This is a genomic window from Candidatus Polarisedimenticolaceae bacterium (genome assembly GCA_036376135.1).
GTDB lineage: Bacteria > Acidobacteriota > Polarisedimenticolia > Polarisedimenticolales > DASRJG01 > DASVAW01.
Genome location: DASVAW010000164.1, coordinates 1 through 57,671, shown reverse-complemented (window position 1 = coordinate 57,671; position 57,671 = coordinate 1). Strand labels below are relative to the sequence as shown.

Genomic DNA, 57,671 nt, shown 5'->3' with positions numbered 1-57,671 from the left:
GCGATCTGCTCCTCCCGCACGGCGAGCTGCCAGCTGCGCGCGAAGATCCGTTCCCGCTCCCGGGCGAGGTGCTCCTCCCCTGCGTACCACGCCGACGGGAGCGTCCACGCCCTCTCGACCGGAGCGCCGGGGCGGGTTCCCTTCACGCCCGGGCCCTCACGACGGCGTGGACCGCCGCCGCCAGAAAGACCATGAACGCCGTCGCGAGCAGGACCCTCCAACCCGAGCCGGCGACCAGCAGGACGGAGACGGCGACCCCGGCGACGGCGAGCGCGCCGGCGCGGGCTCGGGCCGCGGGGGTGAAGCGGTCCCCCTCGCGCCGCACGAGGGTCGGAAGCGCGGCGCAGGCCAGGGCGATCGACACCAGCCCGGTTGCGTTCGACAGCAGCGCCACGAGGTTGTAGACGCCGAGGAACGTCTCGACGAAATAGAAGACGAGCAGCGACGACGGGATCAGCGTCGAGATCACGAGCGCCCGCGCCGGGGTCCCGAACCTGGGGTGGATCGCGGCGAACGCGTGCGGCGCGACGCCGTCCCGCGCCGCGGCGTACGGAAGGCGGCCGACGACGAGCAGCCAGCCGTTGAGCGCCCCGAAGGTCGAGACCATCGCGCCGAGGGCGACGAAGCCGCCTCCCCAGGGACCCAGCGCCCGCTCCGCCGCCATCGCCAACGGCGAGGTGTGGCCCGCGAGCGAGGACGCCGGGAATGCGAGCGCCATCGTGACCGCGACCGCGAGGTACACGACGATGGTCAGCGCGTAACCGGCGTAGGCGGCGAGGCGGATCGTCCTCGCGGCGTCCTTCGTTTCCTCCGCCGGGACCCCGACCGACTCCGCGCCCAGGAACGCCCACGCGACGAGACTGATCGCGGGGAACAGGCCGCCGAACCCGTGCGGCGCGAAGGGCGCGAGGTTCCCGGGGTTCGCCATCGGGACGAGCGCGATCGCGAGGACGAACAGCGGCACCACCTTGAGGGTGGTCGCGACGAGGCCGAGCCGCCCGCTCGCCTTCACCCCGAGCACGTTGACGAAGGTCAGCCCCCACAGGAGCGCCTGCGCGACGAGGAACGCGGGGACCTTCTCGCGTAGCGAAGGGAAGAAGACCGCCGCGTACCCCACGAAGGCGGTGGCGAAGGCGGCGTTGGCGGTGACGCCGGAGATCCAGTACAGGAACGACGAGATCGCCCCGGCGCGCTCGCCGAACGCCCGCTGCGCGTAGACCTGCAGTCCCCCCTGGACCGGGTAGGCCTGGCCGAGGTCGGCATAGGCGGCGGTCAAGGCGAGGTACGCGAGGCCGACGATCGGCCAGGCGAGAAGGCCCAGCGGCCCGGCGGCGTCCGCGAGCGACGCGGGGATCGCGTACACCCCCGAGCCGATGACGTTTCCCGCGACGAGCGCGGTCAGGGTGAAGAACCCCAGGCCGCGGACGAGCCCCTTGTCTTGCACGGCCGGAGTCTAAATGGGGACAGGCACCAATTCCGCGAAATAGGTCTCGGCCCGTTTACACTCCGCCGCGATGCCGGTCCGATCCCGTCGCCTCGTTCTGGCCCTCCTCGCCGCGATCTCGGTCGCCGTCCAGCTCCGGGTCTCCTGGGACGTCTGGAGCCTCGCGACGCGCGACGGCGACCCGGCGCGACGGCCCTTCTCGATCCTGACGGCCACCGGCCGCATCGTCGCACCGGAGGACGAGGCGCTGGCCGCGGGCCTGCGGGAAGGCGACCGCCCCACGGAGATCGCCGGCCGCCCCTTCCGGGGGACCGCCGACCTTTCCGCCCCGGTGCGCGCGGCCTCCCCCGGCGACTCCCTCCGGGTCGTGGTGGAGCGGGAGGCGACGGTCGCCGCCGCCGACGTCCGGCTCGCCGCGGACACCCTCGCCCGAACCCCGGGGGCGGAGGTCGTCCTCTGGGTCCTCCGGTTCGTGATGCCGTGGCTTTCGCTGAGCCTCGGGTTCTGGGTCGCGTTCGCACGCCCGCACGATCGGCGAGCCTGGCTCCTGCTCTTCCTGATGGCGACCTTCACCGATCCGTTCGGCCGCGGCGTCTACGCGCACTGGGAACCCGGCCTTCGCGAGCTGGGCCAGCTCTGGGGCGCGCTCGCCGGCAGTTGCTGGCCGATCGCGATGATGCTGTTCGGGACCTTCTTCCCCGAACGGATCGGGATCGACCGGCGCTTCCCTTGGCCCCGGCGGATCGCCACGCTCCTCCTCGGCACGCACGCGGCGCTTCGCGCCCTTTCCGCGGTGCTGGCGCCGGCGTGGATCGACGCGGCGGCCGTCCCCGCGCGCCTCTACACCGGCGTCGCGGTGCCGGTGTTCGTCCTCGGGATGGCGGCGGTCTCGTGGTTTTTCATGAGCCAGGGCATCCGCCACGCGACGCCGATGCCCCCCGACGTGCGGCGGCGCCTCATCCTCCTGCAGGTCGGGACGACCGCCGCGCTGCTCCCCGGGTTCGGGCTCGTCATCGCCTCGCTCGTCACCGGCCGGGACTTCGAGTCGCTCGCCCCGCCGTGGGTGCTGTTCCCGGCGTTCCTGGCGACCGTCCTCTTCCCGCTGACCCTCGCCTACGTCGTCGTCGTCGAGCGGGCCCTCGACGTGCGCGTCGTGATCCGCGAGGGGCTGCAGTACGCCTTCGCGCGCCGGGGGATCTTCGCGCTGCGGGTCGTCCTGATCGCGGGCACGGCGGGATTCACGTTCTGGCGGATCGCGACGCGGCCGGACATGCGACGGGTCGACGTCGTCGGGGCGCTCGCGGTCGGCGCGCTCCTGGTCGTGCTGCTCAAGCGTTTCGGCGACGCGACGCTGCGGTGGACCGATCGTCGCTTCTTCCGCGAGGCGGTCGACGCCGAGCGCGTGCTCGGGGCGCTCGCCGAAGAGGTCCGCACCGTGGTGGATCGCGACGCGCTGGTGGACGTGATCGTCCGGCGCCTGCGCGAGTCGCTTCACGTCGAACGCGTGGCGGTCCTGCTCCGCGGCGAGCCGGGGTTCCCCGCCGGCCTCCAGGACCTCCGCAAACCCGTCCGCGTGAAGCGGGGGGCCGACCCCGCCCTCGACGCGCTCGGCGCCGAGGTCGTCGTTCCCCTTCCCGCACGCGACCACCTCAACGGCGTCCTCGTGCTCGGCGCGCGCCGCGCCGAGGCCCCCTATTCCGCGGCGGACCTGCGCCTGCTCGAATCGGTCGGCGACCGTGCCGGGGTCGCGCTCGAGAACGCGCGCCTCACCGCCGCCGTCGCCGCCGAGGCGGCGCAACGGGGGCGCCTCACCCGCGAGGTCGAGATCGCCCGCGAGGTGCAGCAGCGCCTCTTCCCGCAGGCGCTGCCGAAGGTCGCCGGCCTCGAGCTCGCCGGGTACTGCCGCACCGCCCTCGGCGTGGGCGGGGACTACTACGACTTCCTCGTGCTCCCCGACGGCAGCCTGCTCTTCGCGATCGGGGACGTCTCCGGGAAGGGGATCGGCGCGGCGCTGGTGATGGCGAGCCTTCAGGCGTCGCTGCGCGGCCAGTCGATCCGGGCGTCGGGGGATCTGGCGCAGCTGATGGAGACGGTCAGCGCCCTCGTTCACGACGCCACCCCGGAGAACCGCTACGCCACGCTGTTCGTCGGGCGTTACGAGCCGAAGGCGCGCCGGCTCGTGTACGTCAACGGCGGGCACAACGCGCCGGTGCTCCTGCGCGCGAACGGGGAGGTGGAGCGCCTCGCCGCGACCGGGATGGTCGTCGGGCTGATGGAGGGAACGCGCTTCGTCGAGGCGGAGACCGCCCTCGGCCCGGGCGATCTCCTGTGCGGGTTCAGCGACGGGATCAGCGAGGCGATGACCGGCGACGACGAGGAGTTCGGCGAGGAGCGCCTGCTCGCGGCGTTGCGGGGAGCGGACGGCGCCTCCCCCCGCGAGGTGATCGACCGGCTGTTCGCCGCGACCGATGCCTTCACCGCCGGCGCCGCGCAGCACGACGACATGACGGTCGTCGTCTTGATGGGGACGGCGACCTTCTTCCCCAACCCCGAAGCGCCCGTTGCGGGGTTGGGGAAATAGGTTGCCGTCCCCATTTACATCGCCAGCTTGATCCCGAACTCGATGGTGCGTGGGGGGCCCGCCGCGGTGATCGGCTGGCCGAAATTCTGCGCGGTTGCGCGCCCTTCGACCTGACCCGCGTTGAAGCGGTCGAAGACGTTGAAGACCTGGGCGAAGAACTCGCCCGACTTGACCTTCCCGGCCGCAAACGGGCGCGTGACGCGAAGGTCGACCTGCACGTAGGCGTTCTCCTTCAGGCCGGTCACCGGGGCGAGGTCGAACCGCTCGCGCAGGGCGTTCACCTCCTCGAGCGGGGACTTCGCGCCGGTGTTGCGGCCCACGCCCTGGGGCCGGTCGGTCGTGATCCCGTCGCTGTTCTCGTCGCGGCCGGTCGTGACGTTGAACGGTGCGGCGCTCATGTATTGCGCCACCGACGAGAGCCGCAGCCCCCACCAGGGGAGCGGCATCTCCCCCGCGACGACGAAGCGGTGGCGACGGTCGTAATCCGACCGGCCGCGCTCGGAGGCGAAGCTCTCGAAAGCCCCCGCGTCCGCGACGGCGGGGCGCGGCGGCAGGTAGATCCCTCCCAGGAGCGGGTCCGGGCCGTCGTCCTCGGAGCGGGACAGCGTGTACGACACGCTGTGCCAGGAGGACTCGCCGCGCCACTTCCAGCCGAGCTCGAGTCCCGAGTACCAGCTGCGCCCCTCGGTCACGACCGCGGCGATCGAGCCGACGACCGGGTCGCGGTGGACCGGGAGCGCGTTCACGCCGCTCGCGTCGATGACGGGATTCAGGTCCTTCATGCGCGGCTGGGAGAATCCGAGCGTGCGCACGACGTTCGCGCTCCACGCCCCGCGCCCGATCGCCCCTTCGGCGCCGAGGTTGAACTGGTTCGCGTACGGGGTATTCAGCTCCGTGCCGGTCGAGAAGCGCAGCGTGAGCTCCTCGGGGAACTCGAGCGCCTGCTTGATGATGTCGATGCCGATCTCCTCGATGAACTCGGGGGTCAGCTCGACCGTCGTCCCCTGCGGGAAGTAGAGCCCGATCTTCGTCCCCGACGTGATCGCCGACACCGCGGGGAAGGCGAGCACCAGCTTGTCGTAGAAGATCCCCGCCCCTCCGCGCACCACGAGCTTGCCGTCGTCGCGGGGCTGCCAGGTGAACCCGAACCGCGGCGCGAAGTCGTTCCAGTCCCGCGGCGCCCCGCCGTTGGGGGTGTTGGGCGTCTCGACGCGCGCCGACTCGGGGAGGCGGAACGTCGAGGCGTCCCACCGGAGGCCGTAATCGAGGAGGAGCTTCGGCGAAACCTGCCAGCTGTCCTGCGCGAAGAAGCCGATCCGCGTGTCGTCGAGCGTGGACTTCGGGTCGCCGAAGATCAGCTGGTAGACCGTGGCGTACGTCGTGATGTCGCCGTCCTCGTCGACCCGGCCGTCGCCGTCGTCGTCGACGTCGGGGACGCCCGGGCAGGGGATCGTGGGGAGGATGCAGTACCCGAGCCCGTCCCCCTGGCAGTCGGCGTCGCGACGGCACTCCGTCGGGCTGAGCGGGTCGCCGAGGGAGCAGTGCCCCTCGACCTGCGAGGCGACGATGTCGCCGCAATCCCCGGGCTCGAAGGGGGCGTCGGTCTCGTAGAGGAAGTTCCCGACGGGGTTGAACCGAGCCTCGACCCGCGTCTTCGAGTGCGTGATGTCGTACCCCGTCTTCAGCGTGTGGTTGCCGCGCCGCAGGGTGAGGTTGTCGACGATCTGGAACCGGCGCTCTTCGCGAAGCTGCGCGCTGAGGTCGTTGCCGCCGTAGATCCCCGACGGCCGCTCGATCCCGAAGTCCTCCGAGTTCGCCTGCTGGTCGAAGGTCGAGGACCCGTACAGGAACCGGAGCTCGTTCGTCGCCCTGGGGGAGAGCACGGAGGTGAGGGACGCCGCGAGCTGGAAGTCCTGCTCGTCCACCCCGAACCCCGACTCGGGAGTGAACACGCCCCCCACGTTGAGGTTGGGGGTCTTCCGGTCGTCCGCCGAGAGCCGCACCATGAGGACGTTGTTCGTGTCGAGGTTGAAGTCGGTGCGCAGGAAGAGGTTGTCGTCGCGCCGCCGTTCGGACACCCGCCCCCCGGCGATGCCGTTCTCCGTCGTCCCGGTGTACGGCGTGACCTCCTCCGCCCCCTGATGCTCGTAGGCGACGAACCAGAAGGCCTTGTCCTTCGCGAAGGGGCCGCTCGCCCGGAACCCGGTCTGGAACCCGGAGCCGGACTCGGTCCCCTCCCCCGGCAACGCGTTCACCAGCGCCCCGGAGGAGTTCCACCGCGCCGCGGAGCCCTGCGCGAAGAAGGCCGACTCGAGCTCGTTCCCGCCCCGCCCGGTGACGATGTTCACCACCCCGCCCGAAGCGCGGCCGAACTCCGCCGCGTACTGGTGGGTGAGGACGACGAACTCCGAGACGACCAGCTGCGAAAACGACGCGTTGAGGTTCGTGCCGCTCGACTGGTCGTTGTTGTCGAGTCCGTCCACGAGGAACGAGTTCGACCGGCCGGTCTGGCCGTTGATCACGAAGGCCGAACCGCGTTCGCCGTAGTAGTTCCCCGCGGGGGCCACACGCACCGACGCGTCGAGCAGCGCGAGGTCGGTCACGTTGCGCGCGGCGATCGGGATCTGCTCGGTCTCGACGCGCCCGATGCGAAGCTCCCCGCCGACACGCTGCGGGTCCACCAGCGGCGCGGCATCGGTGACCTCGACCTCCTCCACGAGCCCCTTCCCCACGGCGAGGTCGACGCGCAGGGTCTGCTGGAGGCGCAGGACGACGCTGATCGAGTCGCTGAGCACTCCCTCCGGGCTGCGCGCGACGAACACCCACTCCCCGGGTTCGAGGAGGTCGAAGCTGTACCGTCCGGATGCGTCGGTGACCGCGGTGCGCACGACGCCGCTCCTGGCGGCGCGGGCCTGCACGAGCGCGCCCGGGACGGTGCCGCCGCTCTCCGAGGCGACGACGCCCTGCACCCGCGCCGTGGTCGATTGCGCAACCGCGGCGCTCCATCCGACGAGGAGCATCGCGGCGGCCAGGAGGAGTCGCTTCACGGGACGAATCTACCTCAAGGACCCTGACCGCCGGGCCCCCGGGCGACGACCTTCAGGTAGGTCGAGGCGGGGTTCCCCGTCCAGCAGGTCTCGAGCCCCACCGTCTGCCCGACCGTCGTGAAGTTCGCCGGGCTCGTCGGCGAGGCGGCGCCGAGAACGTCGTATCCCGTCGCGCACGTGTCGGCGGTCGGATTCCAGCAGACCTGGACGTCCGTTCCACTCTTGTTCACGACCACGCCGGTCACCGCCGCGGCGGGGACGCAGCTGCCTCCCGTCGTCGCGCGCTGCACCTCGACGGGGTAGAGGAACGACGGATCCCCTGCGACCTGCGTCGGGTACTTGATGCTCTCGTAGGTCCGGTTCAGCCCCGACGACGGATCGGTGTAGTTCGCGATCGAGGTCACGGTGAAGTGGTACGTGGTCCCGGGGGTGAGCCCCGAGATCGTCGCCGTCGTCCCCACGAAGCTCACCTGCCCGGCATTCGCGTCCGAGTCGAACGCGTAGGGAGTCGTCGCACCCGAATCGGTGTCCCAGTAGATCTTGTAGCGGGCGATGCGGTGCGTGTCGTTCCCCGGGTTCCACGACAGGCTCACCGTCGTGTCCGTGCTCGCGTTCGCCGCGATCGACACCGGCGGGTAGAGCCCGTACGCGATGCTCGTGTTCTCCGTCGTGGTCCACGAGGTGAAGTTGGGGACGAGCTGCGGAGACTGGAGCAGCACGAGCGTCCCCACGTAGGGCGACTGCCACGTGTAGACGACGGTCCGGACCTCGTCGAACTTGAAGATGCAGCCGGAGTCGGAGTAGACGCAGAACTCGCCGACGGTCCTCACGAGCAGGGCGTTGAACGTGTGCCCCGAGGGTGTGGTGACGACGCCGCCTTTCAGGATCGTGCCGCCCTGCGTCCCCGCGAAGCCGGAACACGACCTCGAGTAGAGCTGCTGGAAGAGGCCCCCGCAGTCGCCGCACGTACAGTTGAAGAGGGTCTGCTGGCAGGAGGAGGTCGGACCGCCGCTCCACGCGTCCCCCGCCTGCATGTACCAGCCGCCGGCGTCCTGGTGCGGGAAGCGCCACAGCGGGACGGGGTTGCGGGTACGGCCGCTGGTGCTGACGTAGCAGTACCGCGTCTCCCCGCTGCCGAACGCCCCCGGGGTCCCTTCCTTCTGCGCCCCCGCCCGGGACCAGATGGTGACGTCGGTCGCGCGGTTCTCGCGCTGCGTGACCTGGTTGTCCTTGCGGACGAGGGTGTTGGATGAGTTGTATTTGTCCTGGCGGCCGAGGTCGGCCGTCGGGTCGGTGTAGCCGCACTGGGAATTCGCCGCGTTGCAGCTCTCCTGCGCATTCAAGGGAACCTGGAGCTGCGCGACGTCGAAGGTCCCGGAGGTGTTCTGGGAGAAGTCCCAGCTGTTCGCGTTGATGAGGTCGCCGATCGTCGGGTAGGCCTCGGGCGTGAGCGACGAGACCGGCACCGCTCCCCGATCGAATCCCCAGTTGAGGTCGACGTTCGACGGCTTGTAGAGCTGATCGACGTAGATCTTCAGGTCCGCCGCCCCGGCGAGGATCTCCTCCGCCACGAACCCGCCCTTCGCCTCGAGGGCGGTCTTCCCGTCGGCCGAGGCCGTGCTCTCGACCTCGGCGACGACGCCGGCCCTGGGGTCGACCCAGCGGTAGACCAGCGACGCCGGCCGGAAGCCGGCCACCCCGGCGGGCCGGGACAGGACGAGCGCTCGCTGCAGGACCGTCTCGCGCGGCCCGCTCGGCAGGTGGACCCAGCCGATTCCGACGACGCTCGTCTCGACGACCAGCCGCTCGCCGGCCGATTCGATCTCGAGGGTCTCGCGCGTCCCGGGCTTGAGGCTCGCCGTCCGGTCCGGCGCGAACCAGCGCAGCGCCGCGTCGGCGGGATCGACCGAGGTCCACTTCGTGATCGCCCCGTCGATCGTCCGCTCGACCGACCCCGGGCCGAAGGTCAGCGTCCGGCGGGTGTCGCCGGCCCGCGGCACGCCCGTCAGATCCCACCGCGACTTCCCTTCCGGCTGAACGAGGTCCGCCGGGAGGGACCCGCGCAGGTCGAGGCGGGAGGCGCGAACGTCCCGATCGGGCGCCGCCTGGGCGGCGACGGCCCAGGCCGCCGCGATGAAGACGGCCACGAATCGATGGTGTCGGCGCATGCGGCGTCCCTTCCTCCCCTCGAGACGCTGCGCCTTTTACCCTCCGCCACCCCGGTTGGCAAGGGGAAGGCGCCCCCGGGGGTCCGATGCCCAGCGAATTCCGGAGGTTACAGCCCCCCGACACGCAGAAGGACGATCGCCGACGCCGCCAGGGCGACCGCCACCCCGAGCTCCCCCATGCCGAGCGCCCGGAGGTTGGCGGGAGGGCGTGCCAGCCCCCACGACGTGCGGATCGCCGCCGGAGCCAAGGCGAGAAGCGGGAGGGCCGCCACGAGCCCGGCAACCGCGAGCGCGACGACGCCGACCGCCACCCCCGCGTGCGCCGTCAGACAGCGCACCGTCGCCGCCGCGCGGTCCTCGCGGAAAGCGCCGTATGCCCGGACGAAGGCCACCGAGGACAGGAAATAGGCGAAGGCGATCGCCGCCGCCGTCCACGCACGGCGGTCGAGGACGCCCGCCGCCGCCGCGACGAGGGGGGCCGCCAGCGCCATCCCCGCCATCCCCACGAGCTCACTCGCGATCGCCCGCCCCGAACCGAACGCCGCCGCGACGAAATAAACCGCCGCGCACCCCCCGCTGACCGCGGCCAGCGTCCCCAGCGCCCCGCGCGTCGGCGAAAGAAGCCACGTTGCTGCGAAGGCGACCCCCGCGCCGCCGAGGTAGATCGCCCCCCAGCTCCACCGCGCGCGGGTCCACTCGGCCGGACCCGGTTTCCCCGTCCGCTTGCGCTGGAGCACCGGCACGAGGGCGTAGTGCGCCAGGAAGGCGAGGATCGCCGCGGCGGGGACCCCCCACGCCGCGGGGCTTCCCCCTCCCAACGTCAGCCCGAGAATCAGCGGCAGCGCGAGCATCACCCACGCGCCGTGTTCTCTCGGGAGCGGAGGGGGAGCGGTCACGGGGTCAGGCCTCGGGGCGCGCGGCGCGCATCGCCTCGAGATCGTCGGGCCGGAGCATCTGCTTGGCCATCGGGAAGAGGATCTGGTTCTCCTTCGCGATGTGCTGCACGAGGAGGTCGACGATCGACGACGCGACACGGGCGAGCTGGGCCCCCTCCTCGGCGCTCGCCGTTCCCCCCTTCACGGCGTCGAGCAACGGCCCCACGTGGGCGTAGAGGTCCCAGAGCTGCCGATGCTCCGCCCGCATGACGACGCACGGCCCGTGAGGACCGAAGTAGAGCTCGAGCTTGGGGAACAGGTGATCCTCCTCCCACTGATTGTGGGCCCGGATCTCGGTCTCCAGGAACCGGAGCGCGCCCTCGAAGTCCGCGAGGGCTCCCGGCTGGTCGAGGCGCGTCGCCGCGACGCGCAGCCGCTCGAGCTCCCGCAATGCCGCCTCGTGTTCCACGACCAACGCGTCGATCGGGTCCATCGGTCACCTCCGCGGCGGATCATCGGGCGAGGGACGGTCGCGGTCCGTGACCGGGGTCACGCCCGCTCGCGACGCGGCGTGTGATATTGGTCACAGCCGCAAGAGGCCCACGGGACTAATCAAGGAACATGAGCGTCCCGGCGTCGTCGCTGCGCGTCCTCCGTGTCGAGGTCCCCGCCGAGGACCATCACCGAAGACTCGTCGCCTGCCAGGAGGCCTGCCCGGTCCACACCGACGCGCGCGGGTACGTCCGGGCGATCGCGGAGGGACGGTTCGAGGAGGCCTACCTCATCGCCCGCGGGCCGAACCCGTTCGCCTCGATCTGCGGGCGGATCTGCGGCGCGCCCTGCGAGACCGCCTGCCGACGCGGGAAGGTCCCGAAGGTCGACGACGACGGGGCGTTCGTCGGAAACGACCGGCCGGTGGCGATTCGCGCCCTCAAGCGGTTCGCCTGCGAGCAACACGGCGTGGAGGCGCAACCGCCCGAGGAGGTCCTCGGAAAGCTGCGCGACTGGATTCCCGAGGTCGGCGCCGGGATCGAGGAGATGGCCGGGTTGCTGCGGGCGTCACTCGACGGGAGGTTCGTCCCGGCGTCCGGCGAACGCGTCGCCATCGTCGGCGCCGGCCCCGCGGGGCTGTCGTGCGCCCACGACCTCGCGCTGATGGGGCTCCGCCCCGTCGTCTTCGAGTCGGAGCCGGTCGCCGCGGGGATGTTGGTCCTGGGCGTTCCCGCCTACCGGCTTCCCCGCGAGCTGATCCGGCGGGAGATCGCGGTGATCGAGGCGCTGGGGGTCGAGATCCGCTGCTCGACCGCCGTCGGACGCGACGTCGACTTCGCCACGTTGCGCCGCGAGTTCGCCGCCGTCGTCGTCGCCGTGGGGGCCAAGCGCCCGCGCTCCCTCGGACTTTCCGGCGAGGCGGGGCCGCGGGTCTACGGCGGGGTCGATCTGCTCCGCGCCGTCGCCCTCGGCGAGGCGCTCGACCTCGGCGGCGACGTCGTCGTGATCGGCGGCGGCAACGTCGCCTACGACGTCGCGCGGACCGTGCTGCGCCAGGAGGCGTGGGACGCGGCGCGGACCGCGGCGCGCCTGGCCGGCACGCGGCGCGTGCGCCTGGTCTCCCTCGAGACGCTCGAGGAGATGCCCGCGGACACCCTCGAGATCCTCGAGGGGGACGAGGAGGGGGTCGAGCGACTCAACGGCTGGGGCCCGCTCGAGATCCAGCGGGGGCTCGACGGATCGGTCACCGGGGTGGTCTTCCGCCGCTGCCTTCGCGTCTACGACGAGAACCGGCGGTTCGCCCCGACCTACGACGACGCCTCCACGCGGATCGTCGAGGGCGACACGGTGATCTTCGCCGCGGGGCAGATGCCCGACCTCGCGTTCCTGAAGGAAGGCGCCCCCGACCTCGAGGAGGCGCGACCGGGCTGGCCGAAGGTGGACCCCGCGAGCAACGAAACGACCGCGCCGGGGATCTTCGTGGCCGGCGATCTCGCGCACGGGACGCGCCTGCTCATCGACGCGGTGGCCTCCGGGAAGAAGACCGCGCGCGCGGTGTACCGCCACGTGACCGGCCGCACGATCGAGGCGACGGCGCTGCAGGCGCACCTGCCGATCGAGCGCTGGCGCCGGGAACGCGGGTACGAGGCGTTGCGGCGCACGGACATCCCCCTGCTCCCCCCCGAGCGTCGCCTCGCCAGCCCCGAGGCGCTCGTCGAGATCGGCTACGACGCGGTTCTGGCCCGCCGCGAGGCCTCGCGTTGCCTCGATTGCGGGGTGACCCCCGTCTTCGACGGCGCGCGATGCGTGTTGTGCGGCGGATGCGCCGACGTCTGCCCGACCGAGTGCCTGAAGCTCGTCGCGCTCGCGGACGTCGCCCCCGAGCTCGGCCCCCCCGACGATTCCGCGATCCTCAAGGACGAGGACCGCTGCATCCGGTGCGCGCTCTGCGCGATGCGATGCCCGGTCGACGCGATCTCGATGGAGCGCACGACCTTCACGACGACCTGGAGGAGCCGATGACGACGAAGCCCCACTCGGCCGAAGCCGAACGCTCGAGGCTCGACCCGGATCCCGTGCCGCGTCGCGACTTCCTCGGCCTCGCCGCGCTGAGCGCGATGGGCACCGCGGTCCTGTTCGCGCTCGCCGGCATGTTGCGCCTCCCCAAGGCGGCCGTGCTCCCGAGCCCCTCGAAGAAGTTCCGCGTGACCCTCCCCGAGAACCTCGCCGAGGGGCAGCCGTTCGTGCCCCCCGGGCGCTCGGTCGCGTTGTACCGCGATGCCGGCGGGATCTTCGCGATCTCGACCGTCTGCACCCACCTCGGCTGCATCGTGAAGCCCGCCGAGGACGGGTTCCATTGCCCGTGCCACGGCTCGCGTTTCGCGCCGGACGGCTCGGTCGTGCGCGGGCCCGCACCCAAGTCCCTCCCCTGGCTCGAGGTGAGGGAGGTCGCCGGCGGGACCTACGTCGTGGACGAAGGGTCGGTCGTCCCGCAGGGGACGAAGGTGACGATCACATGAGCGCGCTCCGGGCCTTCGTCGCGAACCTGCGCGCGGCGCCGCGGCGCTTCGTGGAGACGATGTTCCGCGGCGGCAGGCCCGCAACCGACCGCACGCGGTCGACGTTCGTCTTCGGGAACGTCTTCCTGCACCTCCATCCGGTCCGCACGCACCGCTGGTCGCTGCGCTGGGCGACGACGTGGGGCCTGGGCACCGCCGCCTTCGCGGCGTTCCTCATCACGCTCGTGACGGGCGTGTTGCTGATGTTCTATTACAAGCCCTACCCGGACGTCGCCTACGCCTCGATCAAGGATCTCCACTTCGTCGTCCCGACCGGCCGGTTCATCCGGAACATCCACCGCTGGGCGGCGCAGATCATGGTCGCGGTGGTGATCCTGCACATGGCGAGGGTGTTCTTCACCTCGGCCTACCGAGCCCCGCGCGAATACAACTGGGTCGTCGGGATGGGGCTGCTCGTGGTGACCCTCGGCCTCTCGTTCACCGGCTACCTGCTCCCGTGGGACCAGCTCGCGTACTGGGCGATCACGATCGGCGCGAACATCGCGCAGTCGCCGCGGGAGGTGACCGACGCGCTCGGGATGACGGGGTGGTTCGACCCCGGCGGGCTCCAGAAGCTGATCCTGCTGGGCTCGGAGGACGTCGGCGAGGAGGCGCTGATCCGCTTCTACCTCCTGCACGTGATGATCCTCCCCCTCGCCCTCGCGGCCCTCGTCGCCGTGCACTTCTGGCGGATCCGGAAGGACGGCGGGCTCGTGCGCCCCGCCGACGCCGACGCGCGCCTGGGCGCACCCGAAGCGCCGATCGTCCCGGCCTTCACCGAGGCCCCGGCGAAGACCTACAGCCTCGCGGCGATCGTGAAGGGGAAGACCCCGTGGGTCGGCCGCGGCCCCGAGAACACCGTGCCGTCGATGCCGCACCTGTTCTACGGCGAGGCGGCGGTGTTCATGCTCACCACGTTCCTGTGCGTGGCGCTCGCCCTGGTCTCCGACGCGCCGCTCAAGGAGATCGCGAACCCCGCCGTCCCCGAGAACCCCGCGAAGGCGCCGTGGTATTTCCTCGGGCTCCAGGAGCTCGTCTCGTTCTCCGCCTTCATGGGCGGCATCGGCATCCCGGGGATCGTCCTGCTCGGGCTCGGCCTGATCCCCTACCTCGACCGCGAGACGGAGGGGACCGGGGAGTGGTTCGGAGGGCCGGGAGGGCGGCGCCTGGTCGGAACCTCGATCGCCTTCGGCCTCGGCGCGGTGCTCCTCCTCGAGGTGTTCGTCGTGAACGTCGGGTGGATCCGCCAGTGGTGGACCCACGCGCCGCAGCTTCTGATCACCGCGGTCAACCCCGGGACGGTTCTCACGGTCGCGTACGCGGCCTTCTCGTTGTGGGCCATCCGCCGCTTCGACTCGGTCCGGGCGGGAGCGTTGGCCCTGTTCACCTGTTTCCTGTGCGGCTTCGTCGTCCTCACGATCGTCGGCACGTATTTCCGCGGCCCGAATTGGGACTTCTACTGGCTGCACTCCCAGTGGCCGGGGCATTGAGATGAAGCGCAACAAGGTGCTGCTCCTCGTCTCGAGCCTCGCGACGCTCGCCGTCCTGGGCGTCGCCGCGTGGGACGAGAACGTCGATCGCGAATGGCGGCGCCTGCAGGCCGCCTACGCGAGCCTCGCCCCGGCCGGGTCTCCCGTGCTGCTCCGCCAGGTCGTCGCGCCGAAGACCTCCGCCATGGACCGCTGCGTGAGCTGCCACGTCGGCATGGCCCCCGGCGAGACGCCGATCGCCGGCCATCGCGTCTTCGGAAAACACCCCGACGTGGTGCACGACCCGAACGACTTCGGGTGCGTCGTCTGCCACGCCGGCCAGGGGCGCGCGACCGACCTCGAGGACGCGCACGGAACGGCCGAGTTCTGGCCGACCCCGATGATCCCGCGGAAGTTCGCCTACGCCGGTTGCGGCACGTGCCACACCAACCTCCGCGTCCCGAACCTCGCCTCCCTCGAGCGCGGGCGCGCGATCTTCGAGCGCGCCGACTGCCTCGCCTGCCACGCCGTCGACGGCCGCGGCGGGACCCTTCGCCCCCTGGCCGCGGCGGCCCCCGCCGGCGGCGATCTGTCGCGCGTGGGGGTGCGGGGGTACGACCGCGCGTGGCACGCGAAACACCTCGCGACGCTCGAGGGGTTCGGGGCGATCGCCTCCGAGGATCTCGACGCCATCGCGGTTTATCTCGACTCGCGGGTCGGGGCGCCGGGCCTCGTCGAGGCGAAGGCGACGTTCCACACCCTGGGCTGCCGCGGGTGCCACAAGGTCGGCGGGGTCGGCGGCGACGACGGCCCCGACCTCACCCGCGTCGGCGAGAAGGACCCCGGGCGGATCGACTTCCGGAGGATCGGGGACGGCACGCGCAGCCTCGAGGCGTTTTTCGCCGAGCACTTCCGCGCTCCCGCCGCCGTCGTGCCGGGTTCGGCGATGCCGGCGCTCGGTCTCTCCGACGCCGAGATCGAGCGACTCGACTACTACCTGTTCTCGCTCCGACGCGCGGAGCTCCCCGAGGCGTTGTGGCCGATGGACCGCGTCCGGACCGAGCGGATGGGAGAGCGCGAGTTCGCCACCGACGGCGCGACGCTCTACGGGACGTTCTGCGCCGCCTGCCACGGTCGATCCGGCCAGGGGATGCGTTACCCCGGAGCCCCCGCGTTCCCGGCGATCGCGAATCCGGACTTCCTGAGGGTCGCGTCCGACGCGTTCGTGCGCGCGACCGTCACCCACGGCCGGCCCGGCCGGCGCATGCCGGCGTGGGGTCCCGGGGGCCTGCGCCCCGAGGAGATCGACGCGCTGGTCGCGCACCTGCGCGAGCTCGGCGGGACGGCGTTCGAGCCCGACGCGAGGCCCGCGCGGTGGGTGCGCGGCGACGCCGCCGCGGGGGCGACGCTCTACGCCGGCGCGTGCGCGTCCTGCCACGGCGAGAAGGGCGAGGGGAAGGAGGGGCCCTCCCTCCGGAATCCCGTGCTCCTGGAGAACGCGACCGACACGTACCTCTACGAGACGATCCGAAACGGGCGCCGAGGAACCTCGATGGAGGGCTTCTCCCGCGCATCCACGACCCGCCGCGAGCTGTCGGACGAGGAGATCGAGTCCGTGGTCGCGTTCGTGCGCCGCTGGGAGGTGAAGCGATGAGCCGGGATCTCGACCGCAGGCGATTCCTGAAGTCCGTCTCCGCCGCCGGGTTCGGCGCGTTCGTCGTCTCCGCGACCGACGGCTGGGGGCTCGACGCCCCCGACAACCCGCTGGCGCGTTACCCGAACCGCGACTGGGAGCACGCCTACCGCGACCTCTGGAAATACGACTCGATCTTCACGTTCCAATGCGCGCCGAACGATACGCACAACTGCATCCTCAACGCCTACGTCCGGTCGGGGGTCATCACGAGGATCGGGCCGACGATGAAGTACGGCGAGGCGGAGGATCTCGACGGGAATCGCGTGAGCCACCGCTGGGACCCTCGGGTCTGCCAGAAGGGACTCGCCCTGACCCGGCGCTTCTACGGCGACCGGCGCGTCCGCCATCCGATGGTCCGCCTGGGTTGGAAGACGTGGGTCGAGAAGGGGTTCCCGCGCGGCGAGGACGGGAAACCTCCCAAGGAGTACTTCAACCGCGGGAAGGACACCTGGGTCCGGGTCACCCACGAGGAGGCCGCCTCCCTCGTCGCCGCCGCGCTCGTCGACATCGCGAGGACCTACACCGGGGAGAAGGGATCGTCGCTCCTCAAGGCCCAGGGTTACGACGACCTCATGGTGGAGGCGACGAAGGGCGCGGGAACGCAGGTCCTGAAGTTCCGCGGCGGCATGCCGCTCCTGGGGATGACGCGCGTCTTCGGGATGTACCGCCTGGCCAACGCCATGGCGCTCGTGGACGCCAAGCTCCGCGGGGTCGCGCCCGACAAGGCGCTGGGGGCCCGCGGCTTCGACAACTACTCGTGGCACACGGATCTTCCGCCGGGCCACCCGATGGTGACCGGCCAGCAGACGGTCGAGTTCGACCTCCACGCCCTCGAGCACGCGAAGACGGTCGTCGTCTGGGGGATGAACTTCATCACGACGAAGATGCCCGACGCCCACTGGCTCACCGAGGCGCGGCTCAAGGGAACGCGGATCGTCGTCATCGCCTGCGAGTACTCGGCGACCTGCACGAAGGCCGACGACGCGATCGTCGTCCGGCCCGGGACGACGCCCGCCCTGGCGCTGGGCCTCTCGCACGTGATCCTGCGCGACGGCCTCTACGACGCGGACTACGTCAAGCGCTGGACCGACCTTCCGCTCCTCGTCCGCATGGACAACCTGCGGTACCTGCGGGTCTCGGAGGTCTTCGGCGACGCTCCGGCGGCGCTGCGCAACCAGACCGAAGTGCAGGCGCCGGGGGACAAGACCGCTCCGCCGGGCCTGCACGACGCGATGCTGATCCCCAAGGCGATCCGGGACGCCTGGGGGGATTTCGTCTGGTGGGACCGGAAGACGAACGCACCCTCCCGCCTCAACCGCGACCAGGTCGGGAAGTTCTCCCCGATCGGCGACCCTCGGCTCGAGGGGGTCGTGGAGGTCGCGCTGAAGGACGGGACGAAGGTCCGTTGCCGCCCGGTCTTCGACCTCGTGAAGGAGTACTGCGCGCATTTCGACCCGAAGACGACCGAGGAGTGCACGTGGGCCCCCGCCGCAGCCGTCGAGGCGCTCGCCAAGCAGGTCGCGAAGACCCCCGGCACGACCCTGTTCGCGATCGGGATGGGTCCGAACCAGTTCTTCAACAACGACAACAAGGACCGCGCGATCTTCCTGCTCGCCTCGCTCACCGGGAACGTCGGCCGGATCGCGGGAAACGTCGGCTCGTACGCCGGGAACTACCGGACGGCGATGTTCAACGGCGCCCCGCAGTACATCAACGAGAATCCGTTCGACCTCGAGCTCGACCCCGCGAAGCCCGCGCGGCCGAAGCAGTACTGGGTCGCCGAATCGGCCCACTACTACAACCACGAGGACCACTTCCTGAAGGTCGGCAAGAAGGTCCTCACCGGCAAGGGGCACATCCCCGCGCCGACGAAGTCGATGTGGTTCGCGAACGCCAACTCGATCCTCGGCAACGTCAAGTGGCACTACAACACCGTGATGAACGTCCTCCCGAAGATCGAGATGATCGCCGTCAACGACTGGTGGTGGTCGACCTCGTGCGAGTGGGCCGACGTCGTCTTCGCGGTGGACTCCTGGTGCGAGCTGAAGCATCCGGACATGACCGCCTCGGTCACGAACCCGTTTCTCGGCGTCTTCCCGCGCACCCCGCTTCCGAAGATCTTCGACACGCGGGGGGACATCGAGGTCCTCGAGGCCGTCGCGCGCAAGCTCGGCGAGCGCATCGCCGATCCGCGCTTCACCGACCTCTTCAAGTTCGTCCGGGACGACCGGGCGGAGGTCTACCTGCAGCGGATCCTGGACTTCTCCTCGAACGCCAAGGGGTACCGGTTCACCGAGCTCGAGGCGCGCGCCAGGCGCGGCGTTCCCGCCCTGATGATGAACCGCACGAACCCGAAAGCGGTCGGGTACGAGCAGGTCACCGACTCGAGGCCCTGGTACACGAAGTCGGGGCGCCTCGAGTACTACCGCGAGGAGCCGGAGTTCATCGGCGCCGGCGAGAACCTCCCCGTCCACCGCGAGCCGATCGACTCGACCTTCTACGAGCCGAACGTGATCGTCGCGCCGGCGCACGAAGCGATCCGCCCCGACGGCCCGGAGAGTTACGGGGTCGAGCGGAGCGATCTCTCGTGCGAGGTCCGGCAGGGGCGCAACGTCGTCAAGACCTGGGCGCAGACGCGGGGCTCCGCGCACCCGCTCGCGAAGGACGGATACAAGTTCGTCTTCCATACCCCCAAGTACCGCCACGGCGCGCACACGATGCCGATCGACGTCGACATGGTGGCGATCCTGTTCGGTCCGTTCGGCGACATCTACCGCCACGACAAACGCATGCCGTTCGTGAGCGAGGGGTACGTCGACATCAACCCGCTCGACGCGAAGGCGCTCGGAATCGACGACGGCGACTACGTGTGGATCGACTCCGACCCGGAGGACCGCCCGTTCCGCGGCTGGCAGAAGGACAAGGAGAACTACAAGTGGGCGCGCCTGCTGTGCCGGGCGCGGTACTACCCGGGGACGCCGCGAGGCGTGACGCGCATGTGGTTCAACATGTACGGCGCCTCCCCGGGCTCCTACGAGGGGCAACACACCCGTCCCGACGGGCTCGCGAAGAACCCGCGCAGCCCCTACCAGGCGATGTTCCGCTCGGGGTCGCACCAGTCGACGACCCGCGGCTGGCTCAAGCCCACGCTGATGACCGACTCCCTCGTGCGCAAGGAGCTGATGGGTCAGAAGATCGGCGAGGGATTCGTCCCCGACGTGCACTGCCCGACGGGAGCCCCCCGCGAGGCGATCGTGAAGATCACGCGGGCGGAGGCGGGAGGGCTCGACGGCCGCGGGATCTGGCGCCCCGCGCAGCTGGGCTTCCGGCCGAGCTACGAGAACGAGGCGATGAAGCTCTACCTCGCCGGCGGCTTCGTGAGGAAGAACGGAAGGAGAGGCTGATGGCACGCGTGCACAACTGGCAGCTCGGCCGCGAGATGTCGTACTGGTACCCCGAGTCGCGGCCGCAAAAACAGTTCGGCGCGATCTTCGACGTCAACAAGTGCATCGCGTGCCAGACCTGCACGCTCGCCTGCAAGACGACCTGGACCTCGGGGAAGGGCCAGGAGTACATGCTCTGGAACAACGTCGAGACGAAGCCGTACGGCTTCTACCCCCTCGCCTGGGACGTGCACGTCCTCGAGAAGCTCGGAAGCCAGGACTGGACGAACGGGCGCTACGAGGGGCGGACCCTGTTCGAGGCGGCGCAGGCCGGAGAACGCGTCGTGGGATGGCGTCCCCAGGAGATCGACTACGCGCACCCCAACGTCGGCGAGGACGACTGCGCGGGGCCGATGATCGACGCCGGCGCCTTCCTCCAGGTTCCGCACCTGAGCTGGTTTTTCTACCTCGCGCGGATCTGCAACCACTGCACCTACCCGGCGTGTCTGGCCTCCTGCCCGCGCGGCTCGATCTACAAGCGCCCCGAGGACGGGATCGTCCTCCTCGACCAGGGGCGTTGTCGCGGCTACCAGGAATGCGTGAAGGCGTGCCCCTACAAGAAGACCTTCTTCAACCCGATGACGGGGACCTCCGAGAAGTGCATCGCCTGTTTCCCGAAGATCGAGCAGGGGCTGCAGCCTCAGTGCTTCGTGAACTGCATCGGGAAGATCCGCTTCGCCGGGTTCATCGACACCCCCGACAAGGTGCGGGAGGACAACCCGATCGATTACCTCGTGCACGTGCGCAAGGTGGCGCTCCCGCTGTTCCCGCAGTTCGGGCTCGAGCCCAACGTCTACTACGTGCCCCCGATCCACGCGCCGAGGGCCTATCTCGACCAGATGTTCGGCCCCGGCGTCGATCACGCGATCGAGACGTACCGCTCCGCCGTCGACGACAAGACGCTCGCGGGCCTGTTCGCCCTGTTCGGGTGTACGGACCGGATCGTCCCGCGATTCCGCCGCCAGGGGGACGTGATGCTCGGGCTCGAGGAGGACGGCACCGAGATCGTGCGCGTCCCGATCACCGAGCCGGTGCAGGTTCGTCCCGCCCACGACCCGCGCTTCGGCGTCATCCGCACGAACACCCCCTGAGGACCGGAGGAAAGCCATGCGCCGCTACGTGCTCGTCGCCGTCGCCCTCGCCCTCGCGGGCTCGTGCAGCCGCGCCCCGGTGTTCGTCCCGGAGGTGGTCGTCGCCCAGGCCGCGACCCTCCCCGCCGACCCCGCGGACCCCGCGTGGAACGCCCTGCCCGTCCATCGTGCGCCCCTGCTCCTGCAGGACCTGGTCGAACCCCGGCTGATGACCCCCTCGACCGCGGAGGTGCGGGTGCGCGCGGCCTCCGACGGCACGCGCGTCGCCTTCCGCCTGGAGTGGGACGACGCGTCGAAGGAGGACGTTCCCGGACCGGCGATGTTCACCGACGCCTGCGCCGTGCAGCTGCCGGCGCGAACCGAACCGGACGTCCCCGCGCCCCAGATGGGCGAGATCGGAAAGCCGGTCGAGATCACGCATTGGCGGGCGACGTGGCAGGCCGTGGTGGACGGGCGCGCCGACGACATCCACGCGCTTTACCCGGGCGCCGCGACCCCCCACTACCCCTTCGACGCCGAGTCGCTGAAGGCGGGATCCCCCGAGCAGGTCGAGATGGCGTCCCGGTACGCCCCGGCGCGAAATCTGGGGAACACGATGGCCGGCCCCAGGACGAAACCGGTCGAGGACCTCGTCGCCGAAGGGCCCGGCTCGCTGCAACCCGCACCTCGCACCGTGTCCGACGGAAAAGGCACGCGGCTCGAGGCGGGATGGGCGGTCGTCGTGTCGCGCCCCCTTCCGGCCGGGCTCGCCCCCGGAGGGCGCACGGAGGTCGCGTTCGCGATCTGGCAGGGGAACGCGGGCGAGGTCGGCGCGCGGAAGATGCGCTCGGCCTGGACGCCGATGAAGCTCGAGGCGCGGCCGTGAAGTCCGAGGCGCTCCTTCGCGCGTCGGCGTCGTGGCGGCTCCTGGGCCTTCTCTTCGAGCGCCCGCGCCCGGGTTGGGCCGAGGAGGTCGCGAAGGTCGCCGCGCTCCTCGACGCGGACGACCTCCGGGAGGCGGCGTCGCACGCGGGGGAGGTCGACGAAGGGACGTACCTGCGCTGGTTCGGACCCGGCGGGGCGGCGTCCCCGCGCGAGGTCGCCTATCGCGGTTGGGAGGATCCCGGTCGCGTCCTGTCCGATCTCGCGACGTTCTACGACGCCTTCGCCTTCCGACCGCGCGCGGAGGACCCGCACGACCACGTCGCCGTGCTCGCGGGATTCGTCGGGTACCTGTGGCTCAAGGAGGGGTACGCGGCGCAGTGCGGGCGCGAGGAGGAGGCGCACCTCACCGCGGAGGCGCGCGGCAGGTTCGCGGGGGAGCACCTGCGCCCCGTCGCGGGACCGATACTCCGGAAGTTGTCGGCCTCCGGCGCGCCTGCCGTGTGGGAGCTCGCGGCGGCGGCGCTGGTCCGCCGCGTCGGGGACGTCCCCGACCCGCTTCCCGTCGTCCCCCCCGACGACGACGCGATGGAGTGCCCGGGGGCGACGGGGTAGCATCGTCGTCCCATGGCGGGAAAACTCGACGTCCTCCGCACGGTCGCGATCTTCGCGGGACTGCCCGACGCGAAGCTCGAGGCGATCCTCACCCACCTCCACGAGAAGACCTTCCTGAAGGGGGAGAACCTCTGGGTCGAGGGAGAGCCTTCGAAGGGGTTGTGGGTCGTCTGGAAAGGCACGGTCAAGATCTACAAGCTCGGCGAGGGGGGGCGCGAGCAGATCCTCGCGATGGAAGGGCCCGGCCGCACCGTGGCGGAGCTCCCGCTGCTCGACGGGCTCCCCTACCCCGCGTCGTGCGCGGCGATGGAGGACGCGATCGTCCTCAACATGCCCCCTTCGACCTTCCACCGTCTCGTCGAGAGCGAGCCCGCGATCGCCCGCGCGGTGATCGGCTCGCTCGCGATGCGCCTGCGACGGATGGTCGCCCTCGTGCAGGAGCTGTCGCTGAAGGCGGTGCGCGAGCGCCTCGCGGGGCTGCTCCTCGAACTCGCCGAGGAGAACGACACCTTCGAGCTCCACTGGAACAACCAGGAGATCGCCGCGCGCCTGGGGACCGTCCGGGAGATCGTGTCGCGCACGTTCAGCCGGATGATCCATGAAGGGGCGATCGAGATGAACGGCCGCCAAGTCCGGATCCTCGACCGCGCCCGGCTGTAAATGGGGACAGCAACCTATTTCCGGGGCCCCGGAAATAGGTTGCTGTCCCCAATTCCGGAGGCCTCGATGAAGCTCGTCTTCCGATCGATCCCGGCGTTTCTCGCGCTCGTCGTGCTCGGCGCGCACTTCTACCGCGCCGGGCTGCTCCCGCTCGTCGTCTTGTGTCTGCTCGCGCTCGGCCTGCTGTTCGTCCGGAAAGCCTGGGCGACTTGGACCCTGCGCGCGATGCTCGTCGCGGGCGCGTTCGAGTGGCTGAGGACGGCCCAGCGGATCGCGGCGTTCCGCGAGCAGGCGGGCCAGCCCGCGACCCGGATGTGGGTGATCCTCGGCTCGGTCGCGGCGTTCACGGCGCTGGCGGCGTGGGTGATGCCGGGGGCGTCACGCGGGTCCCGTACGCCGTCGGCGTAGTCGGGCGAGGCTCGGCGAGCTCGTTCGGATCGTGGCGTCGGCGGCCGTGCCGGACGTTGATGATCTCGACTTCACCGGATGCCACGCGATAGAAGATCCGGTACTCGCCGAGGAGCAGTTCCCGCACGGCGCGATGCTTCGATTGTGGAACGCGCCGTCCGCGAAGCGGCTGATCCGCAAGCCCGTCTGTCATCTCGAGCACCCGCTCCGCCCACCTCGCCGCGGCCTCGGGCCGGTCGATCGCGATGTGCGTGACGATCTCCGTCAACCGTTCCACCGCTCGAACCGACCAACGCACGTTCACTTGCCGAGCCGCTTCCGGATCCGCCGCTTCACGTCCTCGTGAGGCAGGCTTCGCCCGGCATCGAGGTCGGCGATCCCCGCCTCGATGTCCTCGACCACCCCGAGTCGCTCGATCAGGTCTTCATAGACCTCGGCATCGAGAAGGACCGCCGCCCCGCGCCCGTGAACGGTGAGCACCAGCGGCCGCCGGGTCTTCTGGACCTGCTGGACGAGCGACGCGACGTTCGCGCGGAATTCGGAGAGGGAACGGACGTCGGCGGACGGGCGGATCGGCTTCATCGGAGACCTCCGGCGCGCGGGCTGGCGCTGTACGCCGGATTGTACGCTCTTTTGTACGCTCACCGTGCCACCACCTCCCCGCCCGCGGTGACCTCGACGACCCCGCGCGCGACGCCCCCGACCGAAACCGCGTAGCGGCCGGGCGGGACGCCGTCGATCACCCAGGCGGGGCCGTGCTCCCCCTCACCGACGTACCGGAACACCTCGTTGAGTTGCCTGACGATCTCAACCCACGGAGCGCCGGAGCCGTCATCCAGCACCGGCCGCGCCGTCGTGTCGGCGGCCGGCACGACGAGGCGTCCTCCGCGTCGGACCATCACGCGGGCCTCGACCTCGCCGCTTTCCGGCAGGTCCACGGAGGCCCACCCGAACCCGTAGCCGAGGATCTTGAAGACGAGAAGTCCTCGACCGGCCACCGCGTTGGGACACTCGGCCACGCCCGCGACTCCGCCGAGGCTGTACGCATCTTCGTTCGACATCGAGCAGATCAGCGTGCCGCCGATGCCCGGGGGATCCGTATCGAGGACCACGCGCAGCTTGGGCCTCGCTCCTTTTCCGACCGCGACGTCGATCAGGTTTTCGCCGCGATCGAGGACGACGCGACGCTCGACGGCTTCGTATCCCTTCGGGGTCACCGCGAGCGTGTACTCGCCGGCGACCGCCGGGCGGAGGACGGCGACCCCTCCCTCCCCGGTCCGTCCGAAGTCGCACCCGCCGTCGCTCACGGTCAGCTCGACTCCGACGCCCCAAGGGTCCCCCGAGCTCCACATGCCCTCGGTCTGCGCGCAACGACCGCCCACGGGCGTGAGCTGGGCCTGCGCATCCGCGACGGGGCGCCCGTCCTGTTCCAGGCGAACCCGGACGATCGCGAGCACGCGCGCGATCGGAAGATCGAGATTCGACTCCCCGCCGTCGGCGACCTGCACGTCCCTCTCGGAGCGGCCGTCGGCGGCGAGGGCCACGAATCGATACTTCCCTTCCGGCAATCCCTCGACGCGGAAACGACCCTGGCCGTCCGGCTCGGCGCCGCGAACGCGATCGAAGCCCTGCTCCCGCAGCCGCAGCACCCAGACCCGGGCGCGGGTCATCGGCACGCCGTCCGCGGAGACGGTCCCCGAGACGTTGCCGCCGCTGCGAAGGTCGGTTTCCGCGGTCTGGCCCGCGGCGAGCGTCACCGCGGTCCCGTCGCGGCGTCCGAATCCCGCCCTGCCTTGTCCGGATGCCAGCCCCTCGAACGTCACCGGCTCGCTCCCGACCCAGCGACTCTGGGCCACGCCGGCGCCGTCGACGACGAGCACGTTCCGAGGGGTGTCCGGCTTGGGGACGATTCGCACGCGCAACTTCGCTTCGGCCGCAAGGGTGAGCGTCAACTCCTTGCCGGCCAGCGCCATGGGCGCGCGGTCGAGCGCCGGCCCGTACCCCGTCGCGGTCGCGATCAACACGAGCTCCGCGTTGGCCGTCCCGGGGAGCGTGAAGGAGCCGTCCGCGTCGCTTCGGGTCTCCACCGCAGCCTGCTCCTCCGGATACGACTCGATCGCCCACGCGGGCATCAGCCGCACACGCGCCCCCGCGACGGGCCGCCCATCGACATCCACGACGCGCCCCCGCACCCCGTCCGCGCGGGGCAATACGACCTCGAGTCCCTCGCGTCGCTCCCCGCCGGCGAGGTCGAGCTCCACCGGCCTCGCGTCGCCGTAGCCGTCCGCCTTCGCGGTCACGCGCAGCTTTCCCACCGGCGCGCTGTCGACGATGAAACGGCCATCCGGTCCGGTCGGCGACTCCGCTCGCGACAGGCCCTTCGGACCGAGGACTTCCGCGAACGCCCCCGCGACGGGCTCGGCGTCCTCGTCGATCACGGTCCCCGACAGGCTCGACGCGCGCTCCAGGCGTATGCGAATCGGCTCGCCCCCCGCCGACGTGAGCTGACCCTGCCGTGTGAAGCCGGCCGCCCGGACATCGACGCGGATCGACGCGTGGTGCGGCAGCCCGGACAGCGACGCACGACCGTCGGGGCCTGTCGCCGACTCGACGGTGAGGACGATACCGGCGGAGCCGCTCGCCGTGACTTTGGCGCCGGACACCGGTCGATCGTCGGGGTCCACGACCAGCACCTCGATGCCGTCGCCGGCCTCGCTGCGAAGGACTCCCAGATCCTCCTCGGTTCCCGACGCGGGGGCGGAACCGCTGCGGACCACCATCATCCCTCCTACGGGTTTCACCTTCAGATTCCAGTCGAAGGGGGGAAACGACGCGGTCTCGAGCCGACCGGAGGCATCGCACGTCCCCTCGTCCTTCACGCCGAACGCGAGCATCAAGGCGGCCTCGCGCGGCTTCGCGGCAGACAGCCGCGCCTTGCAAGCCTGAGGCCGGTCCTCGCGATCCAGGACTTTCGCGGTGAGCCGTACCGGCCGCTGCACGTTCAGGGTGATCGGGGGAGTCGGGAGCTCCGCGACCAGCGCCCACGCGACCCCCGCGGGCCCCTCGAGGTCGCCGGCGAGGACGAGCGTCTCGAACCGGCCGTCCACCGGGAGTCGGAACCGGCCTTCGGGGTCGGTCTTCAGGATGAAACCGGCGTCCTGCCGGCACGTCCAAGCGCCCCGGACGGGAGGGGGGTTCCGCTCGGCGCGCACACGGCCCTGCCAGGAGCGCACGGGAAGTCCCGGGACCGGACGCTCCTCCGCGTCCATCGCGCGGCCGTTCACGACCGCGGGCTCGACCCAGCCGACGGGAACGCTCACGCGACCCGCGACGGGACCGAGCTCCGTGCGGCACGTCCAGCCGTCGGAGGCCCGCGCGACCTCGAGCCGGAACGAGCCGGCGCGCGTCGTCGGGAATGCGAAACGCATCGGCGCGCCCGGCTCGGCGGCCGGTGCCGGCGCGGTCTTCAAGACGGCGTCGGCGGAGCGTGCGGAGACGAGCCGCACCTCCAGGCTCCCTCGCGGCGGCCCGGGGATCTCGCCGAGCACGGTCAATGCTCGGTCCAGCGTGCAACGGCCTTTCGGCTTTGCCGTCTCCACCTCGAGGGGGATCCACCCTTCCGCCTCGCAGCGGACCTTCCTGCAGGGGTCGGCCCCGGGACCCGGGTCGACGCACGCGACGGTCGCGCCGGGAACCGGCTTCCCGGCTCGGTCGACGACCTGCATGGACGGAAGGGCGAGGAGCAACGCGATCGCGAGCGGCGTCATGGCGACCCCCGGAATTCGTGCGCCGAGCCTCGCCATCGCGACGAACGGTGTCAACCCGTTTCAGTCAAGCGGAGGTTGCATCCCTGCAACCGCTACAATCCCGCGACCATGGAACTCGCCCTCGAGACGTTCGGCCTGAGACGCACCTTCGGCACGTTCACCGCGGTGGACGGGATCAACCTCGCCGTTCCCAAGGGAAGCCTCTACGGCTTCCTCGGCCCCAACGGCGCGGGGAAGTCGACGACGATCAAGTGCCTCACGGGCCTCCTGCGCCCGACCTCGGGGACGACGCGCATCCTCGGGATGGACCCGGCGGCCGATCCCATCGGGGTGAAGCGCCGCGTGGGGGTCGTCCCCGAGGACCTTGCGCTCTTCGATCGTCTGACGGCGGGAGAGACGCTGGCCTTCGTCGGGCGCGTGCACGGCCTCGACCTCGCGACGATCCGCTCCCGCGCGGGCGAGCTGCTCGCGCTGATGGACCTCGTCTCCGCCGGCGATGCGCTCGTCACCGACTTCTCGCACGGCATGCGCAAGAAGCTCGCCCTCGCGGCCGCGCTTCTCCCCGCGCCGCGCCTGCTCTTCCTCGACGAGCCGTTCGAGGGGATCGACGCGATCGCCTCGCGCCAGATCAAGGATCTTCTGGCGGGGTACGTGAAAGGAGGCGGGACGATCTTCGTGACCTCGCACATCCTCGAGATCGTCGAGCGACTGTGCGACCACGTCGGAGTCATCCACCGGGGGAGTCTCGTCGCCCAGGGGCCGATGGAGGAGCTGCGTCGCGCGGCGGTGGGGGGAAACACCCTCGAGGAGATCTTCCTCGGGCTCGTGGGAGCGGAAGAACGCCGGGGCGCGGCACTCGACTGGCTCGGCGGCGGAGCGTGAGCCGCGAGCGGATCCGTCCTTGGGCGTTGCTCCGGGCGATGGCGTGGCTGCGCTTCCGGCTCACCGTCAACGGCCTTCGCGGGGGCGCCCGACGCGACGGGATGGAGCGCTTCTCGCGGATCGCCGGGCTCGTGGGGACCGCGCTCGTCGCCCTCGCCGTGATCCCGATGGCGGCCTTCTTCGGCGGGCTCGCCGCGTGGGGCGGCTACCGGACCGCCGGGGATCCCGACGCGATCGGCCCCGTCTTCGAGGTGTTCCAGGCGTTCCTCGCCTTCTCCCTCGTCGCCGTCCTCGCCGGTCCCGTCGTCCGCCTGTCGCAAGGGACGCAGAACCTCGCCCGCCTGCTGCTGCTCCCGCTGCCGCGGCGATGGTTCCACCTCGCCGAGGTGGCCTCGTGGCTCGTCGATCCGTTCGTCCTCCTGGTCCTCCCCGCCCTCGCGTTGTTCCCGGTCGGGCTTCTGGCGGGAGGACGCCCCGGCGCGGCGGCGGTCGCCGTGCTCGCCGCGGCCTTGTTCCTCCTCACGCTCGCGACGCTCGGCGCGACGCTGGGTTTCTGCATGCAGTGGCTGTTCCGCGACCGGCGGCGCGGAGAGGCGCTGACGGTGGCGGCGATCCTGGCGGTGGGCCTCGTCGCGTTCCTGCCGTCGTACTGGACGCAGGCCAAGCGACGCCCCCCCGGCGAGCCGCGCGTCGTGCGCGTGACGCGGACCGCCGGTTGGCCGGCGTGGACGCAGCCGCTTCCGAACCTGCTGTGGACGCGGGCGGCGCGCGGAGGGGTCACGGGGAACGCACGCGAGACCGCGATCGGACTCGGCGGGCTCGCCGCGGGAGCGGGGATCCTCCTCGCCGCGTCGGGATACGCCTGCGGGAGGATCCTCGACGCGCCCGCGGGAGGCGGCGCACGCGGACGCGGGCGGGCGGTCGGGGGGCTCGCGCGCATCCCCGGGATGGGCGCGGAAGCGTCGGCGGTGGCGTGGACGCAGGCGCGCACCTGGACGCGCACGGTTCGCGGGCGGATCAACGCGTTCTTCCCGCCGCTCACCGTCGTGTTGTTCTCGAGGCTGCTCGACGACTCCTCGGGGCACTGGCTCGTGCAGGCGGCGGGCGGCCCGCTGCTGCTCCTGGGGGCGGCGTTCTTCTCGCTGCTCGGGCTGCAGCCGCTCATGGCGAACGCCTTCGCCACGGATCGCACGGGGCTCGCCCTCCAGTTCCTGGGGCCGATCGACGACCGGCGGTTCGTCGCGGGGAAGTCCGCGGGGTTCGCGCTGGTCTACCTCGCGTCGTTCGCGCTGAGCGGGCTCGTCGCGCTGGCGCTCGGAAGCGGCGGGAGCGGCGGCTTCTGGATCGCGGCCGTGTGCGTCGCCTTGGGGGCGTTCCTGTGCGTCTCGCCGGCCGCGATCGCGATCTCCGCCTCGTTTCCCCGGACGGCCGACCTCAACAAGCTCAACGCCGCCGGCAACCCGAACATGCTCGGGGCCACGCTCCTGTCGATCGTCACCTCGACGAGCTTCGCCGTCCCCCTCGCGGCGGCGGGGCTCGCGGCGTGGGCGTGGCGCCATTCGCTCGCGGCCGCGGCGGTCGCCGCGGCGTTCCTGGCGCTTGCCGCGATCGCGCACGTCCCGCTGCTCCGGATGTCCTCGCGCCTGGTCGGAAGGCGCCGGGAAAATCTGGCGCTGGTCGCGGGCGGAAGGTAGCCTCGCGCCATGCACCCCTATCGGCGACTGGATCAGGCGATCCTCTTCGCGGAGCGGGCCCACCGCGGTCAGATGCGCAAGGGGACCGACAACCCCTACTTCAGCCACGTCGTCGCGGTTTCGATGATCGTGCTCTCCCACGGCCACGGCGTCGACCACGCGATCGTCGCGCTCCTGCACGACGTGCTCGAGGACACCCCCGTCGACCGCGACGAGATCGAGGAGGCCTTCGGCCCCGAGATCACACGCGCCGTGGCGGACCTCTCCGAGCCCGACAAGAAGATGCCCTGGGAGAAACGCAAGCGCGTCTATTGCGATCAGATCCGCGTCGCCTCCGACCTGGCGCTCCCGACGTGCGCCGCAGACAAGATCCACAACCTCCGCAGCCTCCTCTGGGACCTCGATCAGGCGCGGATCGAGGACCTGCCCACGACCGACGTCTGGCGGCGTTTCAAGCGGCCGCCCCACACCATGGCCGCCTACCACCGGGCGGTGCAGATGGCCCTCGACGCCCGCGGCTTCACGGGCTCGCTCATGGACGAGCTGGAGCAGGCGATCCGGCGGTTCGCCGCGGCCGTCGGCGCCGACCCGGCCGAGTTCCGGTTCTAGGCGCGCGTGGCCGACCGCACGGAGATCGCCTTCCGGCGCGCCGCGCTCGAGCTCGTCCCACCCAACGCCGCCGTCGTCGTGGCGGTGTCGGGCGGCGGCGATTCGGTCGCGCTGCTCCACCTGCTCCGCCGCCTCGCGAAGCCCAGGGGCCTCACGCTCGTCGTGGCCCACCTCGACCACGCGCTCCGGCGCGGGTCCACCGCCGACCGGCGGTTCGTCGAGGGGCTCGCCGAGGCGCTCGGCCTCCCGTGCGTCGCCGATCGCCGCGACGTCGCGAAGATGCGTCGGCGGGACGAGTCCCCCGAGGAAGCGGCCCGGCGCGTGCGGCGCGGTTTCCTGCTCGAGGTCGCGGGGCTCTCCGGGTCGGAGCACGTCGCGCTCGGGCACACCCTCGACGACCAAGCGGAGACGATCCTGATGCGGCTCGCGCGCGGCGCGGGACCGGCGGCGCTCGCGGGCATGGCGCCGGCCGGCCCGGGCCCGTTCATCCGGCCCGCGCTCGGCCTGTCCCGCATGGAGCTGCGCGTCTGGCTCGTGCGGCACCGCCTGGCCTGGCGCGACGACCCCTCCAATCGCAGCGCCGCCTACGACCGCAATCGCCTCCGCCGGCTCGTTGTCCCGGCGCTCGCCGAGGCGCTCAACCCCGAGGCGGCCCGGCACCTCGCGCAGGCGGCCGAGCGCCTGCGCGTCGACGCGGCGCACCTCGACCGCGAGGCGGCGGCGTGGCTGATGCGCCTCGGTGGAAGGGACGGCGATACGGTCGTGCTCGACGCGCGGGGACTCGCGGCTCTCGCTCCGGCGCTCGCGGGGCGGGCCGCGCGGATGGCCCTCGAGCAGGCGGGTTGCGATCCGCGCCGGATCTCGGCGAAACACGTCGAGGCCCTGTTGAAGCTCGCGGCCGCCGGCTCGGGGAGCCTGGACCTGCCCAGCGGCCGGAAGGCCCGGGCGGGCGACGGGCGCGTCACGCTCGCCGCGAAATGACCCGTCGCGACCGCCCCCTCAGTCCATCTTCTCCACGTACTTGACGAACCGCTCCTTCCACGCGTCGGGCGGCCCTTCGATCGGGGGACCGCCGGCGAGCACGCGGCGGACCGCCTCGGGCCAGACGTCGGTGCCGTAGCGGAGGAACTCGACGAAGAACCGTGCCTCCGCCTCGAAGGCGAGCCGGGCGCGCCCCGGTTCCGGTCGCTCGGAGGCGAACAGGGCCTCGAGGTTCGGCCCGCCGGTGGACTTCCACGAGCGACGCAGCTGCGACGGCGTCCACGGCGGCTCGGGGGCGCCGGGCCACGGCGGGGGCTTGACGTTCGCGTCCTTCGCGCGCGACCAGGGCCGGGGGACGATGCGCGTCCCGAGGAGGTCCCCCGACGCGAGGTACCGGGAGAGCCCCTCCTCGAACCACGGGGGCGGCGTCGCTCCCGGCGGCCAGCGTTTGCGCAGGTACCAGCGCGCGCCCTCACGCAGCGCGACGCGACGCGGGTCGTCGATGCCGCCGGCGTCGAGATGAAGGACGAGCAGATCGAGGCGCGGGTCGACGAGCGCGTCCTCGTCCCCGAGCCCGCCCATCGCCTCGCGCGCGACGATGTACGCGTCCCGCAGCCGGAACGCGTACACGCGCAGGCGCGGCGGGGGCGCCGCGTCGTCGGGAAGCCCGAGCACCTCCCTCGCGGCGACGAACACCCCTTCGAGTCTCGACGCCATCGCTCTCGCGGCGTCGGGGGCGCGGTGGTCCGAGGAGACGATCACCCGCTCGGTCCTCGCCTCCGCGGTCGCGGCGGGGTCGAGGAGCTGGTCGAGTCGGGCGATCGTGCGGGCGCGGGCGCCGTCGTCCGTAAGGGCTGCGGCAAGGAGGATCGCGGCGAGCATGGCCGGAATGTAGCAGGGGTAAATAGGGACAGTCCCCATTTTTCCGGCGCTCCCGAAAAATGGGGACTGTCCCTATTTACCCCTGCTACATTCCGGCCATGCGCCTTTCGAGCACGATCCTGATCTCCGAGGAGCGGATCGAGGAACGCGTCGCGGCGATGGCGGATGCGATCGCCGCCGACACCCCCGACGCCGCGGAGCTCTCCGTCATCGCCCTGATGGACGGGGCCATCATGTTCTGCGCCGATCTCGTGCGGCGGCTGCCGATGCCGGTCCGGATCGCGATGACCCCGGTGCTGTCGGTGGAGCGCGGGGGGGACCCCGGAAGGGTCATGCTTCCCCTGGATTTCCCGGTGGAGGGGGCGGACCTGCTCCTGGTCGAGGACATCCTCGACACCGGCCGGACCCTCGCGGCGCTCAAGGAGCGCCTCGAGCGCCGGCGCCCCCGGCGGCTCCGGATCGCGGTCCTGCTCGACAAGCCGGCCCGCCGCCAGGCGCGAATCGTCCCGGATTACGTAGGGTTCCAGGTCCCCGACAAGTGGGTCGTCGGGTACGGACTCGACGCCGACGGGCTCTACCGAAACCTCCCGTACATCTCTTACGTGGAGTGAGTCCCGGAAGGCGGTCCGCAATGGCGTCGCCGGGGAACCGCCTTTATATTGAAGGCCGGAGGTCGAGGGCGTGAACAACCATCTCAAGACCGTCCTGGTCTGGGTCTTCCTGTTCGGGACGATGTTCGTCCTGTGGAGGATCCTCGCCACGGCCGGGTCGCCGAAACAGGAGCTCGACCAGTCCGAGTTCTACGCCCTCGTGGGCACCGCCGACATCGGCGAGGCCACCATCACCGGCGACCAGGTCGGGTACGAGATCACCGGCAAGTTCAAGCAGCCCCGGACCGCCAAGACCGGCCAGACCTTCACCCACTTCAAGACCTACGTCGTCAAGGACGAGTCCCTCCCCGCCAAGCTGCGCGACCAGGGCGCCGTCGTGAAGGCCAAGAAGCCGTCCGACAACGCGGTGCTCTCGATGCTGCTGATGTGGCTCCCGATGATCGTCGTCTTCGCCATCTGGATCTTCGTGATGCGCCAGATGCAGAGCGGCGGGAACAAGGCGCTTTCGTTCGGGAAGTCGCGCGCGAAACTGACCTCGGCGCAGGGGAAGAAGGTGACGTTCAAGGACGTCGCCGGCGTCGAGGAGGCGAAGGAGGAGCTCCAGGAGATCATCGAGTTCCTGAAGGAGCCGCAGAAGTTCCAGAAGCTCGGCGGCAAGATCCCCAAGGGCGTGTTGCTCATGGGCCCCCCGGGAACCGGCAAGACCCTCCTGGCGCGCGCGATCGCCGGCGAGGCGAACGTTCCGTTCTTCTCGATCTCGGGATCCGACTTCGTCGAGATGTTCGTTGGCGTGGGCGCCTCGCGCGTGCGCGACCTGTTCGAGCAGGGGAAGAAGAACGCCCCTTGCATCATCTTCATCGACGAGATCGACGCGGTCGGACGCCACCGCGGAGCGGGCCTGGGCGGCGGGCACGACGAGCGCGAGCAGACGCTCAACCAGCTGCTCGTCGAGATGGACGGCTTCGAGACCAACGAAGGCGTGATCCTCATCGCGGCCACCAACCGCCCCGACGTCCTCGATCCCGCGCTCCTGCGCCCCGGTCGCTTCGACCGCCAGGTCGTCGTGGGCCGTCCCGACGTCCGTGGGCGCGAGGAGATCCTCCGGGTGCACGCCCGCAAGGTCCCGCTCGCGTCGGACATCGACCTCACGGTCATCGCACGGGCGACCCCCGGGTTCAGCGGCGCCGACCTCGCCAACCTCGTCAACGAGGCGGCGCTGTTCGCGGCGCGGCGCAACCGCAAGGTGGTCTCGCAGGAGGACTTCGAGATCGCCAAGGACAAGGTGATGATGGGGACCGAGCGCCGCTCGCTCGTCATCAGCGAGGAGGAGCGCAAGATCACGGCCTTCCACGAGGCCGGACACGCCCTCGTCGCCCACTTCGTCCCGTACGCCGACCCGCTCCACAAGGTCACGATCATCCCGCGCGGCCGGGCGCTCGGCCTCACGATGCAGCTCCCCACCGACGACAAGCACACCTACTCCAAGGAGTACCTCGAGTCGAACCTCGCGGTCCTGATGGGCGGGCGCGTCAGCGAGGAGATGACTTTCGAGCGGATGACGACCGGCGCCGGGAACGACATCGAGCGCGCCACCGACCTCGCCCGCAAGATGGTCTGCGAGTGGGGGATGTCCGAGAAGATGGGCCCCCTGACCTTCGGCAAGAAGGAGGAGGCGATCTTCCTCGGGCGCGAGATCGCCCAGCACCGCGACTTCAGCGAGTCGACCGCCGTCGAGATCGACGCCGAGGTCCGCGTCATCGTGATGAAGGGGTACACGACCGCCAAGGCGATCCTCCACGAACACGCCGCCGCCCTCAAGCGCATCGCGGAGGCGCTCCTCGAGCGCGAGGTGCTCGACGCCGAGCAGGTCGGAGCGCTGATCCGCGGCGAGACCCTTCCGGCGCGGGTGGCGACGGGGACGCGGGAGCCCGCAGCCGCCGAGGACCGCCCCCGGGACGCCGCGGTCTCCCCGGCTCCGGGCCCGCAACCGGCCTGATGGATCACAATCCTCGCGTCATCGAGCTCGCGCAACTGCCGCGGGCGGTGCGTCGCATGTCCGACGTGGACGAGGCGCAGGCGCTGGCGGCGGACCGCCTCGCGTCGCGCGCCCGCCGCGCGCTCCGCCTCGCCTCCGTGGACGGCGCCGCGGGAGAGCTCCTCCGGCAGGAGGCGCAGGCGCTGGGCATCGTCGTGCTCGACGGCATCCCCAACGCCCAGGAGGTCGCGCCGCGCCTGCTCGTCGCCGACGACGAGACGCTCAAGCGACTCGGGGCGGTCCTCGAGTCGCGCGGCGAGCGGACGCTCGGATTCGCGATCCGCTCGGCGCTGACGAGTTACCACCGCTCCGGCTTCGCGATCCCCTTCGCCGACGGCGAGCGGATGGACCTCGCGGAGACGCGCGTGATGGGGATCCTCAACCTCACTCCGGACTCGTTCTCGGACGGCGGCGCCCTCCCGGACGTCGACGCCGCGGTGAAGGCGGCGGGCCGCATGGCCGAGGAGGGGGCGGACCTGATCGACGTCGGCGGCGAGAGCACGCGCCCGGGCGCCGAGCCGGTTCCGGAGGAGGACGAGATCCGCCGCGTCGTTCCGGTCATCGAGGCCATCCGACGCGAGCTCGGCGTGCGTCTTTCGATCGACACGATGAAGGCGAGGGTCGCGAAGGCCGCGATCGAGGCGGGCGCCGACATGGTCAACGACGTCTCGGCGCTCGCCGACCCGGGGATGATCCGGATGCTGCGCGACACGCGCGTCCCGGTCGTGGTGATGCACCTGCGCGGAACCCCGCGCAGCATGCAGCAGGACACGACCTACGTGGACCTCATGTCGTCCGTCGTGGGGTTCCTGCGCAAGACCGTGGACAAGGCCGTCTCGGCGGGGATCCCGGATGATAAGATCCTCGTCGATCCCGGCATCGGGTTCGGCAAGTCCGGCGCCGGGAACCTCCAGATCCTGCGCGAGCTGCCGACGCTGCGCACCGTCGGCCGCCCGATCCTGGTCGGGGCGTCGCGCAAGTCGTTCATCGGAGCGGTCCTGGACCTCCCGGTGCACGAACGGCTCGAGGGGGGGCTGGCGGTGGCGGCGATCGCGGCGTGGCAGGGGGCCCACGTGATCCGGACCCACGACGTCGCCGCGACGCGGCGGGCGTTGAAGATGGTCGACGCGATCCGGTCGACCTGACGGGACGCGGGGGATGCTGGAACGAATCGCCGACCTCTTCCACCTTCACGATCTCGGCTTTCGCGCGGCTCTCGACATCCTCCTGCTCGCGATCCTGCTCTACAACGTCCTCCTGCTCATCCGCGGCACGCGCGCGGTGCACATCCTCACCGGCGTGCTCGCGGTCGGCCTGGCGCAGGTCGCGACGCGCCCCGACTACCTCCACCTTCCGGCCCTCAACGCGGTCCTCGGGCAGGCGTTCTTCTACATCCCGTTCGCGCTCGTGGTCCTGTTCCAGAACCAGATCCGGCAGGCGCTCACACAGGTCGGCCGCAACCCTCTGGCCGCGCTCCGGCCGCGCCGGGGCCACGAGGCGGTCGCCGAGGAGATCGCCCTCGCCGCCGCCTCCCTCGCGAGCAAGCGCCTCGGGGCGTTGATCGTGATCGAGCGGGAGCTGGGTCTGCGCGCCTTCTACGAGACCGGCATCGTGCTCGACGCGCAGGCCTCCTACGACCTGCTCATGAACATCTTCCAGCGCGGCGCGCCGCTGCACGACGGCGCCGTGATCGTCTCCGAGGACCGGATCAAGGCGGCCTCCTGCTACCTGCCGCTGACGACCGATCCGACCCTGTCCCGCACCTACGGCACGCGCCACCGCGCGGCGATCGGGATCACCCAGGAATCCGACGCGCTCGCGATCGTCGTCTCCGAGGAGCGCGGCATCGTCTCCGTCGCCGAGTCGGGGAGGATCGTCGAGGGGCTCGACGCCGCCGCCCTGTTCGGGCGCCTGCGCGGCGCGATGGCTCCGAAGGGCCAGCGCGCGAAGGCGGCGGGGAGCCACGCGCATGTTTGACGCGATGGTGCGGCGCTGGCCGCTGAAGCTGCTCTCCCTCGTCCTCGCGCTCGCGGTGTGGATCGCGGTGACCGGCGAGAGCCGGGTCGTTCAGGACTTCCGCGTCCCGGTCGATTTCCAGCTCGGTGCGCCGTTCATCCTCGAGGGCGCGATCCCGACGACGATCGGCGTTCGTCTCCGGGGGCCGGAGACGACGTTGCGACGCCTCGCCCCGTTCAACCTCGCGCTGCGCGTCGACCTGCGCGGCGCCGACGTCGGCGAGCGCAGCGTCCAGCTCGCGGAGAGCCAGCTCGACGGCGTGCCGCCCGGGGTGGACGTCGAGTTCATCGATCCCGGCCGCCTGTCGCTCACGGTGACGCGGCGCTCCCGGCGGACCGTCCCGGTGGCGCCCGCCTTCGTCGGGAAGCCCGCGGCGGGTCGCGCGTTCTACTGGGCGCAGGCCAAGCCGGAAACGGTCGAGATCGAAGGTCCCGCCGCCAAGGTCGACGCCGTCGCGCACGTGCGGACCGACCCGATCCACCTCGACGGCCGCTCCCTTCCCTTCACCGTCCGCGTCGGCGCCGTCCCCGACGCCGCCGACGTGCGGGTCGTGAACGCCCGCCCGATCGAGGTCCTCGCCCACGTCGACGTCGCGCCGGTGGAGGCGTCGTTCGACGACGTCCCGGTGCTGCTCGCCGGCAAGGTCTGGGAGGCGGTCGTCTCCCCCGCGACGGTCCGGATCACCCTCGCGGGACCGGCACCGCTCCTTCAGGCGATCCGGCCGACGCAGCTTCGCGCCGTCGCCGATCTCGAGGGGCTCTCTCCCCGGACCGAGGCCCACCAGGTTCCCCTGCGCCTCGACTTCGTCGGCGTACCCCTCGAGGATCTCGCGCGCATCACCGTGCGGCAGATGGCGCCGTCCAGGGTGCGCGTGCGGCTGCAGGACAAGAGGATCCCTTCATGAAGCGACTCTTCGGCACCGACGGCATCCGCGGCGAAGCGGGCGTCGCCCCGCTCGATCCCGCGACCGTCCGGCGCTTCGGCGCCGCCCTGGCGACCGTCCTCGGAGGGGCGGCGGCGGCGCCGCGCGTCCTCCTCGGCAGGGACACCCGCGAGTCGGGACCCTGGCTTCGGGACGCGGTGGCGGCCGGTCTCGCCTCGCAGGGCGGCTCCGCGGTCGACGCGGGGGTCATCACCACGCCGGGTCTCGCCTTCGGAACCTCGAGCGGCCGCTTCGACGCGGGCGTGATGATCTCCGCAAGCCACAACCCCTTCGGCGACAACGGGCTCAAGGTCTTCGGGCGGGACGGCATGAAGCTCCCCGACGCGCAGGAGGCGGAGATCGAGCGGTGGATCCTCGACCACGATCTCTCGGACGCGGGATCGGGGGCGGGGCGCGCCGCGGAGGACGGCGCGATCGCGCGGCGGTACGTCGCGTTCCTGGAGGGGGCCGTCCCCGAGGGACGATTCCGCGGCCGCCGGCTGCTGCTCGACTGCGCCAACGGCTCCGCGAGCGCGCTCGGCGCCGAGATCTTCCGGCACCACGGCGCCGAGGTCGAGGCGATCGGCGACCGTCCCGACGGGAGGAACATCAACCTCGGCTGCGGCTCGCTCCACCTCGAGCGGCTCGCCGAGCGGGTCCGCGCGGGAGGGTTCGACCTCGGGCTCGGGTTCGACGGCGACGCCGATCGCTGTCTCGCGGTCGACCGCACCGGCCGGGTCGTCGACGGCGACCACATCCTCTACCTGACGGCGCGCAAGCTCAAACGCGACGGCCTGCTCCACGGCGACGGCGTCGTCGCGACGATCATGAGCAACTTCTGGCTCGAGAAGCGACTCGCCGACGAAGGGATCCGACTCCATCGCTCGGCCGTCGGCGACAAATACGTCCTCGAGAAGATGATCGCGGAGGACGCGGCGCTGGGCGGCGAGCAATCGGGGCACGTCATCTTCCGCGATCGCATGACGACCGGGGACGGCCTGCTGACGGGGCTCGTCCTCCTCGACGCGATCCTCGACGAGCAGACGCCGCTCGAGACGATCCTCGACGGGATCGTCCCCTTCCCGCAGAAGCTCGTGAACGTCCGCGTGGCGTCGAAGCCCGACCTTCGCTCGCACCCGGTGATCGGCCCGGCGGTCGCGCAGGCCGAGTCGGACCTCCACGGGACGGGGCGGATCGTCCTGCGTTATTCGGGGACGGAGTCGCTCGCGAGGGTCATGGTCGAGGCGGAGGATCCGGCGGCGGTGGAGCGGGTGACGGCGGAGGTGGCCGATTTGATCCGCCGGGAACTCGGAGCCTGAGGCTTTTCCCGCGGGAACCCCTATATTAGGGGCCGCATGCGAATCCTGGGGGCGGATCTTGGGCCCCTCGCCGGCGCCGCGGCGGGCGCCGAGGGGACCCTGGTCAGACTCGACGGCCAAGGGCGCGTCGATCAGGTCCGACGCCCGGACGACCCGCCGGCCCTGGTCCGGGACGTTGCGGAGCTCGCGGGGGGGGAAGCGTTCACCCTCGCGGTCGACGTGCCGATCCTCGCGCCGCGCGGATCCAAGGGGCGGCCGGTCGACAACGCCGCGAAGCGCCGGCTGGGTCGGCGTCCCCCCCGCCGGGAGGACGGCGAAGCATGGCAGGGGCCGGCGCTCCTGGGAGCGTTCGCCTCGGCTGGACATCCGTGCCTTCCGTGGCCCGATCGGGACCGGAGGCAATCGGGGCTCGCGGAGACGTGGCCCGATCTCGTCGCGAAGATCCTCGTCTGGCAGGGATCCGCGGCGGCCGCCGCCGGGATCCACCCCGATCGCGACGCCGCCTTCCGCGGGTACGCCCTTCCTCCCTACCGCGCCTCGTCCCGGGCCGAATGGCCGGAGCGGGCGTCGGCGCTCGACCTGGCGCTGCGCGGCCTGGGTTTCCAGGAGGACCTCGACCTGCGCCCCGCGTGGGACGCGCTGGCTGTCGCCGGGTCCGAGCGCGACGTGGAGCGCGCGGGGGCGCTGCTCGACGCGACCCTCGCCGCGTTCGCGGCGGCCCGTTATCTCGAGGCCCCCGAGGATTGCGTCTTCCTCGGCGACCGCGAGAGCGGCTACGCGATCCTCCCCGCCGACGGGTTCGTCCGGCGCCTGGCCCTGCGCGACGCGGCGAAAGGCGCGACGAGGGACCTGTTCCCGAAGGCCTCGCTCCGCGACCGCCTGGCGCCCTTCGCGACGGTTCGCCCGCTCGAGCTCGTCGAGATCCCGGGACGGCCGCAGCGCCTCGAGGCGGCCTTCGAGAAGCCGCCGGTCTACGAGTTCGACAACCTCGACGAGATGTTGTGGTGGAAACACTGCCGCCACCTGACCGGCCCCGAGCTCCCGATGGAAGGGCTTCAGGAGCTGGTCGTCCGCCTGGGGCACGACGGGAACTGGAGCGACGGGGGACACGCGCTGCGCCTGCTGCGCAGCCGCCACAAGGTCCTCTCGTTCCGGTTCGAGCCCCCCGCCGTGTGGCGCGGACGCGTCGCGACGCGCGACGGCAAGGCCTACGCCTTCCAGGTGGTCCGGGCGACCTACGAGGCGAAGTAGCGGCGGGAGACGGTCGCGCTACTCGTAACGCAGCGACTCGATCGGATCGAGCGCGGCGGCGCGCACCGCCGGGTAGATCCCCGACACGAGGCCGACCGCCACCGACACGCCGGTCGAGAGCACGATCGAGCCCGCGGTCACGACGGTCGGCCATCCCGCCCACATCGCGACCACCTGCGCGATGCCGACGCCGAGCGCCACGCCGGCGAGGCCGCCGAGCGCGCTGATCGAGAACGACTCCACGATGAACTGCGTGCGGATGTCCTTGCGCTTGGCGCCGACCGCGCGGCGCACGCCGATCTCGCGGGTCCGCTCGAGGACCGTGGCGAGCATGATGTTCATGATCCCTATCCCGCCGACGAGAAGGGAGATCCCGGCGATGCACCCCATCACGATGTTGAACAGGCGCTGGGTCCTCCGGCTCTGCTCGAGCAGGGCCTCCGGAACGACGAGCTCCCAGTCGTCCACCCCTCCGTGCAGCCGTTCCAGCAGCCCGCGGATCGCGGTCGCGGCATCCCGCGGCGAGGCGCCGGCGTCGAGCCGCACCACGATCTCGTCGAGCGGCGACTTCAGCGGCGGACGGTCGAACTTCCGCTGGGCCGTCGTCACCGGGAGGTAGATCTCCTCCGCGGTCGAACCGACCTGCACCCCCTCGAACGAGGATCCGCCCCCCGATGCCCGCAGCACCCCGACGACCTCGAGCCACACGTCGTTGACCTTGACGAGTCTCCCCAGCGCCGCGTCGTAGCCGAACAGCTCGCGCCGCACCTTCGGTCCGATCACGCAGACCTGCGCGTGCTCGGCCTCGTCGCGGACGTCGAAGAACCGCCCTTCGGCGAGCTCGAGGCCCGAGAGCTCGGGGTGGCGCGAGGAGACGCCCCAGACCTTCGCCTCGGTCTTCGCGTCGGGGGCGAGCACCTTGTACGGCTCGATCAGCAGCTTGGGGAGGGCGTTCTCCACCCCCGGCACGCCGTCCTCGATCCCCTGCGCGTCGCGCCAGGAGACGCCGAGCGACTTCTTCCGGATCTCGCGGAGCTCCTCCTCCTTCTTGTCCTTGGCGCGGACGAGCACGTTGCGCAGTCCCATGCGCTCGATCATCTCCATCGACTGCCGCTCCGCCCCCGCCCCGATGGAGAGCATCGCGATCACGGCGCCCACGCCGAAGATCATCCCGAGCATGGTGAGCGCGGAGCGGAGCTTGTGCGCGGCGAGGTTCTCGAGCGCCGCCTGGAGCGACTCCTGCGGCGTCACGACGCCGACCTCGGCGAGGAGGGTCCCGACGCGGGCTTCTCGCCGTCGGAGCGCTCCTCCGCCTCGGGGTCGCGCAGCGCGATCCGCTCGCCCGCGGCGAGCCCCTTCTCGATGACGACGTTCCCGACGGCGGCCGGGCCGAGCGCGACCTCGACGGGCTCGAAGCCGCGGCCGTTCCGGCGGTAGACGACCTTCTTCCCCTCGCGCTCGAAGACGCTGCCGCGCGGGACCACGACCGCCTTGTCCCGGCGCTCGAGGGCCAGAGCCGCGCGAACGCGCTGGCCGGGCTTCATGCGATCGGGATCCTGCCGATCGAAGGCGACCTCGACCTCGAAGTACTGCACCGGCACCCAGCCCATCCGGCGCTTGGCCAGGGTCGCCACCTTGGTGATCTTCGCGGGGACGGGCGCCTCGGGGTACGCCTCGAGAACGACCTCCGCCGGAAGCCCGACCGCGAGGCCGCCGGCGTCCGCCTCGAGCACGAACACCTTGGCGATCATCGTGTCCAGCCGCGGGATCTCCGCGACCTCCTCCCCGGGCCAGATCGTGTCCCCCACGCGGGTCGTGTTCCCCTGCCAGTCGCGCTGGTAGACGACGATCCCCGCGTGCGGCGCCTTCACCTCGAGGGCCCGCAGCCCCTTCTCCGCCTGGCCGATCCGAAGGTCGGCCTTGCGCCGGTCGATGTCCACGAGCGCGAGGTCGGCCGTCGCGATCCGGCTTCGCACCGCGCGCGAGCCCTCGGCGTGCGCCAGCCGGCGCGACGCGAGGTCGCGGTCGATCTCCGCCTGGATGATCTCGCGGCGGGAGAAGATGTCCGGATCCTTCGCCTGGAACTTCGCCGATGCGGAAAGCTCCTCCCGCGCCAGGGCCGCGTCGCGGTCGAGGTTGCGCAGCACGCCGTCGCTCTCGACCTCCATCCCCGTGCGCTTGCTGTCCGCGACCGCGCGTTCGGCGCGGCCGTCGGCGAGCAGCTTCTCCATGTCCACCGGATCGAACCGGAGCACGACGTCTCCCTCGGCGACGCGCGAGCCCTCGGGGACCATCCAGGCGACCTTCATCGCCCCTTCCGTGTCCATCGGGCCGGTGATCGGCGTCGCGTCCTTCGCCTCGACCTGCCCCTCGGCCGTGACGCGGCGCTCGAAGGTCGTCTCCTGGACCTCGACGGTGGGGACGTCGGGGCCGCGCGAGCAGGCGGAGAGGAGGATTCCGAGCGTGACGAGCGGAAACGCGCGGATCACGCCCCCTCCCTGTCCGCCGCGGCGAGGTCGCGGCGCGCCACGCGGTCCCCCGCGGCGAGCCCTTTCACCACCACGGCGTGGGTGGCGTTCCGCCGGCCGAGGTCCACCCGGACGGCCTCGTACCCCCCGAGCGACCGGCGGTAGACCACGGGCCCCGCGTCGGCGCGGAACACCGCCTCGAGCGGAACGAGGACCTCGCCCGCGACCCGCTCGGCCTCGACGGTCCCCCGGAACCGCATCCCGGGCCGCATGCGTCGCGTGTCGGTGCCGTCGAGCTCGATCTCGAGCTTCACGACCTTGAGCGGATCGCGCCACGACTTCCGCTGCACCGTGTCGCCGATCGAGACGATCCGGCCCCCGAAGGTCACGTCGGGGTGCGCGTCGAGCCTCAGCGCGAGCTTCTGCCCGGGGCGGATCCGTCCGGCGTCCGCCTCGTCGATGTTCCCGCTCGCGGCGAGGGAGGCGAGGTCGGGGATCTCGAGGACGCGCTCGGTCTTGTAGACCGAATCGCCGACCTTCTTCTTCTCGTCGCGCCAGTTCGAGACGTAGACGACGGTCCCTTCGCGCGGCGCCTTCACGGTCATCGATGCGATCGCCTCGCGGATCTCGCGCACGCGCCGCTCCGCGGCGCCGCGCTGCCCCTCGAGCGCCGAGAGGGCGACCTCCTCCGCGTGCCGCGCCGCCTGCGTCCGGGCCTTGACGTAGGCGATCTCGCGCTCGCTCTCCTCGAGCTCGAGCTTCGCGGTGAACAACGCGCGGTCGGCCTGCAGCCCCGGCGGCACCTCGACCTGCAGGCGCGCCTTCCGGGCCTTCGCCTCCGCCTCGGCGAGCTGGAGCGCGTCGCGCGCGCGGGCGAGCTCCGCGTCGGCGCGGCGCTTGTCGATCTTCCCCTTCGCCTCGTCGGCCTCGGCGATCTTCTGCTGGAGCTTGCGGTCGAGCTCGGTGGCGTCGAACGCCATGACGGGCTGGCCCGCCTTCGCCTGCGAGCCCTCGGGGGCGAGCATCGAGATCTTGAACTCCCAGAGATCCTCGATCGGCGGAGGCCCGAGCGCGGCGGTCTCCTTGGCGCGGAGCTCCCCGCTCACTTCGACCTCGACGACGAGGTCGCCGCGTTTCACCTCGGTCCAGTCCCCGTCGGCGCCCCCGCGGGCCGGCCAGGCCGCCCAGGCGATCGCCGCGACGGCGACCGCCCCCCCGAGAAACCACGTCCGGCGCTTCACGGCGTCGCCTCGAGCACGCGCCCCTCCTCCAGCCCCTCCTCGACGATGCACACGCTCGCGTTGCACGGGCCGAGCTTCACGGGCCTGCGCTCCCCGCCGCGCAGGCGGGCGACGACCGGGTCCGCCGCCAGGTCGAGGCCCGCGCGCGGCGCCAGGAGGGCCCCTTCCCGCCTCGCCGCCTCGACCTCGACGCGGACGGACATCCCGGGCCGCATCCTCTCGGGATCGGTCCTGTCGAGCGTGACGACGGTCGGGAACATCCGGCGCGGCGAGAATCGCTCGGCCTCGCGGGCGACGGCCTGGACCTCGACGATCTTCCCGGGGAACTCCAGCTCCGGGTAGGTGTCGAGGACGCAGCGCACGCGCATGCCGGGGGCGATCCGCCCATCGTCGACGTCGCTCAGCTGCGCCTGGACGCGCATCGCGGCGAGGTCGGGGATGCGGACGACGGTGACGCCCATCCAGACGGTGTCGCCGACCTGCAGCTTCCGCCCCTCCCACATGTGGTCGGCATGAACGAGGATCCCGTCGGTGGGCGCCACGAGGGTCATCTCGGACAGCGCCGTCTCGGCGACGGCGATCTCGCGCGCGGCCTTCTGGAGGTTGATCCGGCGCTGCTCGATGTCCTCCTCCCCGGCCTGGGCCGAGGCTTTCTCGTCCTCGAGGGCCTTGGCGTATTCGACCTTCGCGCGCTCGAGGGCGAGCTGACGCTCCTGCCACTGCCGCGCGGCGAGGAGCTCGGCCGGAACCTCCGCCTCGGATTTCGCCTTTTCGAGCGCGAGCCGCCGCTGCTCGACCGCGAACGCCTTGTCGGCGTTGCGGGCGGCAACCTCGGCGATGCGCTGCTCGAGGTCGCTTTCCGCCTGGCGGCGCTGGACCTTCTTCTCCTCCAGGTCGCGACCGAACGACGCCCCGTCGAACTCGACGACCTTCTGCCCCGCCTTCACGCGCGCGCCGTCCGCCTCGAGCCAGCGGATCGACGTCCCGCCGGGGATCCTCGGAACCCCCAGGTCGGCGGAGCGCTCGGCCTCCAAGGCGCCGGTCAGCAGGACCGTCTCGACGAAGGGGCCGCGATGGACCTCGAGATCGCCGACCGGATCGGAGGTCCGATCGGCGCGGGACCCCGAACACGCCGGCGCGAGGAGGGCAAGGGCGCTCGCGAGGATCGGAGAACGGAAGGTTGCTCGTGCCATCGGCTTCGGCCGATTCTCGCGGAGCCGGGGGGCGGCGTCAAACCCCGTTCCGCCGGCGCCGCCCACCCGCACCTTTCAACCGTTCGCCCGCTCCGCGGGAACATCTCGAAAGGCCCGCGCGTACTACCCAGGCGGAGGGCGGCGCCCGCCGTTCCGGGAGGCACCCATGAAGAAGGTCATCCGAGGAGTCCTCATCCTCGCCGTCGTCGCGGCGGCCGCGCTGGGAGCTTACGCCTGGCTTTCGGGGCGCGACGCGGGTCCCGGGATCAAGACCGTGGAGGTCGTGACCGGCTCCATCACCGAGAAGGCGGTGGCGGTCGGCAAGATCGAGCCCCGGCTCAAGTTCCAGGTGAAGTCCAAGATCTCCGGCATCGTCCGCAAGGCCGCCGTGGACGTCGGCGACACCGTCCAAGCGGGACAGATCCTCTTCGAGATCGTCCCCGACCCCACCCCCCAGGAAGTCGTCGAGGCGCAGCGGACCCTCGAGCTCGCGCAGGCCGCCTTCGAGCGGGCCGAGGCGGATTTCCGCCGCGCCAACGAGCTGGGAGCGTCGGGGATCGTCCCCCGCGGCGACCTCGATGCGAGGCGCGAGTCCTTCGAGCGGACCCGGATCTCGGTGGCGCAGGCGCAGGACAACCTCGACCTCGTCAAGAAGGGGCGGATCACCAGCGGTTCGAACCAGATGGAGTCGGTCGTCCGCGCGCCCGCGGGCGGGACCGTGTTGTCGCGGGCGGTGAACCCCGGCGATCCGGTCGTGCCGCTGACCTCGTACCAGGCGGGGACCGAGCTCGCGACGATCGCGCCGATGGGCGACCTCATCTTCAAGGGGACCGTGGACGAGATCGACGTCGGCAAGCTCCAGGTCGGCCTCCCCGCCCGTCTCAAGATCGGCGCCCTCCCCGACGCCGCCGTCACCGGGATCGTGACGCGGATCGCCCCGCAGGCGATCGAGCGCGACAACTCCAAGCTCTTCGAGGTCGAGATCGAGCTCGACCCGGGCCAGCACGCCGTGCTGCGCGCCGGGTACTCCGCCAACGCCGACGTCGTGATCCGGGAGAAGAAGGACATCGTCCTCGTCGCCGAGCGCCTCGTGACCTTCGAGGACGCGGGCAAGAAGGCGTTCGTCGAGCTCCCGGGGGCGGGCCCCAAGGACGAGCCGCGCAAGGTCGAGATCAAGACCGGCCTCTCCGACGGCCTCAACGTCGAGGTGGTCGAGGGGCTGAAGGCGGGCGATCGCGTCATCGAGCGGCCCCCGCGAGAGATCAAGGGGTAGCGCCGTGGGCATCGGGGTCGGCCTGAAGCAGCTCGCGCGGGACCTGCGCAGCCAGAAGCTGCGCACGTTCCTGACGACCTTCGGGATCGTCTGGGGCACCGTGGCGGTGAGCCTGCTCCTGGCCTTCGGGCAGGGGCTGCACAAGCAGCTGATCAAGGCGCAGAACGGGCTGGGCGACGCGATCTGCATCGCCTGGCCCTCGCGCACCTCGATCCCGTTCGAGGGCCTCGGCCGCGGCCGGCGCATCCGTCTCGCCGAGGAGGACATGCAGCTCGTCGCCGCCCGGGCCGATCTCGTCGGCGGAATCAGCGGCGAATACATGAACACCCTGAAGATGACCTTCGGGTCCAAGACGGTTCCCGCCGACGTCTCCGGCGTCGTCCCCGTCTACGGCGAGATGCGCAACGTCATCCCCCGCTCCGGGGGCCGCTGGATCAACGACCTCGACGAGCAGCAGCAACGCCGCGTCGTCTTCCTCGGGGACAAGCTCGCGACCAACATCTTCGGGGAGACCGACCCGGTCGGAAAAACCGTGCTCGTCCAGGGATCGCCGTTCACCGTCGTCGGCGTGATGATCGAGAAGGAGCAGGACTCGTCGTACAGCGGGCGCGACCAGGACAAGGCCTGGATCCCCGGAAGCACCTTCCGCGCCCTGACCGGCGCCGAGTACGTGGACAACTTCATCTTCCGCGCGAAGGACGTCGCGAAGACCGAGGCCGCGAAGACCCAGGTCCTCGAGATCGTCGCGGGCAAGCACCGCTTCGACCCCAAGGACAAGGAGGCGATCGGAATCTGGGACACGACCGAGGGGACGAAGTTCCTCGACACCTTCATGCTCGCGTTCCAGGCGTTCCTCGGGATCGTCGGCTCGCTGACCCTCGTCGTCGGCGGGATCGGCGTGTCGAACATCATGAACGTCGTCGTCGAGGAGCGGACGCGCGAGATCGGCATCAAGATGGCGCTGGGCGCGCGCTCGCGCTGGATCCTCTCCCAGTTCATCGTCGAGACCCTCCTGCTCACCGCGGTCGGCGGCGCGATCGGGCTCGGCCTCTCCTGGTCGATCTGCGCGATCTTCCCGTCGCTGGGCCTGTCCGAGTACGTGGGGACCCCGACGATCTCCCCCTTCGTCGCCGGCGTCACCGCGGGACTGCTCGGGCTGATCGGCGTGTTGGCGGGGTGGTTCCCGGCGCGGGACGCCGCGAGCCTCGACCCCGTCGTCGCGATGAAGCTGTAGGGGCGCGCATGAGCTCCTCCTCGGTCGTCCTCCAGCTGTTCTGGACCTCGTCGCGCATCCAGCGCAAGCGCGCCTACCTCACGATCGCCGCGATCGCGTGGGGCACCGTGGCCCTCCTGCTGCTGCTCGCCTTCGGCGAGGGACTGCGGAAACAGATGTCGACCAACATGGCGGGGATGGGGTCGGGAATCGGGGTCTTCTGGCCCGGCGAGACGACGAAGGGGTGGCAGGGGCTTCCTCCGGGGCGGCCCATCCGGCCGCGGATCGACGACGTCGCGATGCTGCGCGAGCGCATGCCCGAGCTCGACGGGATCGTAGGCGAAATGCGCAGCTGGCAGACGAGCCTGACGTGGGGGCGCACGACGATCAACGCGCGCGTCACCGGGACCACGCGCGAGTATGGCGACCTGCGCAATCACATCGCCCGCCAGGGGGGACGCTTCATCAACGACCTCGACGACGAGCATCGCCGCCGCGTGATCTTCCTCGGAAACGAGCTCGCCGAGCAGCTCTTCGCCAAGGAGGAGCCGGTCGGGAACGTGGTCCTGGTCAACAACGTCCCCTACACGGTGATCGGCGTGATGCAGAAGAAGATGCAGATGGGGACGTACGGCGGCCCCGATGCGTCGAACGCCGTGATCCCCATCCAGACCTTCCGCGCGCAGTTCGGGCGCGATCGCCTCGCGAACGTCGTGATCCGCCCGCGGGACCCCGACCAGATGAAGGCGGCGATCACGCGCGTGCGGGAGCTGCTCAGCCCCCGGTACGGGTTCGACCCGGCCGACGAGCCGGCGTTGGGGTGCTGGGATACCGTCGAGAGCGGCAGGATCACGCGCAACGTCCTTCTCGGCATCCAGATCTTCCTCGGGATCATCGGCGGGCTCACGCTCACGATCGGCGGCGTCGGGGTTGCGAACATCATGTACGCGACCGTGAAGGAGCGTACGCGCGAGATCGGCGTGAAGATGGCGCTGGGCGCCCGGCCGGCATGGATCACCGCTCCGCTCCTGCTCGAGGGGCTCGCCTACACGCTGACCGGGGGGCTGCTCGGTCTCGTCGGCGCCACGTTCCTCGTCGCGATCCTCGGGATGATCCCGACGGACGGCAACGAGGCCCTGCAATTCCTCGGCAAGCCCACGCTCTCCCTCTCGGTGGGCCTCGCCTCGGCCGGGATCCTCGGCGCGGTGGGACTGCTCGCGGCGTATTTCCCGGCGCGACGCGCCGCGTCGGTCGACCCGGCCCAGACCCTTCGTTACGAGTGAGGTGCCCCATGGACCAGACGACGACCTCGACCGCCACCGCCGCGACGGCCACGAATGCCGGCGACGTGATCCGCATGCGCGGCATCACGAAGGTCTACGACACCGGGGCGATCCGGGTGGAGGCGCTGCGCGGGGTCGATCTCGACGTGGGCGCCGGGGAGTTCGTGGCGATCGTCGGCCCCTCGGGGTCCGGGAAATCCACCCTCATGAACCTGATCGGCTGCCTGGACACCCCGTCGGGCGGCAGCTACAACCTGCGCGGCCGCGAGGTGGGCGGTCTGACCAAGGACGAGCTCGCCGCCGTCCGCAACCAGCACGTCGGCTTCGTCTTCCAGGCGTTCAACCTGCTGCCGCAGATCACCGCCTACGAGAACGTCGAGCTGCCGCTGCTGTTCGGTGGGGTTCCGAAGGGCGAGCGGCGCACGCGCGTGAAGGAGCTGCTCGAGCGGGTCGGCCTCGGTCAGCGCATGGAGCACCGCCCCACCGAACTGTCCGGAGGTCAGATGCAGCGCGTGGCGATCGCACGCGCCCTCGCGATGAACCCCTCGATCCTCCTCGCCGACGAGCCCACGGGGAACCTCGACACCTCGTCGGGAGGGGACATCATGGGGATCTTCGAGGACCTGTGGAAGCAGGGGCGAACGGTGATCGTCATCACGCACGACCCCGCGCTCGCCCGACGCGCCAGCCGTGTCCTCGAGATCCGCGACGGCCGGGCGGTATAAAGGGGTCAGGCCCCTTTTAGTTCTAAAGTCCGAACAACATCGCGACGCCGCAGGACGCGACGACCGCTCCGGCGAGGGCGTGCGACCAGCGCTCGAGTCCGCGAACCGGCAGCCGCTGCATGCCGGCCAGCGCGACGCCCACGAGCACGAGCATCGTCGCGATCGTGACCACGGAGAACAACGCCGCCATCGTCCACGCGGCCGCCAGTCGCCCCTCCCCCAGGGGCACCATGAACAGCGGGATCAACGGCTCGCAGGGGCCGAGGACGAAGACCAGGAAGAGCGACCAGAAGGTCGTCTGCTGCTGCTTCCATCCGTGGTCGTGCCGGTGCGCGTGGAGGTGGATCGCGTGGCGGTGCACGTGCACGTGATCCCCGTGGGCGTGCACCTCGATCGCGTGCCGGCGCCGCAACCCGCGGCGCACCCCCCAGACGGTGTAGGCCAAGCCGAAGGCCAGCAGCGCCCACGCCGCGAGGTCCCCCCGGATCTCCTCGATGCCGGCCAGGTGCGCGATCTCGTACCCGAGGGCGAGGCCTCCCACCCCCAGGAGCAGCGACGATGCGACGTGCCCGATCCCGCAGGCCGCGGTGACGGCGAACGTCCGGGCGCGGCTCCAGCCACGCGCGCGGGCCAGCATGATGAACGGAAGCCAGTGGTCGGGGCCCGCCGCGGTGTGCACGACGGCGACTCCCGCGACACCGAGGAGGCCGATCGAAGTCGCGTCCATGCGGTCGGAAGGTAACACGCTCGGATGCGGCCGGATTTGACCGGGGTTAGACTCCCCACCGTCTCCTGAACGAGGTGCCCGTGCGACGGATCCTCCCCCTTGCCGTCCTCCTCGTGTTCCTGTCCCCGCACGTCCGGGCGGGCAAGGCCGTGGAGGTCCGCGCGGAATCGTTCCGCCGCCTGAGCGAAGGCGCCGCGCTCGTGAACCGCGGCGAATACGGGAAGGCGGTCGAGATCCTCCGCGGGGTGACGAACACGGCCCTCAACTCCTACCGCGCGTGGTACTTCCTCGGCCTGGCGCTCCTCGGCGACCGGCGCCCCACCGCGGCGGTCGACGCCCTGCGCGTCGCCTTAGAGCTCGACCCCAGCCAGCTCCAGGCGCACGTGGCGTTCGGCGATGCCTACCTCCAGATCGGCGATCTCGGCGAAGCCGAGGCCGCCTACCACCGTGCCCTCAAGCTCCGCCCCGACTTCCCCGCCGCCTACGAAGGGCTCGGCCGGCTCGCCGAGGCCCGCGCGGACGAGGCCGCCGCCGTCGATTTCTACGAAAAGGCGATCGCCTCCAACCGCGGGTATCCCGAGGCCTACGTGAGCCTGGGCGACCTCTACCTGCGCCGGGGCCGTCTCGAGGAAGCGGTCAAGCTGCTTGCCGAAGGGGTGACCGTCCGCCCCGACTACGTCCCCGGCCTGAACCGGCTCGCGTTGGCCTACGCCCGGCTCGGCTTGCAGAACGAAGCGGTCGCCACCGTGAGGCGAGCCATCGAGCTGCAGCCCTGGAATCCCGACCCCCGCGCGGTCCTCGGCAGGATCCTCCTCGACCTCGGCCTTGCGGGGGACGCCGCGAAGGCGTTCGGCGAGGCACTCGCGCGCGACCCCGCCCATCCCCCCGCACGGGAGGGGAACGCGGAGCTGCGCCGCCGCGAGGGGGACTACGCCGGAGCGCTCGCCGAGCTCGACGCGATCCTCGCCGACGAACGGACCGACACCAGCACGAGAGTCCGCGTGGAAGAGACGCGGGCCGCGACCGTCGCCGAGCGCGACCGGGTCGCCGCGATCACCGCGAGGCTCGAGGCGGGAACCGCCACCGCCGTCGACTTCCGCGAAGCGGCGACCCTCGAGGCGTCGCGCGGGCGTTTCGCCGAGGCGGCCGAACTCGAGTCCCGCGCGGGCACGCAAGGCCCCGACACGGAGCGCCTCGCCTGGTACCGCCTCCGCGCCGGACGTTACCAGGAGGCTCACGAGCTCTACGCGGTGCTCGCGCGGTCGTCCCAGGACCCCGTGGCCGAGGTCAACGACGGCGTCGCACTCGCGTTGCTCGGCAACGACGCCGCGGCGATCGAGGCCTTCCGCCGGGCGATCGTGCTGCCGGGGGCGCCGGACCGGGCGTGGGCCTACCTCGGCAACGCCCTCTACCGCTCCGGCCGACGCGAGGAAGCGGTCGACGCCTACGTCCGCTACATCGAATCGGGGGCTTCGGGGGAAACGGCCGAGCGCGTGCGCCGCGTGCTCGCCCGGATCGCCCCCTCGCGCGCCCCGCAGGCCCCGCCGCCGCCGCCCTTCGTCGTGCGCCCCCAGCCCGCCGAGGAGGGCCGCCCATGAGGCGCGCGATCGCGCTGCTCGCGGTCGCCGCCCTCGTCGGCTCGCTCCCCGCGCTCGCCCAGCCGAAACCCACGCGTCGCGGTTTCTCGATCGCGATCACCGAGCCCCGGAACGACGAATTCGTCCTCGGGAAGGCCAAGATCGCCGCCGAGGTGAAGATCGAGTCCCCCGACGACCTCGACCGCGTCGAGTTCGCGGTCGGCGACAAGGTCGTCTTCGTGGACCGCGCCGCGCCGTTCGAGTTCGTCTTCGACTTCGGCCCCGAGACCCGCTCGTACGTGATCCGCGCGACGGCGTGGCACAGGGAAGGGCTCTCCGTCTCCGACACGATCGTCACCCGGAAGGTCGTCGGGCTCCAGATCGAGGAGGTGAACCGCGTCCTGCTCTGGGCGACGGCCGAGACGAAGGGGAAGCAGCCGATCGCGGGGCTGAAGCGGGAGCAGTTCCGGGTGCTCGAGGACGGCGAGGAGCAGACGATCCTCGACTTCTACCCGGAGGACCGCCCGATCACGCTGGCCCTGCTGCTCGACAGCTCCGGCTCCATCCGGGACGCGCTCGACGACGTCCACGAGGGGGCGCTCGGCTTCATCGACCAGCTCAAGGACGACGACCGGGCCCTCGTCATCGATTTCGACGACAAGGTCTTCCTGATCCAGGATCTCACCTCCGACAAGGCCGCGCTGAAGGACGCGGCCTCGAGCACCGAGGCGATCGGCGACACCGCGATCTACGACGCGCTGCACGCCGCGTTCCGGAAGCTGCGCGGCATCGACGGGCGCAAGGCGATCGTGCTGCTCACCGACGGCGACGACACGAGCAGCCAGTTCCCCTTCCACCGCGTCCTCGAGGAAGCCAAGACCCAGGACGTCCTCATCTACGCGATCGGCCTGGGCCCGTCGGTCCGCAAGGGGGCGCTCAAGGAGTTCTGCGACGCGACGGGCGGCCGCGCCTTCTTCGCGGACAAGGCCAAAGAGCTCGCCGCCGCCTACAAGGCGATCGCCGACGAGCTCCGCGCGCAGTACTACATCAGCTATCAGTCCTCGCTGAAGGAGTACGACGGCCGCTGGGTCAAGATCGAGGTCCGTTCGACCGTCCCCGACGTCGAGGTGCGCGCGAAACGCGGGTATTTCGCGGTCCGGACGGGGGAGACGGTGAAGCAGGCGCAGGACGCGAAGAAGTCGAAGAAGTGAGGAACCCGTCGTTCCGCCGGCCGAGCTAGCTGCGCGTCGCGCCGCGAAACCCCGTCTGCAGCGAACGCCGCAGCCGCTCCGAGAGCCGGTTCAGCTTCACGTCCGAACGGAAGCCCACCGCCTGCGCGGCGGCGATGAGCACCGACGAGGCGCTCTTCGCCGGGACGCCGATCCGCTCCGCCACCTCGTGCACGACCGCGCTCTCGCTCTCCACGAGCGCGCCGTCGGCGAGGGCGACCTCGGCGAGCCGCGTGAGCACGAACATCTTGTCCCCTTCGTCCCCGTCCTTCTTCACCTTCGCCGCCGCCGCCGGGAGCAACTCGAGGATCTTCTTCCGGTCGGTGACGATCTCCGCCTCGGGCTCGTCGGTGAACCAGCGGTGGAGGATCTGGACGAGGATCTTGACCTCCTCGTCCGAGACGTCGCCGTCGGCGCTGAGCAGGAGCGCCCCGCCGAGCGCGACGACCTGCATCACCGCCTTGTGCAGGTCCTCGTACGGATACCGCCGCGTCAGGAGCACGAGCTCGTCGACCGCGTCCTCGAGGGCGTCGTCGGAGAGCCTGCGCCCCGGGCGCCCGGAGGCGAACCCGTTGCGCGCCGCCTTCTCCGAGCGCGAGAACAGCTCGAGCGCCTTGAGACGGATCGGGAGGAGCGGGTGGCTGGCGAACGTCGCCTCCATGAGCTCCGGATGCCCCTTCACCTCGTCGACCTGGGCCAGCAGCGCCGTGATGTCGAGGTTCAGGTTGCGCTCGGAGAGGCCGAAGGTCGCCTTGAGGAGCGCCCTCGCCGACGCCTCGAAGTCCCCGCAGGCGAGAAGGCCGGCGCGATCGGCGCTGATCTCCGCCTTCTTGCGCCAGCGCAGGAACAGGCTCTCGCCCAGCGCCGGGAGCACCGTCGCCGACGGGTTGTTGCGGTCGGTGGAGATCAGCCCCTGGAGCCGGTTGTTCCCGAAGAGGAAATGCCCCATCTCGTGGCCGAGGATCGACGCGAGCTCGGGATCGGTCAGTCGCTCGAGCGCCGCCGAGGTGACGCCGACGAGGTAGTTCGTCCCGCCCTTGCGCACGTCGATCGCGGCGAAGGCGTTGACGTCGCCGCTGGGAACGCAGAAGACCTCCGCCTTCGCCTCGATCTCGAGCCGGGCGCTCACGCTCTCGATCAGCGCGAAGATCCTCGGCGACAGCGGCTGCGTCAGCCGGATCCCGTTCGTGAGGAGCTGCTCGCGCAGGCCGAGGTCGTGTTGCCGGACGTTCTCCTCGAACGCGTCGAGATAATCCTCGACGCGATACGTCTCGAACATCTCCTTCACGTCGGCGGCGTCGCCCCGGTAGCGGACGTCGTCCCACTCGATCGCCATCATCGCTCCTCGCGGGGAGCGCCGATCAACGCCGCGGCGGGATCGGCTCCTCCACCGGCATCAGGTCTTCCGGGGCCGCCTCGAAGCTCGCGGGCTGCGGGACGAGCGACGCCTCCACGCGGCGGTCGCGCGACACCATCAACGCCGCGCGGATGGGAAGGAACCCCGCTCCGGCGACCGTCGCGCGCCAGCGCCCCGCCGCGACGCCGTCGATGGAGAACGTCCCGTCGGGTGCCGTGACCGTCGTCTTGGGGTCCCCCGCCCCGTCCTCGCGCGTGAGCCGAATGCGGACTTCCCCCGCCGACCCGCCCTGGCGCGTGACGATCCGCCCCTCGAGCCGGAACGGACCTCCCGACGCGTCGGGACCGGCGACGGGCGCGGGGACGGCGTCGTCCCCGGGCTCCATCGTGACCTCGAGGACGGTCCGGAAGGGCCCCTTGAGCTCGAGCCCCTCCCGGACCACCGTCCTGAGGCCGTCCCTACGGAAGCTCAGGCGGTAGACGCCGTTCGCGATCCCGTCGAAGCGGTACGAGCCCCGGGTGTCGATGGTCGTCATCCGGACGAGCCCGGCGGGATCGACCGGGTCGAGCACGACGACCGCCCCCACCGCGGGCGCGTTGCGGGCGAGAAACGCGGTGCCGTGAAGCTGCGCCCCCGCCGGAGCGGGGGCCGGAGCGGTCTGGGCGAGCACCAGTGCGAAGGCCAGGACGGGGACGAACGTCACGTGCGCTCCTTGCGGTCGGGAAACAGCCTACCGCCGGACCGGCTCGGCGTAAACGCGCCCGGGGGCGGTCAGGGTCACGCGGCGAATCGCAACGCAAGTGCCCCGCAACCGTGGGCCGAGGCCATTTCGACACCGTCTCATCCCGAGAATTCCCGCGATCGCGGGCTTTCCCCGATCGGCACACCCCTTGCCATTTCATCGTGGGGACCGGGAGGACCCACACGAGGGGGCGAAAGTGAGGTGGTGCATGAAGACCGCCCGATCGATCGCCTTGATGCTCGCCGCGATCCTCGTCACGTTCGCGGCCCCGACGCCGACGAAGGCGGACGTGGACGTCTCGTTCGGCTTCTTCTACTCGAACCTCGAGCCGCACGGCCGATGGCTCGTCTCGGCGCAATACGGCCGGGTCTGGCAGCCCGAGGTCTACACGCGCGGCTGGAACCCGTACTACGACGGCCACTGGGAGTGCAGTGACGTCGGCTGGGTGTGGGTCTCCGACTACTCGTGGGGCGCCGTCCCCTATCACTACGGCACCTGGGTCCTCGACCCCGGCCACGGCTGGGTGTGGATCCCGGGCTACACCTGGGCGCCCTCGTGGGTCGTGTTCCGCACCGGACCCGACTACATCGGCTGGGCTCCCGTCCCGCCGACGTTCTCGATCGGCGCGTCGTTCAACGTCGGAGACGACCCGAACCTGTTCGTCTTCGTCGGCGCGGGCGACTTCCTGACGCCTCGCGTGCGCACGCGCGTGGTCCCGATCGAGACCACCCGCACCGTCATCCGCAACACCACGATCGTCAACAACATCACGATCGACAACGACGTCGTCGTGAACCGCGGTCCGGACGTGCGAGCCGTCGAACGCGCGACCGGAAGGAAGGTCGACGTCCGCTCGATCGAGCAGGTGAGCCGGGTCGCCCCGGCCGCACGGTTCAGCCGCGCCGACCTCCGGGTCCGCGAGAAAGGCGAACGCGCCCTTCGCGCGGCGCAACCCGTGCCGAAGGACGAGCCGATTCCGGACGTCAAGCGGGGCGGCAAGCAGGACCGTCGCCGGGACGAAAAGGCGCAGGCGCCGTCGCCGTCCCGACAATCCGCCACGCGAGACGAGGCCCGCATCGAGAGCTCCCGCGGGCGCAGGACGACCGAGCTGGACGCCCAGCGCAACAACCGGATGGAACAACGCGGCGGCGCCGACCGTGAGGCGATGGCGCGGCAGCAGCAGCAGGCGCAGGAGCGCATGAAGGCCGAGCAGCGGGCCGAGACGCAGAAGCAGGAGCGCGCGAAGGCGCAGGAACGGGCTCAGCAACAGACCCAGCGCAAGGCCGAAGTCCAGAAGCAGGAGCGTGCGCAGGCCCGGCAGGAGGCCGAGACGAAAGCCAAGGCCCGCGAAGAAAAGAAGAAGAAAAGGAAGGGTGACAGCGAGCCGCAGGACGAGAAGCAAGGCGAGAAGAAGGATGGGAAGGGACGCTAGGTAGCGTCCACCCCCTAGGCCCCGTCCGGGACGCAACGCCCGGGCGGGGCCGTCTACGTCAGGGACACGGATTCGGCGACGCCGAAATGCCGATGTCCCGATCGCCCACCTGGGTCGGCACGGCGGTGTTGTACGTCCCCGGTCCCGCCGGCCCCACTCCCCGAACCAACAACCAGAACCCCGCCCCCGGCTCGGGGGTCTGCAGGAACTCGAGCCCCGGCGGCGGCGCGTCGTTCGCGACGCACCCCTTCGTCGCAAGCGCGTAGTCCCCGCCCGAACGTGTCAGCAGGCGCAGGTCGCCGGCGACGAGGTCGTAGACGATCGCGCACGGGATCTCGCTCCAATGCACGCGCTTGGCCTCCACCATCAGGCGCGGCGTTCCCGGCGGCAGGGTGGTCGGATCGCAGTCGCTGATCTGAGCGAAGGCGGACGTCGATACCAGCACACAGAACGCGATTCGTTTCATGGGGCCTCCTCCTCATGAGGACGGACCCAGCAACGCGTGTGCCCGAAGATCGGGCGCTTTGAGCCCGAAACTCGTTGCATCACGCGACGCTTCGGTGCGAAACGCGCCGAGTCGATGCGTCGTCGAGAGACTTCGCGCGGGCGAAGCTCGAACGGAAGCAGCATGCGCACTTCGCCGGACCTGCCCGGCAAGTTCTACACACTCGCCCGCGAAACGTCGGAATGCCGTTCGTCACGATGCGGGGCTCGGCCGGAACGGGGCTTGCTCCATGGGGGAGGGTCTCTTCGACTTTCCGAAAGGAGGCCCCGATGAGATCGATCTGGACACGCCTCGTTCCTCGCACGCTCGCGTTCGCCACCATCGCGATC

General features: G+C 71.2%; 46 protein-coding genes (1 of these 46 running past the window's edge). 29 read left to right on the top strand and 17 right to left on the bottom strand.

What is annotated here, in order from left to right; all coding sequences use genetic code 11:
- Both VF139_17735 and VF139_17730 read right to left on the bottom strand, forming a co-directional pair.
- Nucleotides 1-146: the start of an SRPBCC family protein gene (locus VF139_17735; GenBank protein ID HEX6853242.1), read on the bottom strand. It extends 901 nt beyond the left edge of the window; the window shows 146 of its 1,047 coding nt (coding positions 1-146); it begins with the start codon at nucleotides 144-146; the stop codon falls past the left edge of the window.
- Nucleotides 143-1,444, bottom strand: coding sequence for an amino acid permease (locus VF139_17730; protein HEX6853241.1), 1,302 nt, complete (start codon nucleotides 1,442-1,444; stop codon nucleotides 143-145). Before VF139_17730 ends, VF139_17735 begins: the two co-directional genes overlap by 4 nt.
- A 70-nt stretch (nucleotides 1,445-1,514) precedes the next feature.
- Between VF139_17730 and VF139_17725 the strand changes: the two genes are divergently transcribed.
- Entirely contained in the window at nucleotides 1,515-4,025 is a 2,511-nt protein-coding gene (locus VF139_17725) for a SpoIIE family protein phosphatase (GenBank protein HEX6853240.1), read from the top strand.
- 14 nt (nucleotides 4,026-4,039) lie between these two features.
- Here VF139_17725 and VF139_17720 read toward each other — a convergent pair whose 3' ends face one another.
- The 4 genes from VF139_17720 to VF139_17705 all read right to left on the bottom strand — a co-directional run bounded on the left by VF139_17720 (nucleotide 4,040) and on the right by VF139_17705 (nucleotide 10,608).
- Entirely contained in the window at nucleotides 4,040-7,072 is a 3,033-nt protein-coding gene (locus tag VF139_17720; GenBank protein HEX6853239.1) for a TonB-dependent receptor, read from the bottom strand.
- Nucleotides 7,073-7,086: 14 nt separating this feature from the next.
- Nucleotides 7,087-9,219: a fibronectin type III domain-containing protein gene (locus VF139_17715; GenBank protein ID HEX6853238.1), complete on the bottom strand. Its 2,133-nt coding sequence runs from the start codon at nucleotides 9,217-9,219 to the stop codon at nucleotides 7,087-7,089.
- Between the two features lie 128 nt (nucleotides 9,220-9,347).
- Complete coding sequence (locus VF139_17710; protein HEX6853237.1) at nucleotides 9,348-10,136, bottom strand: YwiC-like family protein; 789 nt, start codon at nucleotides 10,134-10,136, stop codon at nucleotides 9,348-9,350.
- 4 nt (nucleotides 10,137-10,140) lie between these two features.
- Complete coding sequence (locus VF139_17705) at nucleotides 10,141-10,608, bottom strand: hemerythrin domain-containing protein (protein ID HEX6853236.1); 468 nt, start codon at nucleotides 10,606-10,608, stop codon at nucleotides 10,141-10,143.
- A gap of 128 nt (nucleotides 10,609-10,736) precedes the next feature.
- Here VF139_17705 and VF139_17700 point away from each other — a divergent pair, with 128 nt between their 5' ends.
- From VF139_17700 to VF139_17655, 10 genes are all read left to right on the top strand, one after another.
- Nucleotides 10,737-12,629, top strand: coding sequence for an FAD-dependent oxidoreductase (locus VF139_17700; protein HEX6853235.1), 1,893 nt, complete (start codon nucleotides 10,737-10,739; stop codon nucleotides 12,627-12,629).
- A complete protein-coding gene (locus VF139_17695; protein ID HEX6853234.1) occupies nucleotides 12,626-13,126 on the top strand; it encodes a Rieske 2Fe-2S domain-containing protein in 501 nt (166 codons plus the stop codon). Before VF139_17700 ends, VF139_17695 begins: the two co-directional genes overlap by 4 nt.
- On the top strand, nucleotides 13,123-14,655 hold the full coding sequence (locus tag VF139_17690; GenBank protein HEX6853233.1) for a cytochrome b N-terminal domain-containing protein: 1,533 nt from the start codon (nucleotides 13,123-13,125) through the stop codon (nucleotides 14,653-14,655). Before VF139_17695 ends, VF139_17690 begins: the two co-directional genes overlap by 4 nt.
- Nucleotide 14,656: 1 nt before the next feature.
- Entirely contained in the window at nucleotides 14,657-16,288 is a 1,632-nt protein-coding gene (locus VF139_17685) for a c-type cytochrome (GenBank protein HEX6853232.1), read from the top strand.
- Nucleotides 16,285-19,734, top strand: a complete 3,450-nt coding sequence (locus VF139_17680) for a molybdopterin-dependent oxidoreductase (protein HEX6853231.1) — start codon at nucleotides 16,285-16,287, stop codon at nucleotides 19,732-19,734. The genes VF139_17685 and VF139_17680 overlap by 4 nt, the downstream gene beginning before the upstream one ends.
- Nucleotides 19,734-20,864 (top strand): 4Fe-4S dicluster domain-containing protein, encoded by a 1,131-nt coding sequence (locus VF139_17675; protein ID HEX6853230.1) that lies wholly within the window; start codon nucleotides 19,734-19,736, stop codon nucleotides 20,862-20,864. The genes VF139_17680 and VF139_17675 overlap by 1 nt, the downstream gene beginning before the upstream one ends.
- 16 nt (nucleotides 20,865-20,880) lie before the next feature.
- The gene (locus VF139_17670) at nucleotides 20,881-21,729 is read left to right on the top strand and encodes an ethylbenzene dehydrogenase-related protein (protein ID HEX6853229.1); all 849 of its coding nucleotides are present in this window, start codon (nucleotides 20,881-20,883) and stop codon (nucleotides 21,727-21,729) included.
- Nucleotides 21,726-22,340, top strand: coding sequence for a molecular chaperone TorD family protein (locus tag VF139_17665; protein ID HEX6853228.1), 615 nt, complete (start codon nucleotides 21,726-21,728; stop codon nucleotides 22,338-22,340). Before VF139_17670 ends, VF139_17665 begins: the two co-directional genes overlap by 4 nt.
- Before the next feature lie 12 nt (nucleotides 22,341-22,352).
- A complete protein-coding gene (locus VF139_17660; protein HEX6853227.1) occupies nucleotides 22,353-23,000 on the top strand; it encodes a Crp/Fnr family transcriptional regulator in 648 nt (215 codons plus the stop codon).
- Between the two features lie 66 nt (nucleotides 23,001-23,066).
- Entirely contained in the window at nucleotides 23,067-23,408 is a 342-nt protein-coding gene (locus VF139_17655; protein HEX6853226.1) for a hypothetical protein, read from the top strand.
- Between the two features lie 300 nt (nucleotides 23,409-23,708).
- Here VF139_17655 and VF139_17650 read toward each other — a convergent pair whose 3' ends face one another.
- Both VF139_17650 and VF139_17645 read right to left on the bottom strand, forming a co-directional pair.
- Nucleotides 23,709-23,990 (bottom strand): type II toxin-antitoxin system Phd/YefM family antitoxin, encoded by a 282-nt coding sequence (locus VF139_17650; GenBank protein HEX6853225.1) that lies wholly within the window; start codon nucleotides 23,988-23,990, stop codon nucleotides 23,709-23,711.
- Nucleotides 23,991-24,049: 59 nt separating this feature from the next.
- Complete coding sequence (locus tag VF139_17645) at nucleotides 24,050-27,175, bottom strand: carboxypeptidase-like regulatory domain-containing protein (protein ID HEX6853224.1); 3,126 nt, start codon at nucleotides 27,173-27,175, stop codon at nucleotides 24,050-24,052.
- Between the two features lie 108 nt (nucleotides 27,176-27,283).
- On the opposite strand from VF139_17645, the gene VF139_17640 reads away from it, so the two are divergent.
- Genes VF139_17640 through tilS form a run of 4 tightly spaced genes read left to right on the top strand, consistent with a single transcriptional unit; the run spans nucleotide 27,284 to nucleotide 31,341 of the window.
- Nucleotides 27,284-28,057: an ABC transporter ATP-binding protein gene (locus tag VF139_17640; protein HEX6853223.1), complete on the top strand. Its 774-nt coding sequence runs from the start codon at nucleotides 27,284-27,286 to the stop codon at nucleotides 28,055-28,057.
- Nucleotides 28,054-29,751, top strand: a complete 1,698-nt coding sequence (locus tag VF139_17635) for a hypothetical protein (protein ID HEX6853222.1) — start codon at nucleotides 28,054-28,056, stop codon at nucleotides 29,749-29,751. Before VF139_17640 ends, VF139_17635 begins: the two co-directional genes overlap by 4 nt.
- A 9-nt stretch (nucleotides 29,752-29,760) precedes the next feature.
- On the top strand, nucleotides 29,761-30,360 hold the full coding sequence (locus tag VF139_17630) for an HD domain-containing protein (protein ID HEX6853221.1): 600 nt from the start codon (nucleotides 29,761-29,763) through the stop codon (nucleotides 30,358-30,360).
- 6 nt (nucleotides 30,361-30,366) lie between these two features.
- Nucleotides 30,367-31,341 carry a tRNA lysidine(34) synthetase TilS gene (gene tilS, locus VF139_17625; protein ID HEX6853220.1) on the top strand — a complete coding sequence of 325 codons (975 nt, stop codon included), beginning with the start codon at nucleotides 30,367-30,369 and terminating at the stop codon, nucleotides 31,339-31,341.
- Nucleotides 31,342-31,359: 18 nt separating this feature from the next.
- Here tilS and VF139_17620 read toward each other — a convergent pair whose 3' ends face one another.
- Nucleotides 31,360-32,223 (bottom strand): hypothetical protein, encoded by an 864-nt coding sequence (locus VF139_17620; protein HEX6853219.1) that lies wholly within the window; start codon nucleotides 32,221-32,223, stop codon nucleotides 31,360-31,362.
- Between the two features lie 98 nt (nucleotides 32,224-32,321).
- On the opposite strand from VF139_17620, the gene hpt reads away from it, so the two are divergent.
- The 7 genes from hpt (at nucleotide 32,322) to VF139_17585 (ending at nucleotide 40,377) form a co-directional block, all read left to right on the top strand.
- Nucleotides 32,322-32,834: a hypoxanthine phosphoribosyltransferase gene (gene hpt / locus VF139_17615; protein ID HEX6853218.1), complete on the top strand. Its 513-nt coding sequence runs from the start codon at nucleotides 32,322-32,324 to the stop codon at nucleotides 32,832-32,834.
- A gap of 70 nt (nucleotides 32,835-32,904) precedes the next feature.
- The gene (gene ftsH / locus VF139_17610) at nucleotides 32,905-34,830 is read left to right on the top strand and encodes an ATP-dependent zinc metalloprotease FtsH (protein ID HEX6853217.1); all 1,926 of its coding nucleotides are present in this window, start codon (nucleotides 32,905-32,907) and stop codon (nucleotides 34,828-34,830) included.
- Nucleotides 34,830-36,014 carry a dihydropteroate synthase gene (gene folP / locus VF139_17605; protein ID HEX6853216.1) on the top strand — a complete coding sequence of 395 codons (1,185 nt, stop codon included), beginning with the start codon at nucleotides 34,830-34,832 and terminating at the stop codon, nucleotides 36,012-36,014. The genes ftsH and folP overlap by 1 nt, the downstream gene beginning before the upstream one ends.
- A gap of 13 nt (nucleotides 36,015-36,027) precedes the next feature.
- Nucleotides 36,028-36,846: a diadenylate cyclase CdaA gene (gene cdaA / locus VF139_17600; protein ID HEX6853215.1), complete on the top strand. Its 819-nt coding sequence runs from the start codon at nucleotides 36,028-36,030 to the stop codon at nucleotides 36,844-36,846.
- The gene (locus VF139_17595; protein HEX6853214.1) at nucleotides 36,839-37,789 is read left to right on the top strand and encodes a CdaR family protein; all 951 of its coding nucleotides are present in this window, start codon (nucleotides 36,839-36,841) and stop codon (nucleotides 37,787-37,789) included. The genes cdaA and VF139_17595 overlap by 8 nt, the downstream gene beginning before the upstream one ends.
- Nucleotides 37,786-39,126, top strand: coding sequence for a phosphoglucosamine mutase (glmM, locus tag VF139_17590; GenBank protein ID HEX6853213.1), 1,341 nt, complete (start codon nucleotides 37,786-37,788; stop codon nucleotides 39,124-39,126). The genes VF139_17595 and glmM overlap by 4 nt, the downstream gene beginning before the upstream one ends.
- A gap of 36 nt (nucleotides 39,127-39,162) precedes the next feature.
- Complete coding sequence (locus tag VF139_17585) at nucleotides 39,163-40,377, top strand: hypothetical protein (GenBank protein HEX6853212.1); 1,215 nt, start codon at nucleotides 39,163-39,165, stop codon at nucleotides 40,375-40,377.
- 18 nt (nucleotides 40,378-40,395) lie between these two features.
- Here the strand turns inward: VF139_17585 and VF139_17580 are convergent, their stop codons facing one another.
- The 4 genes from VF139_17580 to VF139_17565 are packed head-to-tail and all read right to left on the bottom strand — an operon-like array spanning nucleotide 40,396 to nucleotide 45,279.
- Nucleotides 40,396-41,628 carry an ABC transporter permease gene (locus tag VF139_17580; GenBank protein HEX6853211.1) on the bottom strand — a complete coding sequence of 411 codons (1,233 nt, stop codon included), beginning with the start codon at nucleotides 41,626-41,628 and terminating at the stop codon, nucleotides 40,396-40,398.
- Nucleotides 41,625-42,866: an HlyD family efflux transporter periplasmic adaptor subunit gene (locus tag VF139_17575; GenBank protein ID HEX6853210.1), complete on the bottom strand. Its 1,242-nt coding sequence runs from the start codon at nucleotides 42,864-42,866 to the stop codon at nucleotides 41,625-41,627. Before VF139_17575 ends, VF139_17580 begins: the two co-directional genes overlap by 4 nt.
- Entirely contained in the window at nucleotides 42,863-44,086 is a 1,224-nt protein-coding gene (locus tag VF139_17570) for an HlyD family efflux transporter periplasmic adaptor subunit (GenBank protein HEX6853209.1), read from the bottom strand. The genes VF139_17575 and VF139_17570 overlap by 4 nt, the downstream gene beginning before the upstream one ends.
- Nucleotides 44,083-45,279, bottom strand: coding sequence for an HlyD family efflux transporter periplasmic adaptor subunit (locus tag VF139_17565; protein HEX6853208.1), 1,197 nt, complete (start codon nucleotides 45,277-45,279; stop codon nucleotides 44,083-44,085). Before VF139_17565 ends, VF139_17570 begins: the two co-directional genes overlap by 4 nt.
- A gap of 166 nt (nucleotides 45,280-45,445) precedes the next feature.
- On the opposite strand from VF139_17565, the gene VF139_17560 reads away from it, so the two are divergent.
- The 4 genes from VF139_17560 to VF139_17545 are packed head-to-tail and all read left to right on the top strand — an operon-like array spanning nucleotide 45,446 to nucleotide 49,773.
- Nucleotides 45,446-46,552 carry an efflux RND transporter periplasmic adaptor subunit gene (locus VF139_17560; GenBank protein ID HEX6853207.1) on the top strand — a complete coding sequence of 369 codons (1,107 nt, stop codon included), beginning with the start codon at nucleotides 45,446-45,448 and terminating at the stop codon, nucleotides 46,550-46,552.
- Between the two features lie 4 nt (nucleotides 46,553-46,556).
- Nucleotides 46,557-47,786 carry an ABC transporter permease gene (locus VF139_17555; GenBank protein HEX6853206.1) on the top strand — a complete coding sequence of 410 codons (1,230 nt, stop codon included), beginning with the start codon at nucleotides 46,557-46,559 and terminating at the stop codon, nucleotides 47,784-47,786.
- Between the two features lie 8 nt (nucleotides 47,787-47,794).
- On the top strand, nucleotides 47,795-49,048 hold the full coding sequence (locus VF139_17550; GenBank protein ID HEX6853205.1) for an ABC transporter permease: 1,254 nt from the start codon (nucleotides 47,795-47,797) through the stop codon (nucleotides 49,046-49,048).
- An 8-nt stretch (nucleotides 49,049-49,056) separates the two neighbouring features.
- Entirely contained in the window at nucleotides 49,057-49,773 is a 717-nt protein-coding gene (locus tag VF139_17545; protein ID HEX6853204.1) for an ABC transporter ATP-binding protein, read from the top strand.
- A 22-nt stretch (nucleotides 49,774-49,795) separates the two neighbouring features.
- Here the strand turns inward: VF139_17545 and VF139_17540 are convergent, their stop codons facing one another.
- A complete protein-coding gene (locus VF139_17540) occupies nucleotides 49,796-50,500 on the bottom strand; it encodes a hypothetical protein (protein HEX6853203.1) in 705 nt (234 codons plus the stop codon).
- 80 nt (nucleotides 50,501-50,580) lie between these two features.
- Here VF139_17540 and VF139_17535 point away from each other — a divergent pair, with 80 nt between their 5' ends.
- Together VF139_17535 and VF139_17530 are read left to right on the top strand one after the other, a co-directional pair.
- Entirely contained in the window at nucleotides 50,581-52,098 is a 1,518-nt protein-coding gene (locus VF139_17535; protein ID HEX6853202.1) for a tetratricopeptide repeat protein, read from the top strand.
- The gene (locus tag VF139_17530) at nucleotides 52,095-53,288 is read left to right on the top strand and encodes a VWA domain-containing protein (protein HEX6853201.1); all 1,194 of its coding nucleotides are present in this window, start codon (nucleotides 52,095-52,097) and stop codon (nucleotides 53,286-53,288) included. The genes VF139_17535 and VF139_17530 overlap by 4 nt, the downstream gene beginning before the upstream one ends.
- A 25-nt stretch (nucleotides 53,289-53,313) precedes the next feature.
- Here VF139_17530 and VF139_17525 read toward each other — a convergent pair whose 3' ends face one another.
- Complete coding sequence (locus VF139_17525) at nucleotides 53,314-54,642, bottom strand: M48 family metallopeptidase (protein ID HEX6853200.1); 1,329 nt, start codon at nucleotides 54,640-54,642, stop codon at nucleotides 53,314-53,316.
- A 25-nt stretch (nucleotides 54,643-54,667) separates the two neighbouring features.
- Nucleotides 54,668-55,366 (bottom strand): carboxypeptidase-like regulatory domain-containing protein, encoded by a 699-nt coding sequence (locus VF139_17520; protein HEX6853199.1) that lies wholly within the window; start codon nucleotides 55,364-55,366, stop codon nucleotides 54,668-54,670.
- Between the two features lie 247 nt (nucleotides 55,367-55,613).
- Between VF139_17520 and VF139_17515 the strand changes: the two genes are divergently transcribed.
- Nucleotides 55,614-56,837: a DUF6600 domain-containing protein gene (locus tag VF139_17515; GenBank protein ID HEX6853198.1), complete on the top strand. Its 1,224-nt coding sequence runs from the start codon at nucleotides 55,614-55,616 to the stop codon at nucleotides 56,835-56,837.
- A gap of 58 nt (nucleotides 56,838-56,895) precedes the next feature.
- Here the strand turns inward: VF139_17515 and VF139_17510 are convergent, their stop codons facing one another.
- Complete coding sequence (locus VF139_17510; GenBank protein ID HEX6853197.1) at nucleotides 56,896-57,303, bottom strand: hypothetical protein; 408 nt, start codon at nucleotides 57,301-57,303, stop codon at nucleotides 56,896-56,898.
- Between the last annotated feature and the right edge of the window lie 368 nt (nucleotides 57,304-57,671).

Excerpts from the sequence above, each read along its gene's own strand:
- VF139_17725 (HEX6853240.1), top strand. The coding sequence starts at position 1,515 with ATGCCGGTCCGATCCCGTCGCCTCGTTCTGGCCCTCCTCGCCGCGATC.
- VF139_17705 (HEX6853236.1), bottom strand. The coding sequence starts at position 10,608 with ATGGACCCGATCGACGCGTTGGTCGTGGAACACGAGGCGGCATTGCGG.
- VF139_17700 (HEX6853235.1), top strand. The coding sequence starts at position 10,737 with ATGAGCGTCCCGGCGTCGTCGCTGCGCGTCCTCCGTGTCGAGGTCCCC.
- VF139_17695 (HEX6853234.1), top strand. The coding sequence starts at position 12,626 with ATGACGACGAAGCCCCACTCGGCCGAAGCCGAACGCTCGAGGCTCGAC.
- VF139_17690 (HEX6853233.1), top strand. The coding sequence starts at position 13,123 with ATGAGCGCGCTCCGGGCCTTCGTCGCGAACCTGCGCGCGGCGCCGCGG.
- VF139_17685 (HEX6853232.1), top strand. The coding sequence starts at position 14,657 with ATGAAGCGCAACAAGGTGCTGCTCCTCGTCTCGAGCCTCGCGACGCTC.
- VF139_17680 (HEX6853231.1), top strand. The coding sequence starts at position 16,285 with ATGAGCCGGGATCTCGACCGCAGGCGATTCCTGAAGTCCGTCTCCGCC.
- VF139_17675 (HEX6853230.1), top strand. The coding sequence starts at position 19,734 with ATGGCACGCGTGCACAACTGGCAGCTCGGCCGCGAGATGTCGTACTGG.
- VF139_17670 (HEX6853229.1), top strand. The coding sequence starts at position 20,881 with ATGCGCCGCTACGTGCTCGTCGCCGTCGCCCTCGCCCTCGCGGGCTCG.
- VF139_17660 (HEX6853227.1), top strand. The coding sequence starts at position 22,353 with ATGGCGGGAAAACTCGACGTCCTCCGCACGGTCGCGATCTTCGCGGGA.
- VF139_17655 (HEX6853226.1), top strand. The coding sequence starts at position 23,067 with ATGAAGCTCGTCTTCCGATCGATCCCGGCGTTTCTCGCGCTCGTCGTG.
- VF139_17650 (HEX6853225.1), bottom strand. The coding sequence starts at position 23,990 with ATGAAGCCGATCCGCCCGTCCGCCGACGTCCGTTCCCTCTCCGAATTC.
- VF139_17645 (HEX6853224.1), bottom strand. The coding sequence starts at position 27,175 with ATGACGCCGCTCGCGATCGCGTTGCTCCTCGCCCTTCCGTCCATGCAG.
- VF139_17640 (HEX6853223.1), top strand. The coding sequence starts at position 27,284 with ATGGAACTCGCCCTCGAGACGTTCGGCCTGAGACGCACCTTCGGCACG.
- VF139_17630 (HEX6853221.1), top strand. The coding sequence starts at position 29,761 with ATGCACCCCTATCGGCGACTGGATCAGGCGATCCTCTTCGCGGAGCGG.
- VF139_17620 (HEX6853219.1), bottom strand. The coding sequence starts at position 32,223 with ATGCTCGCCGCGATCCTCCTTGCCGCAGCCCTTACGGACGACGGCGCC.
- hpt (HEX6853218.1), top strand. The coding sequence starts at position 32,322 with ATGCGCCTTTCGAGCACGATCCTGATCTCCGAGGAGCGGATCGAGGAA.
- folP (HEX6853216.1), top strand. The coding sequence starts at position 34,830 with ATGGATCACAATCCTCGCGTCATCGAGCTCGCGCAACTGCCGCGGGCG.
- cdaA (HEX6853215.1), top strand. The coding sequence starts at position 36,028 with ATGCTGGAACGAATCGCCGACCTCTTCCACCTTCACGATCTCGGCTTT.
- VF139_17595 (HEX6853214.1), top strand. The coding sequence starts at position 36,839 with ATGTTTGACGCGATGGTGCGGCGCTGGCCGCTGAAGCTGCTCTCCCTC.
- glmM (HEX6853213.1), top strand. The coding sequence starts at position 37,786 with ATGAAGCGACTCTTCGGCACCGACGGCATCCGCGGCGAAGCGGGCGTC.
- VF139_17585 (HEX6853212.1), top strand. The coding sequence starts at position 39,163 with ATGCGAATCCTGGGGGCGGATCTTGGGCCCCTCGCCGGCGCCGCGGCG.
- VF139_17565 (HEX6853208.1), bottom strand. The coding sequence starts at position 45,279 with ATGGCACGAGCAACCTTCCGTTCTCCGATCCTCGCGAGCGCCCTTGCC.
- VF139_17560 (HEX6853207.1), top strand. The coding sequence starts at position 45,446 with ATGAAGAAGGTCATCCGAGGAGTCCTCATCCTCGCCGTCGTCGCGGCG.
- VF139_17550 (HEX6853205.1), top strand. The coding sequence starts at position 47,795 with ATGAGCTCCTCCTCGGTCGTCCTCCAGCTGTTCTGGACCTCGTCGCGC.
- VF139_17545 (HEX6853204.1), top strand. The coding sequence starts at position 49,057 with ATGGACCAGACGACGACCTCGACCGCCACCGCCGCGACGGCCACGAAT.
- VF139_17540 (HEX6853203.1), bottom strand. The coding sequence starts at position 50,500 with ATGGACGCGACTTCGATCGGCCTCCTCGGTGTCGCGGGAGTCGCCGTC.
- VF139_17530 (HEX6853201.1), top strand. The coding sequence starts at position 52,095 with ATGAGGCGCGCGATCGCGCTGCTCGCGGTCGCCGCCCTCGTCGGCTCG.
- VF139_17525 (HEX6853200.1), bottom strand. The coding sequence starts at position 54,642 with ATGGCGATCGAGTGGGACGACGTCCGCTACCGGGGCGACGCCGCCGAC.
- VF139_17515 (HEX6853198.1), top strand. The coding sequence starts at position 55,614 with ATGAAGACCGCCCGATCGATCGCCTTGATGCTCGCCGCGATCCTCGTC.
- VF139_17510 (HEX6853197.1), bottom strand. The coding sequence starts at position 57,303 with ATGAAACGAATCGCGTTCTGTGTGCTGGTATCGACGTCCGCCTTCGCT.